Origin of the sequence: Nostoc piscinale CENA21, from assembly GCF_001298445.1 — a bacterium.
Classification (GTDB): Bacteria; Cyanobacteriota; Cyanobacteriia; order Cyanobacteriales; family Nostocaceae; genus Nostoc_B; species Nostoc_B piscinale_A.
Genome location: NZ_CP012036.1, coordinates 2,881,351 through 2,939,021, shown reverse-complemented (window position 1 = coordinate 2,939,021; position 57,671 = coordinate 2,881,351). Strand labels below are relative to the sequence as shown.

Annotated in this window: 56 protein-coding genes, 1 tRNA gene and 5 pseudogenes (1 of these 62 running past the window's edge); 22 read left to right on the top strand and 40 right to left on the bottom strand. The window is 40.7% G+C overall.

Features of this window, described 5'->3' with window-relative positions; all coding sequences use genetic code 11:
• The 5 genes from ACX27_RS12725 to ACX27_RS12710 all read left to right on the top strand — a co-directional run.
• Positions 1–99, top strand: partial view of an amidase gene (locus ACX27_RS12725; RefSeq protein WP_062292839.1) — the end only. It extends 1,293 nt beyond the left edge of the window; 99 of the gene's 1,392 nt are visible here — the last part of the coding sequence; the start codon falls outside the window, past its left edge; the stop codon is at positions 97–99.
• 95 nt (positions 100–194) lie between these two features.
• Positions 195–332, top strand: coding sequence for a hypothetical protein (locus ACX27_RS32375; RefSeq protein WP_158507375.1), 138 nt, complete (start codon positions 195–197; stop codon positions 330–332).
• A gap of 313 nt (positions 333–645) precedes the next feature.
• Positions 646–930 carry an HU family DNA-binding protein gene (locus ACX27_RS12720; protein ID WP_015111786.1) on the top strand — a complete coding sequence of 95 codons (285 nt, stop codon included), beginning with the start codon at positions 646–648 and terminating at the stop codon, positions 928–930.
• A gap of 26 nt (positions 931–956) precedes the next feature.
• Positions 957–2,063 carry a threonine-phosphate decarboxylase CobD gene (gene cobD / locus ACX27_RS12715; protein WP_062292836.1) on the top strand — a complete coding sequence of 369 codons (1,107 nt, stop codon included), beginning with the start codon at positions 957–959 and terminating at the stop codon, positions 2,061–2,063.
• 267 nt (positions 2,064–2,330) lie between these two features.
• Complete coding sequence (locus ACX27_RS12710) at positions 2,331–3,824, top strand: dihydrolipoyl dehydrogenase family protein (RefSeq protein WP_062292833.1); 1,494 nt, start codon at positions 2,331–2,333, stop codon at positions 3,822–3,824.
• A gap of 168 nt (positions 3,825–3,992) precedes the next feature.
• Here the strand turns inward: ACX27_RS12710 and ACX27_RS12705 are convergent, their stop codons facing one another.
• Together ACX27_RS12705 and ACX27_RS12695 are read right to left on the bottom strand one after the other, a co-directional pair.
• On the bottom strand, positions 3,993–6,833 hold the full coding sequence (locus ACX27_RS12705) for a COR domain-containing protein (protein WP_062292830.1): 2,841 nt from the start codon (positions 6,831–6,833) through the stop codon (positions 3,993–3,995).
• 455 nt (positions 6,834–7,288) lie between these two features.
• A complete protein-coding gene (locus ACX27_RS12695) occupies positions 7,289–8,575 on the bottom strand; it encodes a dicarboxylate/amino acid:cation symporter (RefSeq protein ID WP_062292822.1) in 1,287 nt (428 codons plus the stop codon).
• A gap of 336 nt (positions 8,576–8,911) precedes the next feature.
• Between ACX27_RS12695 and ACX27_RS12690 the strand changes: the two genes are divergently transcribed.
• Positions 8,912–11,542, top strand: coding sequence for a trans-splicing intein-formed DNA polymerase III subunit alpha N-terminal partner DnaE-N (locus ACX27_RS12690; protein ID WP_062292819.1), 2,631 nt, complete (start codon positions 8,912–8,914; stop codon positions 11,540–11,542).
• A 97-nt stretch (positions 11,543–11,639) separates the two neighbouring features.
• On the opposite strand, the gene rpsU (ACX27_RS12685) is transcribed toward ACX27_RS12690, so the two are convergent.
• From rpsU (ACX27_RS12685) to ACX27_RS33745, 4 genes and pseudogenes are all read right to left on the bottom strand, one after another.
• Entirely contained in the window at positions 11,640–11,837 is a 198-nt protein-coding gene (gene rpsU, locus ACX27_RS12685; RefSeq protein WP_062292816.1) for a 30S ribosomal protein S21, read from the bottom strand.
• Positions 11,838–11,959: 122 nt separating this feature from the next.
• Positions 11,960–12,283, bottom strand: coding sequence for an RNA recognition motif domain-containing protein (locus tag ACX27_RS12680; RefSeq protein WP_062292813.1), 324 nt, complete (start codon positions 12,281–12,283; stop codon positions 11,960–11,962).
• 311 nt (positions 12,284–12,594) lie between these two features.
• On the bottom strand, positions 12,595–13,458 hold the full coding sequence (locus ACX27_RS33750; RefSeq protein ID WP_062292810.1) for a 3'(2'),5'-bisphosphate nucleotidase CysQ family protein: 864 nt from the start codon (positions 13,456–13,458) through the stop codon (positions 12,595–12,597).
• A pseudogene (locus tag ACX27_RS33745) lies at positions 13,455–14,331 on the bottom strand (sugar kinase). The gene ACX27_RS33750 and the pseudogene ACX27_RS33745 overlap by 4 nt, the downstream one beginning before the upstream one ends.
• A gap of 123 nt (positions 14,332–14,454) precedes the next feature.
• Between ACX27_RS33745 and rsmI the strand changes: the two are divergent.
• The 3 genes from rsmI (at position 14,455) to rpsU (ACX27_RS12655) (ending at position 16,358) form a co-directional block, all read left to right on the top strand.
• Positions 14,455–15,315: a 16S rRNA (cytidine(1402)-2'-O)-methyltransferase gene (gene rsmI, locus ACX27_RS12665; RefSeq protein ID WP_062292805.1), complete on the top strand. Its 861-nt coding sequence runs from the start codon at positions 14,455–14,457 to the stop codon at positions 15,313–15,315.
• A 290-nt stretch (positions 15,316–15,605) separates the two neighbouring features.
• Positions 15,606–15,950: a hypothetical protein gene (locus ACX27_RS12660; protein WP_062292803.1), complete on the top strand. Its 345-nt coding sequence runs from the start codon at positions 15,606–15,608 to the stop codon at positions 15,948–15,950.
• Between the two features lie 228 nt (positions 15,951–16,178).
• Complete coding sequence (rpsU, locus tag ACX27_RS12655) at positions 16,179–16,358, top strand: 30S ribosomal protein S21 (RefSeq protein WP_008226419.1); 180 nt, start codon at positions 16,179–16,181, stop codon at positions 16,356–16,358.
• Positions 16,359–16,592: 234 nt separating this feature from the next.
• Here the strand turns inward: rpsU (ACX27_RS12655) and pth are convergent, their stop codons facing one another.
• The 3 genes from pth to psbH form a co-directional block, all read right to left on the bottom strand.
• Positions 16,593–17,231: an aminoacyl-tRNA hydrolase gene (pth, locus tag ACX27_RS12650; protein ID WP_062292800.1), complete on the bottom strand. Its 639-nt coding sequence runs from the start codon at positions 17,229–17,231 to the stop codon at positions 16,593–16,595.
• Between the two features lie 116 nt (positions 17,232–17,347).
• On the bottom strand, positions 17,348–17,620 hold the full coding sequence (locus ACX27_RS12645; RefSeq protein WP_062292796.1) for a TatA/E family twin arginine-targeting protein translocase: 273 nt from the start codon (positions 17,618–17,620) through the stop codon (positions 17,348–17,350).
• A gap of 190 nt (positions 17,621–17,810) precedes the next feature.
• Entirely contained in the window at positions 17,811–18,014 is a 204-nt protein-coding gene (psbH, locus tag ACX27_RS12640; protein ID WP_062292793.1) for a photosystem II reaction center phosphoprotein PsbH, read from the bottom strand.
• Between the two features lie 85 nt (positions 18,015–18,099).
• Here psbH and psbN point away from each other — a divergent pair, with 85 nt between their 5' ends.
• On the top strand, positions 18,100–18,231 hold the full coding sequence (psbN, locus tag ACX27_RS30890; RefSeq protein WP_083468730.1) for a photosystem II reaction center protein PsbN: 132 nt from the start codon (positions 18,100–18,102) through the stop codon (positions 18,229–18,231).
• Positions 18,232–18,446: 215 nt separating this feature from the next.
• On the opposite strand, the pseudogene ACX27_RS35305 reads toward psbN, so the two are convergent.
• Positions 18,447–20,398: pseudogene (locus tag ACX27_RS35305) on the bottom strand (glycoside hydrolase family 38 C-terminal domain-containing protein); the annotation flags it as partial.
• Between the two features lie 28 nt (positions 20,399–20,426).
• Positions 20,427–21,623 (bottom strand): glycoside hydrolase family 38 N-terminal domain-containing protein, encoded by a 1,197-nt coding sequence (locus ACX27_RS35300; protein ID WP_335337817.1) that lies wholly within the window; start codon positions 21,621–21,623, stop codon positions 20,427–20,429.
• Positions 21,624–21,729: 106 nt separating this feature from the next.
• On the opposite strand from ACX27_RS35300, the gene ACX27_RS12630 reads away from it, so the two are divergent.
• From ACX27_RS12630 to ACX27_RS12620, 3 genes are read left to right on the top strand one after another with little or no spacing between them, the layout of a single operon-like run.
• The gene (locus tag ACX27_RS12630) at positions 21,730–22,827 is read left to right on the top strand and encodes a hypothetical protein (RefSeq protein WP_062292790.1); all 1,098 of its coding nucleotides are present in this window, start codon (positions 21,730–21,732) and stop codon (positions 22,825–22,827) included.
• Complete coding sequence (locus ACX27_RS33740) at positions 22,769–23,248, top strand: hypothetical protein (protein ID WP_062292787.1); 480 nt, start codon at positions 22,769–22,771, stop codon at positions 23,246–23,248. The genes ACX27_RS12630 and ACX27_RS33740 overlap by 59 nt, the downstream gene beginning before the upstream one ends.
• A 46-nt stretch (positions 23,249–23,294) precedes the next feature.
• Positions 23,295–23,591 (top strand): hypothetical protein, encoded by a 297-nt coding sequence (locus ACX27_RS12620; protein WP_062292784.1) that lies wholly within the window; start codon positions 23,295–23,297, stop codon positions 23,589–23,591.
• A gap of 210 nt (positions 23,592–23,801) precedes the next feature.
• On the opposite strand, the gene ACX27_RS33735 is transcribed toward ACX27_RS12620, so the two are convergent.
• The 8 genes from ACX27_RS33735 to ACX27_RS12590 all read right to left on the bottom strand — a co-directional run bounded on the left by ACX27_RS33735 (position 23,802) and on the right by ACX27_RS12590 (position 29,606).
• Positions 23,802–23,939 carry a hypothetical protein gene (locus ACX27_RS33735; RefSeq protein ID WP_235526611.1) on the bottom strand — a complete coding sequence of 46 codons (138 nt, stop codon included), beginning with the start codon at positions 23,937–23,939 and terminating at the stop codon, positions 23,802–23,804.
• An 8-nt stretch (positions 23,940–23,947) separates the two neighbouring features.
• Positions 23,948–24,349 carry a hypothetical protein gene (locus ACX27_RS12615; protein ID WP_235526610.1) on the bottom strand — a complete coding sequence of 134 codons (402 nt, stop codon included), beginning with the start codon at positions 24,347–24,349 and terminating at the stop codon, positions 23,948–23,950.
• Positions 24,350–24,365: 16 nt separating this feature from the next.
• A complete protein-coding gene (locus tag ACX27_RS12610) occupies positions 24,366–25,646 on the bottom strand; it encodes an LbetaH domain-containing protein (protein ID WP_062292781.1) in 1,281 nt (426 codons plus the stop codon).
• 276 nt (positions 25,647–25,922) lie between these two features.
• A complete protein-coding gene (locus ACX27_RS12605) occupies positions 25,923–26,150 on the bottom strand; it encodes a hypothetical protein (RefSeq protein ID WP_062292777.1) in 228 nt (75 codons plus the stop codon).
• Positions 26,151–26,481: 331 nt separating this feature from the next.
• Positions 26,482–27,417, bottom strand: coding sequence for a lysophospholipid acyltransferase family protein (locus ACX27_RS12600; RefSeq protein WP_200929940.1), 936 nt, complete (start codon positions 27,415–27,417; stop codon positions 26,482–26,484).
• A 102-nt stretch (positions 27,418–27,519) separates the two neighbouring features.
• Positions 27,520–27,645 (bottom strand): hypothetical protein, encoded by a 126-nt coding sequence (locus ACX27_RS34900; protein ID WP_256364396.1) that lies wholly within the window; start codon positions 27,643–27,645, stop codon positions 27,520–27,522.
• Positions 27,646–27,712: 67 nt separating this feature from the next.
• A complete protein-coding gene (locus tag ACX27_RS12595; RefSeq protein ID WP_062292773.1) occupies positions 27,713–28,537 on the bottom strand; it encodes a hypothetical protein in 825 nt (274 codons plus the stop codon).
• 430 nt (positions 28,538–28,967) lie between these two features.
• A complete protein-coding gene (locus tag ACX27_RS12590; protein ID WP_062292769.1) occupies positions 28,968–29,606 on the bottom strand; it encodes a Uma2 family endonuclease in 639 nt (212 codons plus the stop codon).
• A gap of 306 nt (positions 29,607–29,912) precedes the next feature.
• Between ACX27_RS12590 and psbA the strand changes: the two genes are divergently transcribed.
• Positions 29,913–30,995: a photosystem II q(b) protein gene (gene psbA / locus ACX27_RS12585; RefSeq protein ID WP_062292766.1), complete on the top strand. Its 1,083-nt coding sequence runs from the start codon at positions 29,913–29,915 to the stop codon at positions 30,993–30,995.
• A 128-nt stretch (positions 30,996–31,123) separates the two neighbouring features.
• On the opposite strand, the gene ACX27_RS12580 is transcribed toward psbA, so the two are convergent.
• The 8 genes from ACX27_RS12580 to ACX27_RS12550 form a co-directional block, all read right to left on the bottom strand.
• Entirely contained in the window at positions 31,124–32,257 is a 1,134-nt protein-coding gene (locus ACX27_RS12580) for an AAA family ATPase (RefSeq protein WP_062292763.1), read from the bottom strand.
• Between the two features lie 66 nt (positions 32,258–32,323).
• Positions 32,324–33,109 carry an RNA ligase family protein gene (locus tag ACX27_RS12575; protein WP_062292760.1) on the bottom strand — a complete coding sequence of 262 codons (786 nt, stop codon included), beginning with the start codon at positions 33,107–33,109 and terminating at the stop codon, positions 32,324–32,326.
• A 279-nt stretch (positions 33,110–33,388) separates the two neighbouring features.
• The gene (locus ACX27_RS12570) at positions 33,389–34,654 is read right to left on the bottom strand and encodes a hypothetical protein (RefSeq protein WP_062292757.1); all 1,266 of its coding nucleotides are present in this window, start codon (positions 34,652–34,654) and stop codon (positions 33,389–33,391) included.
• Between the two features lie 3 nt (positions 34,655–34,657).
• Complete coding sequence (locus tag ACX27_RS12565; protein ID WP_062292754.1) at positions 34,658–35,386, bottom strand: hypothetical protein; 729 nt, start codon at positions 35,384–35,386, stop codon at positions 34,658–34,660.
• 75 nt (positions 35,387–35,461) lie between these two features.
• Positions 35,462–36,316, bottom strand: coding sequence for a trypsin-like peptidase domain-containing protein (locus ACX27_RS12560; RefSeq protein WP_062292751.1), 855 nt, complete (start codon positions 36,314–36,316; stop codon positions 35,462–35,464).
• On the bottom strand, positions 36,234–36,830 hold the full coding sequence (locus tag ACX27_RS12555) for a tetratricopeptide repeat protein (protein ID WP_062292748.1): 597 nt from the start codon (positions 36,828–36,830) through the stop codon (positions 36,234–36,236). The genes ACX27_RS12560 and ACX27_RS12555 overlap by 83 nt, the downstream gene beginning before the upstream one ends.
• Entirely contained in the window at positions 36,827–37,039 is a 213-nt protein-coding gene (locus ACX27_RS35710) for a tetratricopeptide repeat protein (RefSeq protein WP_418006836.1), read from the bottom strand. Before ACX27_RS35710 ends, ACX27_RS12555 begins: the two co-directional genes overlap by 4 nt.
• Positions 37,036–37,467: a tetratricopeptide repeat protein gene (locus tag ACX27_RS12550; RefSeq protein WP_062292745.1), complete on the bottom strand. Its 432-nt coding sequence runs from the start codon at positions 37,465–37,467 to the stop codon at positions 37,036–37,038. The genes ACX27_RS35710 and ACX27_RS12550 overlap by 4 nt, the downstream gene beginning before the upstream one ends.
• 622 nt (positions 37,468–38,089) lie before the next feature.
• Here ACX27_RS12550 and ACX27_RS12540 point away from each other — a divergent pair.
• Positions 38,090–38,524 carry a hypothetical protein gene (locus tag ACX27_RS12540; protein ID WP_062292738.1) on the top strand — a complete coding sequence of 145 codons (435 nt, stop codon included), beginning with the start codon at positions 38,090–38,092 and terminating at the stop codon, positions 38,522–38,524.
• A 427-nt stretch (positions 38,525–38,951) separates the two neighbouring features.
• On the opposite strand, the gene murD is transcribed toward ACX27_RS12540, so the two are convergent.
• Both murD and glyS read right to left on the bottom strand, forming a co-directional pair.
• A complete protein-coding gene (gene murD, locus ACX27_RS12535) occupies positions 38,952–40,322 on the bottom strand; it encodes a UDP-N-acetylmuramoyl-L-alanine--D-glutamate ligase (protein WP_062292735.1) in 1,371 nt (456 codons plus the stop codon).
• A gap of 83 nt (positions 40,323–40,405) precedes the next feature.
• Entirely contained in the window at positions 40,406–42,556 is a 2,151-nt protein-coding gene (gene glyS / locus ACX27_RS12530; RefSeq protein WP_062292732.1) for a glycine--tRNA ligase subunit beta, read from the bottom strand.
• Positions 42,557–42,655: 99 nt separating this feature from the next.
• Here glyS and ACX27_RS12525 point away from each other — a divergent pair, with 99 nt between their 5' ends.
• Both ACX27_RS12525 and ACX27_RS12520 read left to right on the top strand, forming a co-directional pair.
• Positions 42,656–42,907, top strand: coding sequence for a DUF6364 family protein (locus tag ACX27_RS12525; RefSeq protein WP_062292729.1), 252 nt, complete (start codon positions 42,656–42,658; stop codon positions 42,905–42,907).
• Entirely contained in the window at positions 42,897–43,286 is a 390-nt protein-coding gene (locus ACX27_RS12520; RefSeq protein ID WP_062292726.1) for a type II toxin-antitoxin system VapC family toxin, read from the top strand. The genes ACX27_RS12525 and ACX27_RS12520 overlap by 11 nt, the downstream gene beginning before the upstream one ends.
• A gap of 96 nt (positions 43,287–43,382) precedes the next feature.
• On the opposite strand, the pseudogene ACX27_RS12515 reads toward ACX27_RS12520, so the two are convergent.
• From ACX27_RS12515 to argF, 5 genes and pseudogenes are all read right to left on the bottom strand, one after another.
• Positions 43,383–45,457 (bottom strand): annotated as a pseudogene (locus tag ACX27_RS12515) (AAA family ATPase).
• Positions 45,454–45,627 (bottom strand): hypothetical protein, encoded by a 174-nt coding sequence (locus ACX27_RS32855; RefSeq protein ID WP_190589295.1) that lies wholly within the window; start codon positions 45,625–45,627, stop codon positions 45,454–45,456. The pseudogene ACX27_RS12515 and the gene ACX27_RS32855 overlap by 4 nt, the downstream one beginning before the upstream one ends.
• 317 nt (positions 45,628–45,944) lie before the next feature.
• Positions 45,945–47,421, bottom strand: a pseudogene (locus ACX27_RS12510) (DNA phosphorothioation system restriction enzyme).
• Between the two features lie 98 nt (positions 47,422–47,519).
• Positions 47,520–48,125: a transcriptional repressor LexA gene (gene lexA / locus ACX27_RS12505; protein WP_062292723.1), complete on the bottom strand. Its 606-nt coding sequence runs from the start codon at positions 48,123–48,125 to the stop codon at positions 47,520–47,522.
• 144 nt (positions 48,126–48,269) lie between these two features.
• Positions 48,270–49,190 carry an ornithine carbamoyltransferase gene (gene argF / locus ACX27_RS12500; protein WP_062292719.1) on the bottom strand — a complete coding sequence of 307 codons (921 nt, stop codon included), beginning with the start codon at positions 49,188–49,190 and terminating at the stop codon, positions 48,270–48,272.
• Positions 49,191–49,586: 396 nt separating this feature from the next.
• On the opposite strand from argF, the gene ACX27_RS12495 reads away from it, so the two are divergent.
• A tRNA-Thr gene (locus ACX27_RS12495) sits at positions 49,587–49,658 on the top strand.
• 197 nt (positions 49,659–49,855) lie between these two features.
• Here the strand turns inward: ACX27_RS12495 and ACX27_RS12490 are convergent.
• Positions 49,856–50,422: a Uma2 family endonuclease gene (locus ACX27_RS12490; protein WP_062292716.1), complete on the bottom strand. Its 567-nt coding sequence runs from the start codon at positions 50,420–50,422 to the stop codon at positions 49,856–49,858.
• 84 nt (positions 50,423–50,506) lie between these two features.
• Positions 50,507–52,093 (bottom strand): B12-binding domain-containing radical SAM protein, encoded by a 1,587-nt coding sequence (locus ACX27_RS12485; protein ID WP_062292711.1) that lies wholly within the window; start codon positions 52,091–52,093, stop codon positions 50,507–50,509.
• 185 nt (positions 52,094–52,278) lie between these two features.
• Between ACX27_RS12485 and ACX27_RS12480 the strand changes: the two genes are divergently transcribed.
• Positions 52,279–52,887: a Uma2 family endonuclease gene (locus ACX27_RS12480; protein WP_062292708.1), complete on the top strand. Its 609-nt coding sequence runs from the start codon at positions 52,279–52,281 to the stop codon at positions 52,885–52,887.
• Between the two features lie 123 nt (positions 52,888–53,010).
• Here the strand turns inward: ACX27_RS12480 and ACX27_RS12475 are convergent, their stop codons facing one another.
• From ACX27_RS12475 to hemE, 4 genes and pseudogenes are all read right to left on the bottom strand, one after another.
• Positions 53,011–53,967, bottom strand: a complete 957-nt coding sequence (locus ACX27_RS12475; protein ID WP_062292705.1) for an NAD-dependent epimerase/dehydratase family protein — start codon at positions 53,965–53,967, stop codon at positions 53,011–53,013.
• A gap of 56 nt (positions 53,968–54,023) precedes the next feature.
• Positions 54,024–54,149, bottom strand: a pseudogene (locus ACX27_RS33730) (type II toxin-antitoxin system HicA family toxin); the annotation flags it as partial.
• Positions 54,150–54,251: 102 nt separating this feature from the next.
• A complete protein-coding gene (locus ACX27_RS12470; RefSeq protein WP_062292702.1) occupies positions 54,252–54,461 on the bottom strand; it encodes a type II toxin-antitoxin system HicB family antitoxin in 210 nt (69 codons plus the stop codon).
• A gap of 83 nt (positions 54,462–54,544) precedes the next feature.
• Positions 54,545–55,606, bottom strand: a complete 1,062-nt coding sequence (hemE, locus tag ACX27_RS12465; protein ID WP_062292698.1) for a uroporphyrinogen decarboxylase — start codon at positions 55,604–55,606, stop codon at positions 54,545–54,547.
• A gap of 116 nt (positions 55,607–55,722) precedes the next feature.
• Between hemE and ACX27_RS12460 the strand changes: the two genes are divergently transcribed.
• The 3 genes from ACX27_RS12460 to ACX27_RS12450 form a co-directional block, all read left to right on the top strand.
• Positions 55,723–56,466: a hypothetical protein gene (locus tag ACX27_RS12460; protein WP_062292695.1), complete on the top strand. Its 744-nt coding sequence runs from the start codon at positions 55,723–55,725 to the stop codon at positions 56,464–56,466.
• A 95-nt stretch (positions 56,467–56,561) separates the two neighbouring features.
• A complete protein-coding gene (locus tag ACX27_RS12455) occupies positions 56,562–57,212 on the top strand; it encodes an aspartoacylase (protein ID WP_235526609.1) in 651 nt (216 codons plus the stop codon).
• A gap of 57 nt (positions 57,213–57,269) precedes the next feature.
• The coding region (locus ACX27_RS12450) for a helix-turn-helix domain-containing protein (protein WP_062292692.1) at positions 57,270–57,671 on the top strand (402 nt) is incomplete at its 3' end.

Here is a 57,671-nt window from a genome sequence, read left to right as displayed (position 1 = left end):
CAACTGGTGGGTAAACCTGCGGCGGAAGCTACTTTAATTAGTCTCGCTGCCCAAATTGAAGCCGCAAAACCTTGGATTCAGCATCGTCCAGCCTTGTAAAACGTTAAGTTATTTTACGATTACACAGCACGGAGTCTTAAAATCACTACCCAAGGGCGTAAATAATTGATGCCAAAGCCAAAAATTGGCTGATTATGAATGAGCGAAATCAGCTTACTATCCTGAATCCAGAGAAATTAAGCGCGATCGCTACTCAGGAAAACATACCTGGGAAAATGGGCGAAATTAGGCAGCAAAGAAACATCTACACAGATTTTTCTCTAGCCCAATAATTTAATTGTTGCGCTCACAACAGGGGTTTTTACTAAGTATTTATTCCTACTTTTAGGGTTGTTTTGAGTGCAACACACCCCTAAAAAACACAAAAAATCCTGAAATCCATATAAATTAACGGTTTCATCTATCCACTTCAGGCTACTACACCTTAGAATGATTCATTGAAAAGTCGAGCCGAAGGGATGTGTAGCGATTTTGAGTAAAAATACTCCCGAAACACGACTTTTGTAGTTCCGCAAACAGAGGTTTTAGTAAAGATGCTACACAGTGCATCTGAAAGAAATCTCAATTAAACCTGAAGGAGTTTATATGAACAAGGGCGAATTGGTTGATGCAGTCGCAGAAAAAGCCAGTGTTACCAAAAAACAAGCAGATGCAGTCTTAACTGCTGCTTTGGAAACCATTATTGAAGCGGTTTCTTCTGGCGATAAAGTGACACTGGTAGGTTTTGGTTCCTTTGAATCACGGGAACGCAAAGCCCGTGAAGGTCGTAACCCCAAAACAAACGAAAAAATGGAAATTCCTGCCACTAAAGTACCTGCTTTCTCTGCTGGTAAACTCTTTAGAGAAAGAGTTGCACCCCCAAAATCTTAGGTTTAGTTTGGGGAATTTTGATTTTGATGCAGCAACCAGCACACGGGGGAAATTTAGCCTGGGCAGCAGCACTGGCTGGCTGTCCCCGTGATGCTATTCTTGATTTTTCTGCGAGCATCAGTCCATTAGGGCCGCCGGATAGTGCGATCGCTGCGATTCAATCTCAAATTGGTAGTCTGAGGCACTATCCCGAACCAGAATATAGTGAACTGAGACTTGCTCTCAGTCACTTCCATCAATTACCGCCAGAGTGGATTTTGCCGGGTAACGGTTCCGCAGAATTATTAACTTTGGTAGGTAGAGAATTAGCAGAACTATCTGCAACAATCTTGTTAACTCCAGCCTTTGGTGATTACTACCGCACCTTGACGGCTTACAACGCTAAAGTTCTGGAGTTCCCGATCAATTTGGGACAGGGAGACAAGGAGACAAGGAGACAAAGTGAAGTTTTTCTTCCCCACACCCCTCAACCCCTGCCCCCTCGCTCACTCACCAAACAACAGGGGTTATTGTTAAACAATCCCCACAACCCTACAGGTAAAATGTTTTCGCGGTCGGAAATTTTACCACTGTTAGAAGAGTTTGCCTTAGTGGTAGTGGATGAAGCGTTTATGGATTTTGTGCCACCAGAAGCAGAACAAAGCCTGATTTCCGTGGTGCAGGAACATAAAAATTTAGTTGTGTTGCGATCGCTGACCAAATTTTACAGTCTGCCGGGGCTAAGACTGGGATATGCGATCGCCCACCCGGATCGTTTGTCACGGTGGCAGACGTGGCGCGATCCCTGGCCTGTTAACAATCTCGCTGCGGCCGCCGCCATTGCGGTCATCGGCGACCAAAATTTTCAACAGCAAACTTGGCAATGGCTACCACCTACCCGAAACCAACTGTTTCAAGGTTTAGCCGCCATTGCAGGACTGCAACCTCACACCAGTGCTGCCAACTTTTTATTAGTGACATCACAAAAATCGAGTTTGCAGTTACAGCAACAATTACTCCAAGATCATCAGATTTTAATTCGAGATTGCCTGAGCTTTAAAGAATTAGGCGATCGCTTCTTCCGTGTCGCTGTGCGTTCTGTGTCCGATAACCAACGTTTATTAACAGCCCTGCAAGCATTACTGAACAATTAGTAAGTAATTCGTCACCTAACAATTGTAGAGACGAAATGATTAGCGTCTCTACAATTAACTTAGGACTTACGCAGTGATACGAAAAACCAAAGGTTTTGGGAAGGGTGAAAAGGTTTAGGGGTGTAGGGTGTATTTATTCAAAACCCTTACACCGTTCGGCTGACGCTCACGGCGAAGCCTATACCCTTACACCCCCACACCCTGTCTTAACAGACAATCTTTGTACGTAAGTCCTGCAAATGACAAATGACCATTGACTAACAACTAATGACCATTGATTATGATGTCGTGATTATTGGCGGTAGCCTCGCCGGACGCTATGCGGCTTTAGCTGCAACCAAATGGCACGCTAAAGTTGCCCTAGTAGAACCACATATAAATTACGGATTTATTTATCATCACTCCCTCAGCGAAATTGCCAACCGCTTAGAGTCTCTCAATCAAGCCGATGGTTTTGGTATTCGTACCAATCATGCGGACATCGCCGAAAAATGCCATATATCCCTCGCTTGGCAAGAGGCAATGCTATATGCTGACACAGTAGCAGCCAATATCCAAGAACTCAATTCTCCAGCCACATTAGCTGCACAAGGCGTTGATGTGATTTTTGGCAAAGGTGAATTTCAACCTTCGCCACATTTGGCATTTGCTGTTTATCAAAATGATGAAAAATCAACCCAATCTGCACCTCAGCAAATTCTCCGCTTGTTAAGGGGACGCACTTATTTATTAGCCAGTGGTTCCCGTCCCAAAATTCCTAATATTGAAGGTTTACAAAATACTGGTTACATTACCTTAAATAATATTTGGCAATCTCTCAAAAAAAGAACATTACCTCAAAATTGGGTAATTCTTGGTGGCGTACCTCAAAGTATTGAAATCGCCCAAACTTTAGCCCGGTTGGGTTGTACTGTCACATTAGTCATTAAACATCCTCATATTCTGCCAAATACTGACCCAGAAATTGCTCAACTGCTGCAAGCACAATTAGAAGTTGATGGTGTACATATTTTGACGCAAACAGCCGTCACCCAAGTTAGACAAATTGATGATAAAAAATGGGTACAAGCCGGAGATAAAGCAATTGAAACTGATGAAATTTTAGTAGCCACAGCACAACAACCAAATTTTGCATCTTTCAATTTAGCAGCCGTCGGCGTGAAATGGTATCAGCATCGTTTAGTAGTCAACAATAAACTGCAAACTACCAACAAACGTATTTACGCTTGTGGTGATGTCATTGGTGGTTATGACTTGATCAACGTTGCTCATTATGAAGCGAGAATCGCCACCAACAATGCCCTATTTTTCCCTAGATTAGAGGTGAATTATCAACACATACCTTGGGGAATATTTACTCAGCCAATGTTAGCGCAAGTTGGTTTAACCCAAATTCAAGTTATCAGGCAATTTCGCCCCGATGAATTTTTAATTTTACGGCAATATTTTAAATCTTTAGCAGCAGCCCAAATTAACAGCGAAATCACAGGTATTTGTCAATTAATTGTCTTACGTAACGGCGAAATTTTAGGTGCAACTATCTTAGGTCAAAGCGCCGGAGAGTTAATTAATATAATTGCATTAGCTATCAACCAAAAAATTAAAGTCAAAGATTTAGCTAACTTAGCGCCCATCTATCCCAATTTTTCCGAAATTCTCACCCAAACTGCCCAAGAATATCAGCAAAGATTAAATAACCATCCAGATGTGCAAGATAGATTAGAAGGCTTCTTCCATTTCCGCCGCAATTGGAATTTGTAATCAGAGGCAGGAGGCGCTCCGGCTTTGCCGGAGAAGTCAAAAGTAAAAAACCAAAAGTCAAAAGTATTCTTCATTTTTGCCTTTTTACGTTAGTCCGCGCAGGCGGACTTCGTTTTTATAGCCGCGAATTCCATTCGTCGGGGCTAGGTGCTACTCCCCACTTCCTACCTAACGCTTATATTCGGCTGCGTGGTGTTCGCACAGCCAGAGGTAATGTCCTTCTGGTGTTAATACTTTCTTGAGTCCGCCCCAATGTTGTTGGGGGTCTTTTTCTTCTAAGAGTTGGCGTAAAGCACGCAACGCTGCACCGTCGGCACGTTCGGGATCTAAATCTTCACCTCTGGCAATTTTGTCTGCTAATTCTAAATCTGCGGCATCTTGAATTTCTGGTAATTTCTCGGCTAGTTCTTTAAATAATTCCAAATTATTCTTATAAATTGCTTCGTATTCTTTGGGATCTACCACACCCAGCCAAGGGCCAATTATGGGTGCGGCAAATCTTAAAACTTTGAATAATTTACCAATATAAGGTGCAGTTGCTCTCAGCCATTTGGCAGGTTCATCGATTTCATATAAACCGCCTGTTTGGAGAGGATGCCAACAGCCAGGGGCTTGGCAATAAAGTTGTAAATCTATTTTTTGTCCGGCTATGGCTTTTTGCCAAGATTTACCACCACGGGGACGCAGCACAAAAATATTTGGGCAATGAGAATCGATTTTGGCTTGTTCGCGGCGGAAGAAATTAGTAAATTCTCTTTGAGAAAGTTCGCGCAGATTTTTGATTTCATTGAGAATAGTTGCTTGTTTATCAACAACTTTTGTTTCTAATTCATCAATGCGTTCTAATACTGCATTTTGTGTATGGAAATTTAAACCATACAAAAGTTCGGCAACAGATACATCTTCTATGGCTTCTGGACATTCAATGGTTGCTTTCTTTTTTTCCCAACGTTTGGATAATTGGTGATAGTCAAATTCGTGGGTGCATGGTTCGCCATGATGACCAAGACAGGGGATAGTGCGTTGAATATTTAAGCCGGGAAACCTGGAGAGAGTTACTTCAATGCCATCGCGTAATAGGACGAAGAAATTCAAAGGGTTAGCACCGCGTACTGTTAGTTTAATATAGCGATCGCCCTTCACCGCTTCCACCAAAGCTAAATGTTCTTGTTCATAAGCCAACAATGCCCCGTTTCGCCAATGGGTGTTAGTTGTAAAGCGGTGTTGACGGGCAATAAACCAAGTCGGAATCCCCGCCGGAATAGTATTGAGTTTGAATTTCATGGAAATTTCATGGCAATTTGCTTTAGCTTTGATTTGTTGCCATTGCTGTTCATAATTCGGCGGGTCGAGGGGCAAACGTTCAACAATTAAACTAATATCTCGGTTTTCTAAAGTGCGGTAGGAAAGGTCAAACCGTTCCATCAGCCGGAGAAAATGGTCACGCATTGATGGGGCTAAGTCTTGCCAGAGTTTATCCATTTCCTGGCGGGTGAAAATGCCAAACTTATTAATTACTTCTTCGCTTTCCAGAACTTTGCTGATGTATTGAGTCACCCACTGCGGTTTGAGGATGACTGTATCATTGAGTTCTTCATTGTCTTGGAAATAGAGAATTTCGCCTAATTCATGCAGCCATCGCGCCAAAACTTCTTGACTAATGTCCGCAACTCCAGACTCAGCCATGATTTTCCCCAACTGCTGCGGCGTGATGTATTTTTCTGGACGGGAACGAATAGCGTTAGCAGCATTGAGCCAAGTGGTAGGCCAGATTTCACCCATTAAGGGCAGTTGAGCAGCAGTTTCGGCAATTGCTTGGCGGAGTTCTTCAATACCCAGGCTGATTTTAGAACTAATTTTGCAGTGTTCGACAATTTGGGGGTATTTGTCGCGTAACTCTTTGAGGGGAAGGTCTGCGTCGCGTTCATCGATGTGGGTGGCGACAAGTAAAATGGGTGATTCCGGCGCTAAGGCTTTGATGGTATCTAGCCAATAGTAGAGTTTACCTTGCTCAAATCCCAGTCGCGCATTCCAGGCGAGGAGGAAAAGGGAACGGTTGGTGAGGAAGAATTGATGAGTAGCGTGATAGATTTCCTGTCCACCAAAGTCCCAGGTGTTCAGCTGCATGGTGACATCTGGTTTGGCGGGGTGGGTTAAGGCGAGGGATTTTATTTCAATGCCGTGGGTGGTTGATTCTTGGGTGTCGAATTCTTCACCGCGTAATGCTCTTAATAAGGATGTTTTACCTACACCGCCTTCACCGACTACTAGAAGTTTAGAAACCCACTGGCGTTGACTATCTTCTAATTTTTCTTGCAGATACGCCAAAATTGCGTGGGTTCCTTGCCCGATAATTTCGGGGGGTGGCGAGGTTAAGGGGTTGTTATAGAGATATAACAATATTAAGTTGGAGAGTTGACAGATTTCTGGCGGTAGGCTGCTGAGTTGATTGTGATCAAGGTATAACCGCGTCAAATTGGAGAGTCGACAGATTTCTGGCGGTAGGCTGCTGAGTTGATTGTGATCAAGGTATAACCGCGTCAAGTTGGAGAGTTGGCTGATTTCTGGCGGCAGGCTGCTGAGTTGGTTTGCATGAAGGTATAGCCGCCTTAAGTTGGAGAGTTGGCGGATTTCTGGTGGCAGGCTGCTGAGTTGATTTTCATTAAGGTATAGTGCTGTCAAGTTGTAGAGTTGGCTGATTTCTGGTGGCAGGCTACTGAGTTGATTATTAGAGAGGTCTAGCTCACTTAAGTTGGAAAGTTGGCTAATTTCTGGTGGCAGGCTGCTGAGTTGATTTTCATTAAGGTATAGTGCTGTCAAGTTGGAGAGTTGACCGATTTCTGGTGGCAGGCTACTGAGTTGATTATTAGAGAGGTCTAGCTCACTTAAGTTGTAGAGTTGGCTGATTTCTGGTGGTAGGCTGCTGAGTTGCTTATTGGAAAGGTCTAGCTCTGTTACCTTTTCCTTGTCAGCTTGTTCAATAATTTGCAACAGTTCTTCGTTTGTCACCTGCAAACCTCACCAACCCTGTAGCGATATTTACCAGAATAGTTTAGCAGTGTGGGAAGTGAAGAATAGGGAGGCGTGTTTAAGTTAATCTAGAATCTCGATGAGTATTCAAGACTTGTTAACCGAGTTCAAAGACTCATTCACGAGTATTTAAGACTAATTAAAGAAATTCCGAGGCTCATTCACGAGTATTTAAGACTCATTAAAGGAGTTCCAATGCTCATTAATGAAGTTCAAACACTCCATTAAAGAAGTTCCGAGCCTCATTCATGAAGTTCCGAGTCTCATTAAAGGAGTTCCAAGGCTCATTAATGAAGTTCAAACACTCATTAAAGGAGTTCTGAGCCTCATTAATGAAGCTCGAATCTTCATTCACTATTTCCTCAAGCTAGATAATCAAAGAAATAAACCTAATACCAATTTTTGATCAAGCTGTATGGAACTCCTCAGAAAAATTACTCCTCTTCATAACGCGGCTTTTTCCCATCCAGTACCGCACTCACAGTCATATCTCCCATAACATTAATCGCTGTGCGACAACGGTCTAAAAACCAGTCAACAGTCACCAACAAGGCGATATACTCTGTCGGCAAGCGCACGGAAGTAAATACCAAAGTCATTGTCACTAACCCCGCATTCGGAATACCAGCCGCCCCCACCGATGCAAAAATCGATGTCAGCACTACAATTAACTGCTGTCCCAAATTTAAATGCTGTCCAATAACTTGGGAAATATATAACGCAGACATTGCTTCATAAAGGGCAGTCCCATCATTATTAAAATTTGCCCCGACTAACGCCCCCAAAGATGCGGAAGATTCCCTTAAACCAACTTTGGTTTGCAAAACCTCCCAGGTAATAGGCATTGTTACGGTAGAAGAAGAAGTCGAGAACGCTGTAATAAAAGCATCTGAACCGCCAGCCAAAAATCGCCACGGGTTTACCCAAGAATTAAACTTAACCCTGGTGAGATAGTAACAAGCTTGCAACACCAAGGCGACCAACACCGCCACAATAAAAGCTGCTAAAGAAATAAATGGGGCAAAACCTTTTTCTGCCACGGTTTTAGCCACAATACCAAACACCGCAAAGGGAACTAAAGCAATTACCCAGTTGAGGATACGAATTACCGCCTCAAACAAAATTCCAATGACATCTTCAATTGGTTGATATCCTGTTTTTCCTTGGGCGATTTGTTCTGATTTTAAGCCCCGCAGCACAATACCAAAACAGAGGGCAACCACAATTAACTGAATGACATTATTACTCACCAACGGCGCAAGCACGGCTTCTGGTACAGCGTCTTTAATTAACCCCCAAGGATCAAGGTTGGCGTTAGCAATGGTTGTCTGTGGTTTGGGTAAACTTCCCCAAGTTCCTGGACGCAGGACGTTAGCCACCAACAGCCCAACTAAAATCGCTACAGTGGTATTAGTAAAAAGTAATAACGCTAACCGTCGTCCGGCGGTACCGGGGATAGTCGCTGTCATAAAAGTATGCAGCACTGCTACCAAAATCAGTGGTGTAGCTAAAGCGCGGAGTGCTTTAAGTACCAGTTCTGCCGGAATTGCCAAATTAGTGATTAAAGCCGCATTGCTAGGGCTAGGGTTCCCCGCACCTAAAGCAATTCCCAAAATCACTGCCAGCACTAAGGCAATTACAATTTGTAACGTCAGAGGAATACGCCGCCACCAAGGACGGGAAGCATTATCGGGCGGATGTTGACTCTCTGTTTGACTCATTGTTACAGCTAAATAACGGAACAAAGGTAACTATTACAACAACAACTGCGGAAGTGGAATTTACTTAAACAGGATAATCTAATCAATCTAGGGAGTAGAGATTAGGGACAAGGGAGACAAGGGAGACAAGGGGGACAAGGGGAATGGAATCTTTAACTCAGGACTCGTCACTCAACACTCAGCACTTTTAATAATTGAGCATTAACTATTAAGTAGAACAATACAAATAAACCGAATTATGTAAAGAAAAATCAATTTCCTAGAAAACCTCTTCCCTCCTGCCTCCTGCGTTTTAACTCCTACCTTCTTTAACACTGACCGACTTAAATAAATATTATGTCTTTCGTACCTTTACATATTCATAGTGACTATAGTTTGCTGGATGGGGCGAGTCAGTTACCAGATTTGATTGACCGTGCCATAGAATTGGGGATAAAGGCGATCGCAGTTACAGATCATGGTGTCATGTATGGTGCTGTGGAATTGCTGAAAATTTGCCGTAGCAAAAATGTTAAGCCAATAATTGGCAACGAAATGTATATTATTAACGGCGATATTGAAAAACAAGAACGTCGCCCCCGTTATCATCAAGTTGTTTTGGCCAAAAATAATCAAGGATATAAACATTTAGTTAAATTAACCACACTTTCTCACCTCAAAGGTGTACAAGGTAAAGGTATTTTTTCTCGTCCCTGTATTAATAAAGAATTACTCAAACAATATCATGAAGGTTTGATTGTCACTAGCGCATGTTTAGGTGGCGAAATTCCTCAAGCAATTCTCAGTAATAGACCAGATGCAGCCCGTAAAGTTGCTCAATGGTATAAAGATGTATTTGGCGATGATTTTTATTTAGAAATTCAAGACCACGGCTCCCCAGAAGACCGCATTGTTAATGTGGAAATTGTCAAAATTGCGCGGGAATTAGGCATTAAATTTGTCGCTACGAACGACTCGCATTTTATTTCTTGTTTTGATGTCGAAGCCCACGACGCTTTACTTTGTATTCAAACAGGTAAGCTAATTATTGAAGATAACCGGATGCGTTATAGCGGCACAGAATATCTCAAATCTGCTGATGAAATGAGAATGCTATTCCGCGACCATTTACCCGAAGATGTGATTGAGGAAGCAATAGCAACCACAGAAGAAGTTGCTGAAAAAGTCGAGCCTTACAATATTATGGGAGAGCCTCGCATCCCCAATTATCCCATTCCTTCTGGTCACACTGCTGATACTTACGTTGAAGAAGTTGCTTGGCAAGGTTTATTAGATAGATTAAATCGAAAATCCCGCGCTGAAGTCGAGCCAGTCTATAAAGAAAGATTGGAATATGAACTCAAAATGCTCCAGCAAATGGGTTTTTCTACCTACTTTTTAGTTGTGTGGGACTACATCAAATTTGCTAGAGATAACAATATTCCTGTTGGCCCAGGTAGAGGATCGGCGGCGGGGTCTTTAGTAGCTTATACAATGGGTATTACTAACATTGACCCCGTACATCATGGCTTATTATTTGAGCGTTTCTTAAATCCAGAACGGAAATCAATGCCTGATATTGATACCGATTTCTGCATTGAACAACGGGATCAAGTTATTGATTATGTTACTCAAAAATACGGTACAGATAGAGTTGCTCAAATTATTACCTTTAACCGATTAACTTCTAAAGCTGTATTAAAAGATGTCGCCAGAGTGTTGAATATTCCTTATGGGGAAGCTGACAAAATGGCGAAGTTAATTCCTGTAGTGCGGGGTAAGCCTACTAAACTCAAGGTGATGATTTCTAATGAAACTCCCGAACCAGAGTTTAAAGAAAAATATGATAATGACCCAAAGGTGCGCCATTGGGTTGATATGGCGATGCGAATTGAAGGAACTAACAAAACCTTTGGTGTTCATGCGGCTGGGGTAGTAATTTCTGCCGATCCTCTTGATGAAATTGTGCCTCTACAAAGAAATAATGACGGGTCAGTAATTACCCAATATTTCATGGAAGATTTGGAATCAATGGGTTTGTTGAAAATGGACTTCTTGGGTTTAAGAAACCTAACAATGATTCAAAAAACCATTGATTTAATTGAGCAGCATAAAGGTTATAGGGTTGACCCTTACGAAATCACTAATCAAGAGAGAAAGGCGCAAAAGATTTTAGCTAAGGGTGAACATAAAACTCTCCCTAAAGATGTGCAGAAAACTTATGAACTTTTAGAATCTGGCGAATTAGAAGGAATATTCCAATTAGAATCATCGGGAATGAAGCAGATAGTCCGTGATTTGAAGCCTTCTAATATTGAAGATATTTCTTCTATCTTGGCATTATACAGACCAGGCCCTTTAGATGCGGGGTTGATTCCTAAGTTTATTAACCGCAAACATGGACGCGAAAATATTGACTATGAAAGCCAAATTTTAGAACCAATTTTAAATGAAACCTACGGCATTATGGTCTATCAAGAGCAAATCATGAAAATTGCTCAAGATATGGCTGGTTATTCTCTAGGACAAGCTGACTTGCTACGCCGCGCGATGGGGAAAAAGAAAGTTTCCGAAATGCAGAAGCAGCAGGAAAAATTTATTGATGGTTCGACGAAAAACGGTGTGAAAAAGCAAGTAGCAGAAAAGCTATTTGATGATATGTTGAAGTTTGCTGAATATTGCCTCAGCTATGACACCCAAGTATTAACAGTAGAATATGGCTTTGTCCCTATCGGCGAAATTGTCGAAAAACAACTGGAATGTAGCGTGTTTAGCGTTGACAGCCACGGTTATGTCTATACGCAAGCGATCGCCCAATGGCATAATCGAGGACAACAAGAATTATTCGAGTATTCTTTAGAAGATGGTTCTGTAATTCGCGCCACAAAAGACCATAAATTTATGACTACCGATGGTCAAATGTTACCCATTGATGAAATATTTGAGGGCGAACTAGATTTACTACAAGTTAAAGCTTTACCAGTTTGACATGCTCCCCACCCTTAAAGGGTGGGGATTTTAGGTTTAAATAGCAATAGCAAACCTAATGGCTGATGCCCCAACCATACTAATATTTTTAACTATGTTACTTGAAGCGACGAGCGCCGTTGCTGCGGTTTTGCTTATGTCTTGCAACTGCTTTCCGCTTTTGTTTTTCTAGCGGTGTCTCAAAGTGACGCTTCTTTCTCATGTCTTGGAAAATTCCAGCTTTAGAAACTTCCCGTTTAAATCTTCGCAAAGCTGAATCAATACCCTCATTCTCCCCCAAGACTACTTGCGTCATTCTCATTCCTCCTTATTTGGATGAATAGCAAAATCTAGAGAAAAAATAAAATACTCCAGCAGAATTGAGCCTTTGGCTTTATCTGCTGGAGACTCTAGATGCTAAATTTTTATTTCAAAAGTTTAGTAGCGACCACCACGACCGCCGCCACCGCCGCGGTTGTTACCCCAGCCACCACCGCCACCACGGGAGGGACTTCTTTCTTCACGAGGTTTAGCTTTGTTAACTCTCAAGTCACGACCCATCCATTCAGCACCATCTAGTGCTTCAATGGCTGCGGTTTCTTGTGACTCATTTTCCATTTCCACAAAGGCAAAACCGCGAGGACGGCCAGTTTCGCGGTCAGTTGGTAACTGAACGCGACTTACTTTTCCGTATTCGCTAAATGCTAATCTCAAGTCTTCCTCAGTGACTTGATAGGAAAGGTTTCCGATGTAAATTGACATATAATGTCTCCGAATTCAGGGAGTGTAGAGAGTTAAATTCGGAGAGACGCTTTTTAAAAATCAAAACGAGTTACTCAACCGAAAATAATCCTTATATGCCAAAGTATAGCACAAGCTCCCAATAATCAAAGTTATCAACTATTCAAAAAACTTTGTATTCTGTAACTCTTACAGAATAATTTTTGGGTATTTGTACCTAAGAAATGCCTGGAAATATGTTTATAGACATTAATTAGATTAACTATCAAATATAATTATAAATTATACTGTTAATTCAGACAAACTAACTTTAGCTATATACATATATAGTTCTACACTTTCTTAATTCTGTCGAACTCAGATAATATCCTTTGCGCTTCCTGACATAAAAGTTGATGAGAGTTACTGTTGCTGGCAAGTAAGCCTCCCCATTGATTAATATCGCCAGTGTGATATTGTAAAGGACTGCCATCAAAGTGAGTAAAGTTACCGCCTGCTTCAGTTAAAATTAGCTCTGGTGCGGCGATATCCCAATCTTTAGGTGCAGATTTACCAGAAAGAGAAATATAGATGTCTGCATTTTGTTCTAAAATGGTAGCAATTTTACAACCCACACTACCTACAGCTTTTTGATTTTGACAAGGCAAATTTTGTAATAAATACTCTAGTCTTTCATGGCGATGAGAACGACTGACAACTAAGGTTAAATCTTCCACAGGTTTTGTTGGTGAAAGTTTTACAGCTACAGTTGCGGTTGGAGTTTCTTTGAAAGTTCCGCCGTCTTTGATGGCGTAGTAGATAGTTTCGGCTTCTGGTACAGCGACAACAGATAAAATCGGTCGATGTTCTTGAATTAACGCAATGTGAATGGCATAATCTCCAGTTTTATTAATAAAATCTCTAGTGCCGTCTAAAGGGTCAATTAGCCATACTAACTGAGAGTTTTGTAGCTGGAGTTGTGATTTATAGGTTTCTTCACTAATGTAAGCAAAATCTTGCTCACCAAAAGCAGCTTGTAATCTCTGCACAATATATTGACTAACGGTAACATCTGCAATTGTCACAGGTTCACTTTGTTTGTACTGCACCTGTAAATCAGGGTCTTTAACTGTGCCATGATAATAGGAGTGGAGAATATCTGCCGCTTTCCAGCCTACATCACGAGCGATCGCTAATATATCTTCTAAATCTTTCATTGTCTCACCTCCATCCAGCGACGTGTACCAAAAAAATTTACAGGAATTAGCGGCGATAGATGCGGCTTTTGCTAAAGCATCGGGGAAATTTTCACTTAATATATAGTGGCAGAAAGCGCCGTGAAAAATATCACCAGCCCCCAGGGTATCAACTGCGGTAATTCGCGGTACGGTTATAGTAGCACTTTGATTCTGACTTAGATATGTAATTGGTTGATCACCGTGGGTAATGGCAATGTGGGGAATGCCAAAACTGTTGAGATAATCAACAACCTGTTGTTTTGTCTCACGGCCAGGAGGATAAAAATTTGCCGAACAAACGGCATAATCAACAAAGGGTAAGATTTCCTCAAAGCCGTGTTTCCAGCTACCGCCATCAATCACTACTGGGATATTATTAGCTTTCGCAGTTTGAGCGATCGCTTTTCCTACTTCTATCTGGTGTCCATCAATTAATACAATATTGATATCTGACAAGATATTATCTGGGATAGATGCGTTGCTGGCTTGAGTCTTCACAGCATTAATCGAAATGATTGCCCGTTCGCCTGTGGCTTGGGTGACAATAATTGAAGAGACTGGTGGTGGTGTGGGTTTGTTGGGGTCGAGGTCGGCGATCGCTACTCTATAATTTTCTAAGTCACTATAAATTAGCTGCGTCATTGGATGAGAACCAACCACACCCAAGATATTTGCATAATTTCCTAAATGAGCAAAAGTGACCGCTGCATTCGTAGCCGGGCCGCCTGCTGCTACAGTATAGTCAGCAGCCACCAACTTTTGATTATTTTGCGGAGCAGCATCAGCCAGATAAATCAAGTCTAAAGTGACTAAACCGACAAATAATCCGCGATGTGATTTTAGATTTGTCACTAGATATAGCAGTCCTATTTGATACAGAAATAAAATAGACAAGGAGGACACGGAAGACCAGGGAGATAGATATTTGTAAATTATTGAGGATTGCTAAAGTATTAATTCTGTATTTAATAACGAATGACAAATGACAAACTCCAACCAGGAACACTTTACGTTGTTGGCACACCCATTGGCAACTTAGAAGATATTACCTTTCGGGCGGTGCGAATTTTGCAGACGGTAGATTTAATTGCGGCGGAAGACACGCGCCACACAGGGAAATTACTCCAACATTTTCAAGTTAAAACACCCCAAATCAGTTATCACGAACATAATCGTAATAGTCGGATACCAGAGATTTTAGAGCATTTAAATGATGGTAAAGCGATCGCCTTAGTTAGTGATGCAGGTATGCCAGGAATTTCTGATCCTGGCTATGAATTAATTAAAGCTTGTATTGATGCAGGAATTAAAGTAGTACCAATTCCTGGTGCAAGTGCAGCCATTACCGCTTTAAGTGCTGCGGGTTTACCGACAGATAAATTTGCGTTTGAAGGTTTTTTACCACCAAAAACCCAACAACGACGAGAATATTTAGAAACCTTGCAAACAGAATCGCGCACCTTAATTTTCTACGAATCACCCCATCGTTTAACAGATACTTTGCAAGACTTAGCCGAAGTTTTTGGGGACGAACGCCAAATTGTGCTGGCGCGGGAATTAACTAAATTGTACGAAGAATTTTGGCGCGGTACAATCGCGGGTGCGATCGCCCATTACCAGCAACGAGAACCCCAAGGTGAATACACTTTACTTGTTGCGGGGACTCCAGCCACTCAGCTTTTATTAAATGAGACACAACTCAAAGCCGAACTACAACAGTTAATGAGTCAAGGAATATCCCGTTCTCAAGCCAGTCGTCAACTAGCCAAATTCACCCCACTTTCCCGCCGCGAAGTCTATCAACTAGCCTTGTCTATTGTTGCGAATGCTGAGTAGTTATCTGCTTTGATTTTTGAGATTATCTGTGTAGGGAGTGGGGAGACAAGGAAGACAGGAGAGAATATATCAATAATTAGCCTGCTTTCCCAGGCTTTGTTTGTATAGCCCCAGTCTGGAAGTTTAAGAGGTTTATTATAAAGTCAAATATAATGATATTCTACGTATATTTGCTATACCTCACATAAATTTTAGATAATTTTTTACATGAATCTATAGTTTTTCATTAATAGACCAAATATAATAAAGCCACACAAACTTTAGATTTAGCCAAGACGAATCCAATAATTATGGGTAGGCTTTTTATCAAACTGATAGGCTTAATTTTATTCTTTTTAGGTTTATATTTTTTCGGTCAAAACATCATATTTGTTAGTAGATACTATTCATTTTTCTATCGGGGTGTCCCTGCTACTGGTTCAGTTCTAGCAATCATGGCTGGCATCTTTTCACTAGTTTTCTTTCCTAGACAAACGGGTAATTTTGGTTGGATATTACTGGGGCTGGGAATAGTGCTAGTTTTTTTAAGTGGTGGAGTTATTTTAAGACCGACTAGTTTATGGAGTTTTTGTGTGGCGTTTACTGCATTAGCTACCGGATATAAATTATTAAGTCAAGGCAGAATTAACTTTTAAGCAGTATTAATGATGACATTTACGCAACACAGCGTCTATTTAGAATCTACATCAATCACTAACTTTTGTAACTAAGTCATATAATACTAATTTGTCATTATAAATAGTATTTCTGTTGCTGTACGCAGTGCGCTTACCAAAACTACTATGTTTGAACGTAAGCTGGCGGTGTTTGGCTAAGTCGGAGGCTACTATTACAATGGGAATTATCCATAACGAGGAAACAGAATGACCCAAGTGGTTCTAGGCGAAAACGAAGGAATAGATTCAGCATTACGTCGATTTAAGCGTCAAGTATCCAAGGCTGGTATACTTGCCGACGTAAAATATCATCGGCACTTTGAAACACCATTAGAAAAGCGCAAACGTAAAGCTGTAGCAGCAAGACGCAAGCGCCGTTTTAAATAAATATGGATGGTTTGGTACTGGCTTTGCTTCAAGAAATCAATCTCAGTTAGCAACAGCACTTTGCCAGAGTACTCAGATGAGATTTAGCAAGATTTACCCATGCCTGACTAGGGCTTGGGTATATTGCTTTGTATGAGGGTGTAAGAGTGTGAGGGTGTAAGGGGGGACAAGGTAGAGAGGGGAGACAGGGGAGACAAGGAAGGAAATAAATAACAAATGACAAATGACAAATGACTACTCATTATTCGCCACGTTACGACTGTTACAACGATTCATAGCTTTTTCAACTCCTTGTTTTAGGCTCATTTCTACGCACTCGATGACAAATTCAAGTACAGCAGACATCAATTTAGTTTCGGTGGTAGAAAATTTTCCTAGTACGTGAGAGACTGTTTCGGAGTTATCGGTGTTAGCTGCATCTTTTGGTTTGCCGATACCGATGCGTAAACGTGGAAAGTTTTGGGTGCTAAGATGAGCGATCGCACTTTTCATTCCATTATGCCCACCCGCAGAACCAGAAAGACGCAGGCGGGTTTTTCCCAGGGGTAAATCCATATCATCATAAATGATTAATACAGATTCTGGCGGCAATTTATACCAACTTGTAACAGCTTGGATTGATTGTCCTGAGCGATTCATGTAAGTCAATGGCTTCAGCAAGCGGATTTTGCTTCCAGCAAATGCCATTCCTTCGCCATACTCCCCTTGAAACTTGCGATTTTCCGCTAAAGAAATTTGCCAAGCACGAGCAAGCGCATCAACAGCAGCAAAGCCAATATTATGGCGTGTTTGTTCATATTTCGGCTCTGGATTCCCCAACCCCACAATTAGTTGGGGAATTACCAAAGCTGGTGGTGTTACAGCTTCTGTCATTTCACTTACAATCAATCGATTCGCAGAACTATGTTAAGAGATTAGAGGCTAGAGATTAGAGACTATTTTTCTTAAGGGACTAGAAGCTAGTTTTTTACTCAGCACTCAGCACTTGATTAGCTATTTTGAGAAGAATTAACTGTATCATGCTGTGGTTGAGCAGCTTCTATTTGTTTGGGTTCGATTTCAGCAGTAGTTTTCACAGCTTGTTCGATTTGTTCTGCTTCGCGTTTAAATTCGTTTTGAAATTCATTAGAAGCTTCTTGGAAACCGCGAATTGCTTTCCCGACACTGCGGCCAATCTCTGGGAGTTTCTTCGGGCCAAAGATTAACAGTGCCACTATCATAATTACAGCCATTTCTGGCAGACCAATACCAAATATATTCACGCGATCGCTCCTACCTATAAGTATACAGACAAACAAAATTAGGAGAGTGGGAAGTTAAAATCAAAACTTTCCCTATCAATTACTATGGTGACTTGTTTCAGACTCACCTTTCAAGTCTATAACTTACAAAAAAACCCGGACGAGCCGGGTGTAAGTTCGCTGAATACGCAAGCTTGATTGCGCTGTTAAATTAGCCGCCTAAGCTGCGCCAATCAACCAACACATCCTGAATTGCGATGGATTTATTGTAAAGTTGCAGAATTATCAGCAAAAACACGAAAAACAGCCCCATAAATACAGCCATTACAGGGGTAGTTCCCCAGCCGGGAGCCACTTTACCATACTCAGAATTTAAAGGTCTCAGGATATCTCCCAACCTAGTCCGTTGTGCCATAGTTCACCTAAGATTAGTTGCCAAAGCTTTTTTTAATCTTCTGTAATATTCTATAAGAATAGCACTCATAATCAATCTATATTTTATGGAACCCGCAATAGTTCTTAGCATTTCTGTAGGCGCGATACTTGTAGCCGTTACTGCGTATGGAATTTATACCTCGTTTGGCCCACCAAGCAAGGAGTTAGCAGATCCCTTCGATGATCACGAAGATTAGAAGGCAGGAGGCAGATGGCAGGGGGCAGGAGGCAGGAGATAGAAGGCATTGGTTCGGCTACGCTCACCAAGCGAGGGCAGAAGTCTGTCTAGCTATCTCCTTCTCCTATCTATGAGCAAGTAGTCAGATATGTTAGGACAATTTGAAAGCTTTAATGCCAGTAATAGTAAGACTTTTGCTCCTGCCTTCTGCCTTCTGCCTCCTGCTATAAAAAGTTACTCTGGCTGTTGTATCAGTTTGACGGTGGTAATTTTCCAAGGCTGTATGATAAGTAACTGCTGATTGCTATAAAATTCAGTGATATCTTGGTGTCGTTCTAATAAATCTACTGTTTCTCCCAAACTTAGCCCTAAATCACTCTGTAAATACAACTCAGCTATTTCTCCTTGAGATTCGTAGCATCGCAAAATCAACTCCTGGGGATTATCTTCTGCTGGCTTTAAGGCCATTAAGATTAAATTTTGAGAAGTTAGATTTAAGAAACTCTTTCGGTCGGGAGTGCTAAGTGCTGAGTTCTGAGTCACCGAAGTTTGCTCAACGGGGGGAACCCCCGCACGCAACTTCTCGCTGAGTGCTGAGTGCTGAGTGCAAAAAACTTGTAAGGGAATGTTGAGTTCGTAGCCGCGTTGTACTGTCTGGGCTGATTGCCAAGTACCTGCGTGGGGATACAAGGCGTAGGTAAATTGGTGAAAGCCTCGGTCAGCTTCTGGGTCTGGCCAGTTAGGGCTGCGTAATAAAGATAGGCGTAGTTGATTTGGTTGGGCATCGTAGCCATATTTACAATCATTGAGCAAACTAACACCGTAAATACCGAGTTCTGATTCTCCGGTTAAATCAGCCCAACGCAAGGCGGAACTTCCCATTTGGCTTTTTCTGCGGGGGTTTGGGGTTTGGTGGGGCGACGAATAGCACCGCAAGGTATTTCATAGGTAGCGAAGTCTGCTTCGACATTTAAGGGAAATGCAGCTTTGACGAAGACTTGATTTTCGTGCCAATTAACTGTGGTGACAATTTTTAAGATGGGTGAACCTGCTTGTAAAATGTAATCTTGACAAAATTCCGATTCGCCTAATTGACGCACGACGCGCAAACGATGTTGTATCGGCCCTTGTTCTAATATCTGAATTGATTTGAGGCTGGTGGCTGGTAAGGGATGTTCTGCATAATTGGGGTCAATATTCCAAGCATCCCAATATTGACCGCTATCTTTAAAGGCTTGTAATTGATTTCCTGCACCGCTTAAGACTTCGCGTTGATGAGTTTTATCAAAAACGCTATATAAGTCACCTGTATCTGGGTCAATAAATATCCGTAAGAATTGATTTTCGAGGACAAACTCAGGGATAAGAGATGATGAGTTACTGGGAATTTGGGATGTGGGAACTAGCCAAAATAGACGATAACCAACAGGTGGGATATCAGCTGCTAAAAATAGTAATGTTGCTGGTTGGGTGAATTGCGAAATGAGTTGGTTTCCAGCGACATCGTAGATTTGCCATTCTGGGTGAGTTGGGGGTAAGCTAACGGCAACTACTTCAGAACGCTGCCAGTTGAGCGCATTAAATACAAATATTGGTAAACTATTTGGTTCTGGTGGTTCGGGTAGGGTAAAGTGAGATGCGATCGCCTGCATCGACTCTGCTAATATTCTTGTCCCCACTTGTTCCACTTGCTGCCACTCTGGCAAAGCATCAGTATAAACTTGGGTAATGGAAGAACCAGGTAAAATATCGTGAAATTGGTTAAATAAAACTTGCTTCCAAGCATTTTCTATTTCTGCTTTGGGATATTTCGCGCCACAGGTAATACTTGCTAAAGTCGCAAACAGTTCTGCTTGATAAAGTAAATTTTCACCCCGTCGATTCCACCGCTTTTGATCAGCGTGAGTAGTATAACAGCCGCGATGAAATTCTAGATAAAGTTCGTCATCCCAGGTGGGGAAGTCTGCTTGGCTAATTTCTTGTAAATACTTTTCGGCGGTTGTAAATTCTAATTCTGGAAATACCGGCGAATGTTGCCAGCGTTGGGCAATTTCCAACATATCACGGGTAGGGCCGCCGCCGTGGTCGCCCACACCAGGAAGCCAGAGTGACTCTGTTAAATTGGTTTGGTCTTGCCATTCCAGGGTATAGGCTGCCATTTTAACGGGGTCAATACCTTCACCGATGGGTGCAGACATCAAACTAAATACTTGACTACCGTCTGGCGATCGCCACCAAAAAAGCTCCATAATCAAATTTAGTAGTATCATTCCATCGCAATTTTTGAGTGACAAAATATTCCACACCTGCATTCACAAAAAACTGCGGTAAAGTTGCACAAAAACCAAAGCTATCAGGAACCCAAACTATCGGCGAAATCTTACCGAATTGTTCTTGATAATATCGCTGACCATACAATAACTGACGAACTATCGATTCACCACTAATCAAATTTAATTCTGGTTCCACCCAAGTCGCGCCAATAATTTCCCACTTTCCAACCGCCACAGCTTCTTGAATAGCTGCAAATAAATCTGGTCGATGTTCTTCCACCCAAGCATAAAGGGCGGGCGTGGAATGACAGAAAATTAATTCAGGAAAATCTTTTTGTAATTTCAGAACCGACTCAAAAGTATTTTGGGTGGCGTTCCAAGTTTCGCTGACAGGCCATAGCCATGCTAAATCTAAATGGGCGTGACCGAGTAGATTAATTTTGAATTTTGAACCGCCGATGGACGCGGATGGACGCAGATGAAGCAGAATTTGACGAACTCTCTCTGCGTCCTCTGCGTCTTTGCGGTTCGTTCTTTCTATCTCCACCGCCAACTCATCCAACTTTTCCGGCGCAAACCTTTCCAAATACAACTGCGTCACCGCCAACTCATCAGCCACAAAACCGGGGTCAGGATGATTGTAATCTGTAGACTCGTAGATTAGGTGCGATCGCATCAAAGCCCCCTGATCATGTCCCGGACTAACCAAGCGCAAAGCTACAATAAACTCATCCCCAGCAGACACACTTTGACTCAGCAAGACTCTGGGGTAAAAATCAAACAAATCTCCGGCTTGGACTAATTCTCCATTGACATAAACCTCCGCCGCATCAGCCCACCAAATCAAAGCCAAGCGCAAAGATAACCCCGTTAAAGGATAACCCTGTAAATCTTGGGGAACCAATAGTTTCTGTACCAGCCATAAAACTTGTTTCCCGCCTTTCCAAGCGATATGTCCTTTAGCATTTAACTCTACAGGTTGCCAATCAGACAAATTAGATGTAACAACATCCGTAATACTCCGGTCACATTCTTGGTATAGCCAAGTAGACTGAAGATTGACTTGACAAAAAGAGCGCAATTGCTCAATAGTCTTGGAGATTAAATTTGTCTGAGATTGAGATACAGGAGGGGTCATATTTTCGCTAAGATGATGGCACTTACAACGATTTACTGTTTGTCGTTATCTATTTTTTGGTGGGAGTCTCACAACTAAACAAAACTTGAACTCATAAATTACTACCATGTCATCTGGTTCTTCTGGGCGTTATCAAAGCAGACTCTTTAACTTTGTCCACCAGCAATCTCGGCGGTTGACACAACGATGTGAACAAACCTTCAGACAAGTGCAAGTTGCTACTAAGTGGGGTGTAGAAGCATTACTGTACCCGTTGTATCTGGTGTTGCAGTCAGCCGAGTCAAAGGTGAAAACGCTGTATAGCAAAGAACCACAATCTAGGCTCAAGTTAGCACCAAATGATTGCGATCGCCACGAAACTCCCCCAACTGCGGATACGCCTATTCAGGTTGTCTTAGAAGCAGTCCAAAAGCTTCCATCTGAGGAAACATCTGTCAAAACATCACCAAGTTTTCACATCATAGGCGCTTGGTGGCAGAAACTGTTTCAACATAGTAAAACAAATAACCTTGCTCTCACCCAATCCTTAACGATTTCAGACAATTCCTCTAGCCATCTCACCCCATCTCAACAAAAAGATGTGCTTCAGCGTTATTTACCCAAAGTCCAAGGAATCGCCACAACACTAGAACAGCGTAAGTTAGTGTTAGTGTCTACAAATAATGAAATTCTCGATATTTTAACACCGCAACAACAAACCAAAATCTTAGACAAAATTATTAGTGAAGTTGCCCGTTACTGGCATTATCAACAATTAGCATTACCAGCACATCAGACAGATTTATTACCAGAAATTCATCGTATTTTAGCCAAGCTAACTGGTGAAACTCCCGCTAAATTACCTGCATTAACAGCAGTTATATCACCTGAAATCCTCAATACTAGCAAAATCATCGATATTCTGGATAAAGTCATAGCTAAATTAGAAAAAAATACTGTAGTACCAGTACAACAAAATAGCCAAGAACTCATCCAAGTTACTCGCACAAAATTCAATATATTTCTCTACGGTCAAGATGAGTTTGCTGCACCAGGAAATGTCACCGTTTCATCTGACACCTTGGAACCACAAACACTGAATGTTCAAGCTTTAATTGAAGCTGCCATCAATTATTTTTTTGGTGTTGGTAAAGATAAAAAACTTGATGCTGCCAATTCTAATAGGCAATCGTTACCTGCAAAAAAAATACCAATTTCGTTCTAGAAAACGTAAGCTATTAAATCAAAACACAGCCGCAGAGCCTTGGTTAAAATGGGGCGATTTATTTGGTAATTCTGAATTAGTTAATAACCAACAAAATACGCCGTCAATTAATTCTGGTTTGTCAGTTACACCAGTTGCACAATCAAAACCTGGACTCAAGAAAACTAATAAAAAATTATCAAAAAAACTAGCTAATCTCCCAGCGCATGAAAGTGATGTAGGAGACATTATCCCCAAGCCAAACCACAATCATCAAGTCGAAATTCAGCCAGATTGGATAGAAGTTAAAGCTAATTCCATAGAATATGAGCAGCACTTACTAGAGAAAATTTTAAAATTGCTCGATCGCACTATGCTGTGGTTAGAAGAAATATTGGTAAAAGGTGTTAATTTATTACAAAGGCTATGGCGACGTAAATAGTCACTCAGCAAGCAGGATAAAACGTAACCAATAACCATTAACTATCGTGAAAGTTCTTGTTTACTGTAAATACTTTAATTTCAAAAATCTCTTAGATAAACCAAAAATTGAAACCTTTGTAGTGAATTTGCCGCAAATTCCCAAAGTTGGTGAAACTATTGTAGTGGAGAGAATTTCAGCACAAAAACAATTTGTAATTATTTTTGAGTATATTGTGACAGCCGTACAGTTAAATGCTTCTAAAGAATCTACAGATACAGCAGATGCCCAGGTAAATGCTTGTTTAAATCATTGCTGGGAAGGAACATCAAATTTTAAAATTACTAACTTTTTAGAAAAATGATATTTATCACACAGAATTCATTTTTTTGACCAATGATAGTGAAGAGGTATGGGTGTTTAGGTGTTCAAAACCCTTATACACCATACCCCTACAGTGAATTCAAAATTCAAAAGATGTTAATTTTGACTTTTAACTTTTGACTTTTAACTTGATTTCACCCTTAAACCCATTCTCAAAAAATAAATTTGTGCATAAGTCTTGCGAGTAATCTCAAGGAGTCACGCTGATTTGAGTTCCATTCGATTTAGTGGCTGTAGTTGCGCCGACTGCCATGACTGGAGACCATTCGCTAACGCGATTATGATCTAAAACTGCTCGTACTCGATAACCAAGCTGAATTTTGTGCATTAATAAGATTAGTTCACGGTTGAGTAATCCCTGTGATTTTTGGTTTTCGTTAGATGCAGCTTGGATACGAAAACAGCGATCGCTTTGACGTTGCAATTTTGGCGATTTGCTTCTACAAGCACTTTTTGTAGTTCATATTCCTGTGCTTCGGGATAAGTTTCCCAGCACATTTGCCAGTAAGTTGACCAGCGAATTAACTCTTGTGGTAATTCCTCAACTTCATCCGACAATGTAGAAACAAGTCCGGTAATAGGAGGTTGTATCACCTGGGGCTGATTAGAGGATATGTCTGTTTGTGCAGCTATGGATGAACTGTCATCAAAACTTAGTATCAGTCCAAATATCAAAGTGAACAGCAGAATCAATCTTAGGCATTTTAACCGCATTGCTGGCAAGATGTTCAGATTCATAATTATGCAAAATTGATTACCACTCCACACGTGAAATCAGGCTGCCGTTATCGGCATAAATCACTCTAGAACGGATATAGGTTCTAGAAGGTAGTGTAGAATTGAAAACTGCGCTTCTTTGCCCAACGGCTGATTTATTGCCAATAACTGAACGGAATATAACAGAGTTTGGCCCTAGTCCGACAAAATCACCTATGCTGGTTTCTGGGCCATTAGCAGCACCATTAACAACCTGACGGCCACCATGAACCAAAGCGCGAGGCCCATAACCAACGAAATCACCAACAGTCAAGCTAGTGGTTTCTAAAGCGTGAAAGACAACATCGTTGGCCATACCAGCAATTTGTCCAACATTAAAAGGCTCACCCTCATCAGCACGCAGAGAAATTCTATTGCCTGTTTTGAAGTTGATACCTAATAAAGAATCTTCTAAAACAATATTGCCGATGATGCGGTTACGAAAATTCGGATCGCGAGTCGAAACTCCACCTAACTGTGGCAGACCTCCAGAGTTAAATGAGGTAGCTGGGGCGTAATTTATACCTGTTACGTTTGTCAAATCTGCTCTAGCTAAGTTGGTGTAACCTTCAGCAAATGCTTCATTAACTTCAATAATGCCTTCCATTAATGCAACGTCGGCTTGTGTCAGGCTTGCTACTTTCCCCAAAGCGCCGCTAGTAGCTTCTAGGTTAGTAGTAACGTTTTTCCCAGGCAAAACAACTTTACCAGCAGGTAAGGTGACACCAGGGCCGACCCGTGCTAGAAAGTTAACCACTGTGTTTCTTTCTACAGTTGCACCATCGATTTCACAGTTGAAGGCGAGAAATGTCTCTGGAACAGTGTTGCTAAATTGAGTATTGCTAACTGGGTCAGTAAAAGGCCCGGTTGAGCCTTGAGTACCGATTTTGGCTGCACCTTTGATAGTGGCCATGTGAGCCATAATTACGCGCGGCCCTATATCCACTCCCGTTCCCGAAGCTGTAATATTCACTTGGTCTTGAACGTTGGAATCTGCTGCAATACTAATAGGTGCATTAGTCGCGTTTAACTTAGCAAATGGAGCGATGTAAACTTTTTCGCCCAAGGTAATATTTGTAGGATTGGTAACTGTTGCAGTTGGGTCAATAAAACTAGCTGATGTTGAAGGTGCTGTACTAGGACATACAGGTAGGTTAGCTACTGTTGGATTACAAGTCCCGCCAGAAGCAAATGCGGGTTGTGGATGTATCTGGATACCTATGACAAAAGCTAGGACAATTGCATTTAAGGCGCGAAAAATTGCGCGAGGTTTGAACATAGAAAGCTCCTCACGGTTTGGGGATATTTGGCTACAAAAAATTTGCGTTGATGATTTATACCATTTCTCGTAAAAACTGATACGCATAAATGACCGGACAAAACGCAAATCTATGCGCCTTGACTCCATTTTTGTATCGTTTGGAAAAATGGCATTGAAGATATAGTGAGGCTGTGTCTGGCGATAAGACCAAGAGCGTCTAAGCAGTCTCAGAAATTACCAAAAATTAGACTGCAAAAGCCTCTATTTTTGACTTTTTAAGGGAAATACACAGGGTTAACCACCCCAAAAACCCGCCAAGCCGTAGACTATTTGCAGAATCAGCGATAATAAAGGGCCTAATAGTGGAACATCAATTATTGTGGTTGCTCCTGCAACAGCATCATCATATACTGTCTGCCAAGCGTCTGGGCCGCTAGCAGATTGTCCATAAACTTTTGTGCTAACGGCCAAAGTGAAGCCGAGCGCAGCTAAACAAGTTAGTAGTGTGCGACGTTTAAACATTATTTTTTGATACCTAATAGTTCGCCACGTTTGTTTGGCAAAGTAAACCGAAAAGTTATAGGAAAGGCTTAAACCTTTCGGTTTACTTCACCTAATAACCGCCATATTTAAGTTAATGAAGTACTATTTGCTACAAGCGGCTGATAACATTTCATTGTATTATTATTTGCTGCTTTATACTAGAGGTTTTTCTATTGTGAAAAATTATGTTGTAGATAAAAATTTTAGTAAACTTCCAAGTTTCTTAACAAAAATTATCTATATTAAGGAGGATGTTTCTTTGTTTTTGATTGCAAGTATCAACCTTTAAAAGCTGTAAAAGCTAGTGTGTTCACCAAAATATATGGTTGAGAAAGTAACGCAAAATTTTTATTCCCTTTGGTTCTTGATAATTCGATGGCAGTAGAGCTATCATTCGCTGTTGCAAAATTTCTAGAGCAGTTTCTACTTCTTGTCGAGTAGTTTTCGCATTTGGAGAAAAATGTAACGGTTCACCAAAGCGAATAATTAACTCTTTTCTTAAATAGAGATCATGCGTCCCAATTAAAGCCACTGGGATTATTGGTACACCAGCACGTAAAGCATATATCACTGTTCCTCGCTTCAGAGGAAGATGCAATTTACCCTCAGTGCTTCCTAGTCTTCCTTCAGGAAATAGAATCATACCGTCCCCGTGGGCTAAAATTCCCAGAACAATGCGGTCTATTTGGCGTAATGTCTGTATATCGCCACCAGTAGGCACATTTTGGGCAATGGCGGCGGCGAGTTCGGCTAAATCTTGTCTTCCGGCTTTGGCTGCTTCCATGACAGCCACTTCTTCTTTCCACAACCGCGCTAAAGGAATGACACCGCCAGCAAAATTTAAAATGAAGCGTTTCCAAAACTTGTTATAAAGGGTACGAGCATCCCCCAAAATATAGTAATAAGGTTGGCTGGGAAGTTCTGCCAATAATAACAAGGGGTCGATGTGATGGAGATGGTTAGCTGCGAGAATGGCTGGTGTCTGCGGTAAGTTTTCGAGATTTTCTACCCGGACGCGGAATAAAGTATGAATGAGCGATCGCAAAACAAACCTGCGTACACTACCATTAATCTGATGTTCTGTCTGTCCTTGGTTAATGGCTTCTAGGCGATTTAGTGCCTGTTCGATTGTATAACGCACCGCGCGATCGCTTGCTGCTGCTACTCCTTCTTTTACCCGCTTAATACTAGCAGCATCTAAAGATGGCAAACTATCTTGTTGATGGTTGGCGGAATTGTTAATCACACCCTCGCTGAGTTCATGTACTCATCATAGATATTCGTCTATTGTCTATTTTGCTGTAGTTAGACTCAGAGCGATCGCTTGTCTCTACTTTTGTTATTTTAACTACAGGAAATCGTAGACGCGTAAGCTGCTTCCCGCAGGGTACAACAGAGACACAGAGAAGCCAGTGCGTTGGGCGGCTTTGCCGACTTGTAGACGCGCTTTGCGCGGCTTCTCGCAGAGTAGCATCTGGCGCATCACGGAGAAATGAGAGTTTGAGATGTGTTCTGCACAAGTCCTATGAAATTTTCTCGATTTATTTATTATTTCTTCTATCTAAAATCTGAGTAGATTTCGCTTCGCCATATACCATTTCTCTAGCCCAATGTTCGCAGTTATAATTTAATAAGTTCCAAAGAGGATCTTGTGAATTAAGTATTTTTTCTCGTGATGCTTGAATACGCATTTCCGTTTGAAGGTCTGAAGCGTTTTGAGGATTTTCTTGTTCAGGACGTTCTTTAAATAACCATTCTGGTGAATAGTGGGCAAAATGAATATATCCAATTCCCACACTTACAATTTTACCTTCTGGTTTTACTGTTTTACCAGTAAAAAAGTGTGCAACTCTGTAACCATTAGCAGTAGCCCTGACAATACCATAATGCTCATAATCCCTATCATTTTCATCTTTACAAGGGTATATAACTAAATCATTAGGACGTATTATATTACCTTTGTTATCACAAATATCAGGCTCTCTATCTAGAAGTATTATTAGCTGTGACAATCTGGCTATTTGAGTATCTATGATTTCAAGCAAAGGGGCTGTCCATTTTGGATTGTAATTATTTATATTATTTTGAATTTCTTGGTATTTATTAATTACATGATTCTGATGGTTGTGTAATTGCTGAACTGCTTGGAAATGTACAGCAGTGTGAACATTGTTAAAGTTAAAATTCAATTCTATATCTAGAATATCAGCAATAGTTTGACAAGTTTTAATAATGTTCTGGTCTTTTGTATGGTTACATATTTGAGTAATTGCATTCTTGACTGTGTGATGTTCGTATAAACGATCCTGCAAGTCAGCAAACAAACGGAGAATTTTAGAAGGATTTGAACTTATTGGAATTGACATCAGACTTTGAGTTTGTCGCTTGTGTTTTATTTTCCGTTGTCTCATTGAGCTTTTTTTTCTATATGACGTTCAAATGCTTCCAACGCTATTTTTGATGATGAGAGTCCAGTTTGCGATGCAATAATTTCACTGGTATGCTTACTAGACATATAGATTTTTTCCTCTTAAAAATATCCTGAATTTATACGACTAATATTTTTGCCACTTTCTAAAAAGTAGTTTATTTGGCAACAGAAGCCAACCGTGTGATCACTTATATACTCTCCTATAATGTAAACACAAGATAAAAATTTGTATCCCGCTTAGAACTAAAGTTGTATACTTTCTGTAACAGTTGCGTAAGTCCTGGTTATAATATTATTTCTCTTGGAGCGATCGCCTTTACTAACCAATCCTAAAATGTTATTATATTTGCCCACATTATCTATGTTTACAAATTATTTTCAATCCATTTTCTAAAATTACGCATAGCTTGACTTCTGCCGCTAGTCAAACACTGCTGAACATACTCATTAACTAATTCAATAATCGGTATATTAAAAAAGTTAGGACTAGATTGAGATTGAATATATTTACCATCTTGGAGTACAAAAATTTCTAAACCTTGTTTTGTATATCGCCAAAGTTCAGGAACTCCTAAAATTTCATAGTTATTAAATCGAGTCCGGGATGTGATATCAACTTCAATTGCTAAATCTGGTGGTGGGTCTATATTTAAATCAATTCTATTTTTACCAATCACAGCAGCATGATTTTGAATGTAAAAGGATGTATCTGGTTCTACTGCTTGCCGCATTCGCTCATTTTTCAATGTTGAAGAGCCAAATGGTTCAAAATCAATTTGAAGTTTTTCTAATAAAATCTTGACTAAATCACCAATTAACTCTTTATCTTTTTCATGCTCAGGTAGAGGAACCATAATTTCTAACCAACCATTACTATAAGAGATACGCGCGGCACGTTTATCTCCCATTTCTTCTAAAATATTTTCTAGTTGCTGCCAACTAATATCTTTCAGCAACATTTGGTGTCCCGGTTTGACGATAATTTGTTGCAGTTTTAAAAGCATATCGCCTCTGACTTGGGTTTAGTTTTCATTATAAGGAATGACAGTGCGATCGCACTTCAAACACACTGTATTTCTTTGTTCGAGACTGAGTATTACTCAGTTTTTGAAAATTTCTTGTCATAGATACTGAAGAGGAATGGAATCAAGCCTTACTCCTGTACTCCTCATCAATATATAAGCTGCATTTATAAAAGTGTTAAGAAAGCCTTTCATCAGACTTCTTTACAAACCGTTACAAATTCTCTAAGATAAAACCATCATAAGTAATTATTCCTGCGTAAACAACGCAAAAGCAATCATAAAGACATGACAGCAACCTTACAACAGCGCAAAAGCGCCAACGTCTGGGAGCAGTTCTGCAACTGGATCACCAGCACCAACAACCGCCTATATATTGGTTGGTTCGGCGTACTAATGATCCCCACCTTGCTAGCTGCAACCACCTGCTTCGTAATCGCCTTCATCGCCGCACCTCCAGTAGACATCGATGGTATCCGTGAGCCTGTTGCAGGTTCCTTACTCTACGGAAACAACATCATCTCCGGTGCAGTTGTTCCTTCCTCCAACGCAATTGGATTACACTTCTACCCAATTTGGGAAGCAGCATCTCTTGATGAGTGGTTGTACAACGGTGGCCCATACCAATTGGTAATATTCCACTTCCTGATTGGCGTATTCTGCTACTTAGGACGTGAGTGGGAATTATCCTACCGCTTGGGAATGCGTCCTTGGATCTGCCTAGCATTCTCCGCTCCCGTAGCGGCTGCTACCGCAGTATTCTTGATTTACCCCATCGGACAAGGTTCCTTCTCTGATGGTATGCCTTTAGGTATCTCTGGTACCTTCAACTTCATGATCGTGTTCCAAGCAGAACACAACATCCTGATGCACCCCTTCCACATGCTTGGTGTGGCTGGTGTATTCGGTGGTAGCTTGTTCTCTGCAATGCACGGTTCCTTGGTAACTTCCTCCTTAGTTCGTGAAACAACCGAGAACGAATCCCAAAACTACGGTTACAAGTTCGGTCAAGAAGAAGAAACCTACAACATCGTTGCAGCACACGGTTACTTCGGTCGCTTAATCTTCCAATACGCGTCCTTCAACAACAGCCGTTCCTTGCACTTCTTCCTAGCTGCATGGCCTGTAATCGGAATCTGGTTCACAGCGTTGGGCGTAAGCACAATGGCGTTCAACCTCAACGGTTTCAACTTCAACCAATCAGTGATTGACTCTCAAGGTCGCGTCATCAACACTTGGGCTGACATCATCAACCGCGCTAACTTGGGTATGGAAGTCATGCACGAGCGCAATGCTCACAACTTCCCCTTAGATTTGGCTGCTGGTGAAGTTGCTCCTGTTGCAATCTCTGCTCCTGCTATCAATGGCTAATTTGCTCAGATAGAAGTAAGCAATAATTAATTAATCAAAGGCGCTCTCCTGATGGGGAGCGCCTTTTTAATATGATGCGATCGCACTTCAACTACATCATCATTAAAGGCGATCTCACTCCAACATACTCACCGCACTAGCCAATCTATCGTGTGTGCTTCGGTAATATCTGGAACTTCTAGACGCTGCTTTAATTTATGCAGCACCTTTTCGGGAAGTTTAGCATGATTAGGGCGATCGCAATTTCTCCCTAACAATTCATCCCAAGGTGCTTCTAAATAAACAATGCGAATGTTGGCTTGATAATTAGTAAATAAACGAGTTAACATCCCTCGTAATTGCCGACTAATGTTAGTTGCATTCCAAACAAAACATTGTCCATCGCGCATATATTCTTTGGCTATGGTTTTGGCTGCATTTATGACTGCACCTTGGTCGTCTTCTGGGCTGATATTCATTTGCTTTCGCAGTGCGTCTAACGAAATTACCCGCCAGTCACTCAGATTGGCTTTTATCCAAGTATCTTTCCCTGCACCCGGTAAACCAGACATCATCACTACCCCAAAGCGCGTATCATCATAAGCTGCATAGTCTGGGTTGCCATTTTCTTTTTGAAAATACACAAACCGACTGTAGACTGAGGGAAATGCACGCGGTTGGTCAAAACATTGGTTTTCTTGGCAAAATTCGCGGAAAAACTCAATGCGCTCTAACAATTGGGCTTGGTCGTTGCAGTAACGTCCGCGCACATCTGCTTCGGCGAGTAAACCCAGCATATCGCAACGAATGATTTGACTGGCTTTAATTACCGCCCGTTCGGGGTTTAGTTTATCCCAAAACCACAAAGGTAAACTGCCATATTTCACCAAAGCCACAACCGCTTCTCGTTCTGCAAATGGTACGTTTAAATCCCAGAGAATTTCCTGTGCCATTTTCGCCCCTTGCAGGACATGACCTTTAGAAGAAACCGCGCCATCTGTTGCTATTTGAGTGGCGGCTGGTTTGGCGACATCATGTAATAAAGCTGCGGCGAATAATACGGAACGTTCTTTAGGTGGTAATGTTCGCCATTGGGGTAAAGCTACTAATGCCTCACATACAAGTTTGGTGTGAATGAGAACATTCCCCTCAGCATGATAACGTGGGTCTTGGGGACAATCAGCAAGCGATCGCAACCAATCAAATTTTGCTTCTAACGCTGACCAGTTAATTGTCCAGTCGTCTTCATTAGGACAATTAGGAAACGTCCAATCTTGAATCATAATTAAATACCTGTAAAAATTAGTAGGCTTTAGATCCCCGACTTCTTGAAGAAGTCGGGGATCTTGTTAGCTAAACAAATCTGCATCAGGATGCAGTTGATTTGGAATTATTGGGCGGTTTAGCCAATGTCCATCGGACTGCTGAATGGTGGTTAAAAAGCTGGAACGCACATATTTATAACGGGCTGTCACCGTTGCTTGTGGCTCGACTTTAATGTATAAACCTTCCATCAAAGCACTTTGGTCAGTTTGTTTGAGGGAACGTTCGACATCTAAGCCTTGTTCTAGACAAATTTGTTGGAAACGCTGCAAATGTGCGGGGGTTTGATAATGGGACTTTTGCAGCAGTGCGATGAGTTGTTGATAAGATTTCAGTTCACCAGCAAACAACACAGGTACAGAAACCAAAGGTAAATCTGCAAGTAACTGCTGGCGGTTTTTGGTGCTGAGAAAAACTTGCTGTTCTAAATCCAGCACATCGTATTCTAGGAAGTAATGGGGTAAAGCATCATAAAAAACGGTGTGCTTGGCATAAAGCCATTCACCAAATAAAATGAACCGACTCCCCAACACTTGCCAAAATGCGGTGGCGTGAGTATGCGCCCACTGTTTAAATAAGTTAAAATGCTTTTCTCTCGCACCACCTGTTAAATAATGTCCACGGCTTTGCAATTTGAGTTGTCTGTCGTAGGTAAAGCTAATAGCGGCGTTTGCGCCATCAACTTTTTCTTCCACGACTACATACTGATTTTTAATTGCACTAAAGGGAACGCTGTCTAAATCTTCATCCCCAGGCTGCAACCGCGAACCCTCGATGTGATGGGTACGCGGATATTTATAAATTTTTTCCATGACTTTTTACCTTGGTGACTGCAATCAAATAACTGCGTGGCGAATTTTCTCGAATAAGTAGATGATTTCTACCATTCGCCAGTGAAATGAATTTGATTGAGACTGAAGGACTACATAAGCTTTTACCGTAGTTTTCCAAGGAATGTATTTTAATAATTACATACTTCACAAGCAGCCGCAGCGTTTTCGGAAATAAAGCGTGGTTGATAGTTTAGCCCTTCTCCGTGTCGCCGAGGGGTTGGAGTGAAGTCAAAAAACACTTGTTGAATTGACGGTGATTTAAGGTTGATTGTTGTTTGAACCAGAGTTAGAAGCGTTACTAAATAACCAAGCTAAAAGGTTAGCAACTGTGGCTGCACCAGCAGAGAACAAAGCAATAATGGCATCACGCGGTAAAACGCCATCTAACCAACTACCTTGGATTTTAGATACGGGAAAATCTTGGTCTAGTCCGATTTGAATTTTTGTAGTTCTGCCAGAAAAGCGGGCTTCTATGCCTTTGTTGGGGATAATTTGCAGATGGCGAATAAGTTGAATGTTTAGCGGTTTATTTGGGTTTTCGCCCATGAGGAATTGATTTTGTTTAATTTCTTGTTCTTGTCCTGCCATGCGGATTTTGCCTTCTACAATGGCGGAAATATATAAATCTTCTCGGCTATCATTGGCGTTTCTATCTACATATAAAAATTTGACATCTTTGGTATCTAGCTTTCCTCTAAACCATTGGGGAATGTTATCTTTAGGAGATTTGTTTAATGTGATATGAATACTAGTATTGTTTTGGATTTGTAACAGGAATTCTTTGTTATTGGGATTGACGATAAATTCTAGTGGTGCTTGCTCATCAAATTCATTTGGTAGTTTTATTCCTGGTAACTTATAACCTTCCAAGATAACTTTTAGGGGTTCTTCGCCTAAATATAACTCTAGTGTATTTGGATTGCTGTTGGGATTAGGTTGTAAATCAAAGGCTAATTGCTGACGCTGAAAATCATAATTCAGCTCATTGATTTTTGTCCCTGGTTCTAGGCGCAGTTTAGTCAGTTCAATTGTGCTGGTTGCTTTGGGATTTACTGGTGTGATTATCCATCGACTGTCGCTGTCTTTAAGTTGGATTTTTACAGAATCTAAGTTATTAATTGCTGGTAAATTTTGACTTTGAAAGCTGCCTGTAAAAGTTAGAGTTTGGATACCTTCATTTTCTAATTCTTTAATGTTACGAATATTTTGAATAAAAACTTTTGGTTGTTGTCCATTATAGGTAAAGTTTATTTCTTGAGCAATGAGATTACCTTCAAATATGTGATTTCCTGGGAGAATTGCGGCTGAAGTGATGATACTGCAAACTAAAAAAACTAAAAGGACAATAAAAAATCTTTTGTGCTTATCTAGATATTTTTTTATAAATTGAAAATATTGGTTAATTTTAGTAACACATAGCTGAATAAATCGTACTAATTTCGACAGGTTTAAATTCTGAATTTTACTAATGATGGAAAGGAGCAATTTTAAAGGTTTGCGTTTGGCTTTCTGCCTATGTGCCATGATTTATTTTAACCAATTGGGGTTATGTTCAAAATCTATTTGTCTTTCGAGGCGTTCGCTTGGTTGATTTCTTTGTTCAATAAAAGCCTTATAGTCTACTTGATAGCGTCCGGCTGGGGCGTTGCGTCCATCCCAGGTAAAGATAGTTTCTCCATTTTTGGGGTTTAATTTGGGAGCAGTATAGATTGGTTTCTGATTTGAGGAAAGAATTTTAAAGCTGGTGAATTTGACCCGGCTTTCAGAATAAAAGGTAAATTCATACTTACCAGAAGATTGCCCTAGAATCACAGGAACATAAACGTTTTGCGAACCAAGTAGATAGGATGCCAAAGCGCGGAGGCTGTTTGCAGGGATTTTTGCTTGTGTGAGGACGTAAGTATTCCAGCTAAAGCGGAAACGTGAATTATTGTTAGACAATAACAAATCATCTAATTGGTAGCGATAATCATCACCGAAAGATTGAACTATTACCTGGGGATTTGTACCGCCACGAATTTGAGGAACTTGTAATGTCAGGGTTTTGCCGTAACTGGCAATGTTGCGAGTGACAATGGAAATTAAAGTTAAGCTATTACCACTTATTAATTCTTCTTTGATACCTTCGCAACGGTTGGGTGATTTGCGACGAATATAGTCGGTAGAACGAGGATTCCCTTCTGGACAATAAGCAACAGCCGGAAGATGGCTAATAGTAAAGATTAATAGGCTGGTAAAAATAATTTTATAATTCATTGCTTGTTTAAAGTAATGTTCCAGGTGGACAGTTGCTTTTTTACCTCAGATATGGGAAAAGCAAAATTTCGCGTTTCATTTTTTTTTTCTAATGGAATAAGCTATACCTAAAACTCGATTTTGTGAGTCAAGTACAGGACTACCAGAGTAACCGGGTTGGAGTATGGCTTCAGATATTTCTAATTGCTGATTGTTATAGTTACTGATTTTTCCTAATTCTGTAGACCAAGATTTATCTTCATCTCGTTTAGCAGCATGACCAATAATTTTAATGGGAACTCTATGATTGATGGCAGTTGCAGAGATAGGTAAAGGTTGGATATCTTCTGGCAGCTTATCGGTAATTTCCAAAATAGCTAAATCTAGTTTTTCACCTATGGAAGTTGCTTTGAATAATTTGGCGTTGCGCCGCATTCGCACGCGGTTTTCTGGTGGTGAACTGAAAAATTCTACTTGAATATTTTTGCCTTGTTCATTGCGATCAAAAATAACATGGCTATTGGTGAGAATTAATGTGCGCTTGCCTTCTCGTTGAATGACTATGCCTGTACCAATCTCTCTTCCCTGGCGATCCCTGTTAAAAAACTCGGCAGTGATGAGAACCACAGAACGTTTAATAGATACAGTTGGGTCATTCTTAGGCAACCATTGGCGATCATCTTCTACACTGGCTAGTTTATTCTGTTGTTCTGTCCATAATCGCCGTGCTTCTCTATTGTTGTTGCTGGCATAGATATAATCAGGGTCAATTGCTTCGGCTTTGTCGAAATGTTCTATGGCTTCTTTGAGTTTCCCTTGCTCTTGGAATGTTAAACCTAAATTATTATTAGCACGAGTATGGGCAGTGCTAGGAGTTGCAGTAGTGTCTTCTGGTAATGTTAGAGCTTTTTGGTAGGCGGCGACGGCGGCATCTAATTTTTTTTTGGTCACTCAGGGCATTGCCGAGATTGTTGTAAGCATTAGCATCGTTAGGGTTGAGTTGAATCGCTTTTTGGTAGGCGGCAACTGCTTCCTCTAATTTCTTCTGCTCTCTCAGGGCAATGCCAAGATTGATGTAAGCAGTGGCATCGTTAGAGTTGAGTTGAATCGCTTTTTGGTAGGCGGCAACTGCTTCCTCTAATTTCTTTTGCTCACTCAGGGCAATGCCGAGATTGTAGTAAGCATTGGCATTGTTAGGGTTGAGTTGAATCGCTTTTTGGTAGGCGGCAACTGCTTCCTCTAATTTATTTTGGTCACTCAGGGCAACGCCGAGATTGTAGTAAGCATTGGCATAGTTAGGGTTGAGTTGAATCGCTTTTTGGTAGGCGGCGACGGCTGCATCTAATTTCTGCTGGTTATACAGTGCATTGCCGAGACCGAAGTAAGCATTGGCATTGTTAGAGTTGAGTTGAATGGATTTTTCGTAAGCAGTGATCGCTTCCTCTAATTTCTTTTGCTCTCTCAAGCATTGCCGAGATTGTAGTAAGCATCAGCATCGTTAGGGTTGAGTTGAATGGCTTTTTCGTAGGCGGCGACGGCGGCTTCTAATTTGTTTTGTCCTTGCAGGGTAAGGGTAGTACCTAAACGTAGGTAAGCATTGGCAAAGTTAGGGTTGAGTTGAATGGCTTTTTCGTAGGCGGCGATGGCGGCATCTAATTTGTTTTGGTTTCTCAGGGCAACGCGAGATTGTAGTAAGCATTGGCATATTTAGGATTGAGTTGAATCGCTTTTTTGTAGGCGGCGACGGCGGCATCTAATTTCTTTTGTCTGTTAAAGACATAACCAAGAAGATTGTGTGTTTTTTCCTCTCTTACGTTGAGTTGAACAGATTTTTGACAAGCTGCTATTGCTGCATCTAGTTTATTCTGATCATCTAGGACATCACATAGCTTGTAGTAAGCGGCGGCGTTACTTGGTTCAATTTGAATAATCTGGCGATATGCTGCCTCTGATTCTGCGTATTTACCTGCTTGTTGGGCGGCGTTGCCTTGTTCAAATAACTGTTCAATACTGATTTGAGCAACTACAAACTGGGGTGTGCTGGTTAAAGATAAGATTAAAAATAAATTAGTAATTAGGCGATCGCGCATAAGAAAGCCCATGCTTTCTTATATTTTACTAGTACTTACGTTAAATTCGCCATGCAGCAGGTAAGCATTTGATACTGGTAAATCAGTCTTACAGAGAAAAAAGATGTGCGATCGCACTGATCCCCCTAAATCCCCCTTAAAAAGGGGGACTTTAAGAATTTTTACCCCCTTTTTAAGGGGGTCGCCGTAGGCGGGGGGATCGGAATTTTGAATTGACCAAAGTTGATCGCAATTATAGATTTTGTGTACGCATTTGTTATTTTTGCGTACACATTTGTTATTTCGGTGTATGCAATTGTTATTGTTGCGATCGCATTTGTTATTTTTGTGTATGCAATTATAGATTTTGTGTACGCATTTGTTATTTCAGAGTACGCATTTGTTATTTTTGTGTATGCAATTATAGATTTTGCGATCGCATTTGTTATTTCAGCATACGCAATTGTTATTTTTGCGATGACGTTTGCTGTTTATACTTATGCCAAAATTATAAATCGGCATCAAAAATGGGTAAAAACACAGGTTTTATAAACATTTCATAAAACTTTTAAATAAATAAATCCACAAACCTACTCATCTCAGGTAAAAGGTTACTCAATTATTTTGAAAAAAGATTATTCTAAAAGGATGCCTCATGGCTTTAAAAACTCGTCGTTCTGCTGCTGTTGAAAAAGCCCAACTTCGTCTTGCTTTGCTGAAATCTATTGGTGAAAATTTAGATTTAGGACATGGATTAACAATAGAAGCTTACAACAATCTCATCAATAATACCCGTGCCATCCTAGAATCTCATAATACGCTGGTGTCCAATCTTGAAGAATCGCGCAAAACATTAACTCAAATGGACAAAGCCCTCTCGGAAATGTCTGAAAGAATGCTAAGTGGTGTTGCAACTGTCTACGGCAGAAATAGTATGGAGTATTCTAAAGCTGGTGGTTCTAACCGAAAACGCAGTAGACAATCTACTCCTAAAGTTACTCCAGTTGCGGCGGTTATTGCCAATCAACCTACTCAAGCTGTGATGGAAAATGCGTCAACTAACGGTAATGGTGCAACTTCTTTACGATGAATAAGAGGGGCGAGGGAAGGGAAGGGAGACAAGGGGGACAAGGGGGACATATACCCCTCTTCTGTCACTTTCCGGAATAAGCAACCAGAGAAAATCTTAAATAGATATGTAAACCCTAGATTCCGCAGGTAAGTGAGGAGATTAATGGTATTTTTTATTCATGACAATTTACTCAACCATCTTTCTATTCATCTTCATCGCTGGAGTTCTTTTCCTTCTACTCCTGTTGAAGATTTCTACTGTTTTAACTCTTCCTAAGTGTAAACAACCTACACCTGTCAGGATCGGGGGCTTGGGGGAGAATCCCCTAAATCTTGCTCATTGTCTGATAGGTAGAGCAGAAATCGAGAGATAAAAAATCTGTTTTATCCGCGACAAGCCACTAATTAATATTTACTTTGAGCATTGCCAAAAACTATATAATCTATCAACTCCCCGCCCAAGCTAAACACAACTGACGGAAGTCATCACCACGCACTTCAAAGTTGGGGTACTGGTCGAAACTTGCACAAGCGGGAGAAAGCAATACTACAGGTGCTTGGTGCTGTTTGGCTAATTCTGCTGACCTGGGAACAGCTTTCTCCATTGTGCCTACGATTTCGTAATTGGTGTAACCCACTTCTTGTAAACGTTGAGCAAAGGCTGATGCAGCAGTACCAATTAATAACACGACTACGGCTTTGGCTTGGATTTTGGCTAACCAACCTGTATCATCGCCGGGTTTGGCTTCACCACCTGCAATCAAAATTGTCGGACTCTTCACTGAAGCTAACCCGACTTCGGCTGCGTCGTAGTTGGTGGCTTTGCTGTCGTTGATAAAGTCAATTCCTTCCCAAGTGCAGATATGTTCTAAGCGGTGGGGAACGCCAGGGAATTGTTCAATGGCTTTGGTAATTGCATCGGGTTGAATATCTGCTAATCTGGCTGTGGCTACGGACATGAGGAGATTTTGTAGGTTGTGTTCTCCTACCATACGTAATGCAGAGGCTGGGATAATTCTGGTTGGTGTGGAGGTGGCGTTGAGTTTTTCCACAACCCAGCCATCTTCGATATAAAAACCTTTGTCGCCAATTAAAAAATCTTGGCCTTTGACACTTGTCCAATAAGCATCAGGCCAGTGGCTAAGACCGACTTTATTTAAATAAGCATCATCGCCGTTAAATACTTGCAATTGTGAGTGCTGTAACAGCTTGGCTTTGATGTCGTAGTAATTTTCTAAAGTTTTGTGACGGGCGAGGTGGTCGGGTGTAAATGTTGTCCAAACACCGATGCGGGGTGCTAAAGATGAGGATGATTCGATTTGATAGCTGCTAATTTCGCCGATGACCCAATCGGGAAGTTGAGGGGATAGGGCAACTTCACAAGCTGCATAACCGATGTTACCGCAGGCAGGTGCATCAAAACCGGCGGCTTGGAAAATGGCGGAGATTAAAGCTGTGGTGGTGGTTTTGCCATTTGTACCCGTGATGGCTACCCAAGGCTGGGATTTTAAATATCGCCAAGCCAATTCCATTTCGCCAATTGTTTCAATCCCTAGTTCTCGTGCTTTGACTAACACGGGAATATCCCAAGGTACACCGGGACTAACAACAATTAATTGGGGTAAATCAGTATCGGTTAAATCTAGGGAATATCCTAGTTTAACTGTGATTTGTTCGGCAGCAAGTTCTTGTTGTTGTTGCAGGAAGGTATCAGAGGTGTTGCGATCGCCTAGATCCACCTCCCAGCCTTCCCGTTTCAACAATCTCGCCGCAGCAACACCGGACTTACCTAATCCAATTACATGAGCTTTGGACATAGACTGTAGCAGAGACCCCTGGTTAAGCACTCATTATACTAACGCTTATTGGCAACATTTACACCACTTTTTGTTGATCTACGCTACAGATTTTTCACAATAGATCCAAAGTCAGCTAACACTCGCGCGTGATTTCGCAGTAATCCCAGCAAATTTAAGCGATTGCGCTTAATATCGGGATTTGTATCCATCACTAACACACTATCCGCACCATCAAAGAAATTGCTGACGGTAGGTGCGATTTTTTCTAACGCTGCAATTAACAACTGATAGTTCCGTGATTTTTGGGCGGTTTGGGTTTGGGGTACTAATTCCACAATGGCATCATAAAATGCTTTTTCGGATGACTTTTGGAATAGTTCGGGATTGATTAAACCTGCGGGTTCTAGCTGTTTGGTATCTAAATCACCTTGGGCGGCGAGGCGAGTAGAACGGTTGACCGTTTCGTAGATTTTATCGAGAGTACCATCGTTGCGGATTTGTTGCAGATATAAGGCGCGATCGCGGACATCTAATAAATCTTGCAATGCTCTTTCTGTATATTCTGGGTCATTTTCGCCCAATACAGCATTTACCAAATCGTAATCAATTTGTTTTTCTTCTTGCAATAATGTCCGAATTCTTTGCAGGAAAAATTCTTGCAAGGTTGTGACTAATTGTCCTGATTCTTTGTTATATTCCTGTGCAAAATTAGCGGCTGTTTGCTGCAATAAATTATCTAAATTAATTCCTAAATTCGCAGCCCAAGTAATATTTACAATGGCATTTGCAGCGCGACGTAAAGCAAAGGGGTCAGAAGAGCCAGAAGGAATCATCCCTAAGCCAAAAATGCTGACTAAGGTATCTAATCTATCAGCTATTCCGACGACTTGACCTGTTAATGTTTCTGGTAAAATATCATCGGCTCCCCGTGGTAAATAATGTTCAAAAATTGCCGTTGCGACTGCGGCATTTTCGCCACTGGATAAAGCATATTTTTGTCCCATAATGCCTTGCAATTCTGGGAATTCATAAACCATTTGGCTGACTAAATCAGCTTTACATAATAATGCAGCACGTTGAATATTTTGGCGGTCGGTTGCGGCTAAATTTAGTTGTGCAGTAATTTGCTCGGCAATATTGACAATGCGATTTACCTTAGCACGTAGCGAACCTAAATCTTCTTGGAAAGTTACCGTTTCTAATTGTGGTAAAAAGCTTTCTAAAGGTTTAGCAATATCAGCGTTATAGAAAAACTGTCCATCAGCTAATCGGGCGCGGATGACTCTTTCATTACCTTTGGCGATGATATCTGATTTTGTTGGATCGCCATTAGAAACAGTGATGAAATTGGGTAATAATTCTTTGTGATTGTCTCCTTTGAAAACCGGAAAATATCTTTGGTGACTAACCATGACAGTTGTAATAACTTCTGTGGGTAAATTCAAAAATTCCGAGTCGAATTTACCAACAACAGGAGAAGGCCATTCAACCAAATTAGTTACTTCTGTTAATAAGTCAGGATAGATTTCTGTGTAACCATTGACCGAATTAACGGCGGCGTGGACTTCTTTTTCAATTGTCGTTGCACGTTCTTTGTCATCAACGACTACATAACCAGAACGCAGAGTTTCAACGTAATCAGTTGCTTGGTTAATAGTGATAGTTTCGGGATGTAAAACACGATGACCATGAGAAATGCGATCGCTGATAATTCTATCCGAACCATTCACCAATTCTATCGGCAAAATTGCATCATCCAACAACGCCACCAGCCAACGCACCGGACGCGAAAATCTCACATCGCCATCGCCCCAGCGCATCAACCGCTTACCTTCTAAATTGAAAATCCATTGCGGAACCAGTTCGGTCAAAATTTCCGCTACCGGACGACCAGGAGTTTTTTTGTTAACAAACACAAAATCGCCTTTATCAGTCGGGCGAATTTGTAGCGCGTCGAGTTCCACACCTTGCTTTTTCGCAAAGCCTATAGCTGCTGGTGTAGGTTGACCATCTTTAAAAGCTGCTTGGGCGGGAGGGCCTTTGATTTCTTCTTCCCGGTCTGGTTGTTGCTGTGGTAGACCCTTGATAAGCACCGCCAAGCGTCGGGGAGTACCGTAAACTTCCACAGCGTCACTGTTGAGACTATTGGCTGTCAAAGTTTGGGGAATGCGCGATCGCCATTGTACGATAGCATCACTGAGAAAATTCGCAGGTAGTTCTTCTGTACCAACTTCCAATAAAAAATCCGGCATAGGACAAGGTTCACATCAGTCAATTCCACCAGTTTACCTCGCCATCATACTGAAGAGGTGTACAGGCTAAAATCAGAAAGTCTCAGACCAAATACAGTCATGACCAGCAAAATTACATTAGATATTGATGAAGCTTTGCTCCAAAAAGCAGAACGTTGGGCGCAGCAACAAAAACTATCCCTTGCTGATGTGATTACTAATTTTCTACGTCAGTTACCAGACAATGATGTGACACCGCAACAAGAACATCCTTTAGCCAAATTTGCTGGGATTTTGAGCGATACAGAAGCTAGAGAATTACAACAGGTAATTGCAGCTGAGTTTGAGCAGATAGACACAAATGAATGGTAATGTAGCCTTAGATACTTCCGTTGTTGTGCGCTTTTTAAATGGTGATCAAGCAGTTGTAGCTCAAGTACTGGCATTGACAACTGTGATTTTACCAACTGTTGTTGTAGGTGAATTATTATTTGGAGCAGAAAACTCCAGTCGTTCTTTGCAAAATCTGCCCCGTTATTTAGAGTTTATTGAAACCTGTGAAGTAGTAAAATTAGGTCGAGAAACTGCTTTAGTATATGCTCAAACTCGGTTGGCATTGAAGCAGAAAGGAAGACCAATTCCTATGAATGATATTTGGATTGCAGCACAATGTTTAGAACATACTTGGCGGTTAGTAACAGATGATTCTGACTTTAGCTATGTGGACGGACTGATATTGGAAAACTGGTAATATCTACCTTAAAAATATTTACGACAGTTTACTTAGTTTCATCTCTCAAATTCTCACTCTCTGCGCCTCTGCGTCTCTGCGTGAAACAAATTCATACTACCAATTACGCTCAACCATCATCACCTCAGTATATTCAAACTCATTCGGACTTTGCTTCACTAGCGGATATCTTTCCTCACCCAACTCAATATAATCTTGCTCACAATCAGGCTTGGAAGAATAATAAGTCAGTACATATTCCCTACCAATTCTATTGACCATTTCTTGCTCTACTTCTCCACGCCATTGAGTTTTCGTCACTAAAATAATTAACTGATTTGCTAACTCAGGTAATGTTTGAGCAATGCGGCGACGATAACTTTCGTCTAAACTCCCAAAAGGAGAATCCATCACAATGGGAAAAGTGCTGCTATTCGGTACAGTTAACACTTTGCGCTTTTCACTCCATTCGCGGACTTTATCAATAATACTGGCAATAAAAGACAAACTGAGAATTTGGTTTTCTCCAGTAGATGCAGCAACAAGTGATTCGACTCCGGTTGTATTTTCTACTAAAGTGAGTTCATATTTCTCGCTAATTTTTGGGAGATACGGCGCAAAAGATATTGAGGTGAATATTTCCTGCAATCGCTTTTCTAATTGCCAACGAAATTGTTTTTCTTGACGATTTCTGACTTCGGTTAATCTTTCAATCGCGTCTTGAGTGGCGTTGATGCGTCTTTGGGCGAGTAATTGCTTTTCTTCATTGAGTTTTTGCTTGGCTATTTGTTTGGTTAAAGCATCAATCTCTGTTTTTAAATGAGAAATTCGCTGTTGATTTGCACCTTGTTCTCGGTTTAATTCATCAATTTTACTTTCAATTTCATCTAAGCGTTTTTGTAAACTACTAATTTCTTCATTCGCATCTTTACGCAACCGTTCTTGAATCGTGTCTAATTCCAGTTCAATTTGTGAGATATTCTGGCGTAACTGATTAATTCTCGTTTGTTCTCTATCGACTTCCTCCCAAAATGCTATGGCTTGCTTGTCAATTTCATCAACTTGGGCGCTCATCCGAATTGCTGTTTCTTCTACAACCGACGAACCAGCCTTTTCTAACCAATGGTTTACATGAGTATGGTGATGACTACCTGCATTTAATTCTGTTCCACAAATACAGCGATTACTTTTGAGTAATTCATTGATAAATTCTCTTGAAATTCCTGATGTTAATTCGCCGCGTGCTTTCAAATCATGCAGAATTGTCCGAAATTGCTGTGTCGTGTCTGACAGCAGAATTGTATAACCGCGTGCCGAAATGATTTTTTTGAGTGCGTCTCTGGTTTGCCGCAATGATTCTTGATGAGCAGCTTTTTGGTTTTCTAATTCTTGTCGTCTGTCTTGCAGTTCTTTAGCGGCGCTAAGTTCGAGTAAACGATTTCCCGTTTCTTTTTTAAAGTTTTGTTGATATTCTAACTCTTGCTTAATTTCTGTTTGTCTAGTGTTTATCTGGGCAATTTCTTGTTCTAGCTTGTCTTGTTCTTTAAGCAGTTGTTTAATTTCTGAGTCACCGATAGTTTTTAATTCATTTTCTAAACTTTTTTTTGGCTTCACTAAGATGTTTAATAGAACGGTTAATTACCTCTACACCCAAGAAAATTTTGATAGCTTCAGCTATTTCTGCTTTTTTATCAGAACGGACTATTTCTTCAATGCGTTCCCCATCGAAGAAAAAAATATTGATGTAAACTGGCGGGTAAAATCTGCCCAATGATTTCTTCTGGTTTCTGAAGCGGGAAATACCATCTACCATCATCCCCAGCGACTTGCATTAATAATTCTGTTTTGAGAGATTCCAAGTCAGTTTTATCTTTATATATGCGACACTGGCGTTTAGCGTTGTAGCGTTTACCTTCATGCTCCCAGTTAATTTCTACCCAACATTCTATCGATTGCCCAGTTTTAGCTTCTGCGATCGCTCTCTTATTCACCAACTGTTCTGTCGAGGCAAAGGCAGCACTAAACTTCTCATATAGTACCCAGGTAAAGGCATTCAGTAAACTGGTTTTTCCCGCTCCATTATTACCATGAATAATTGTGGTGTTGAGAATATCACCCCCAGCCAAAACTATCTCTGGTGTTTTGCCATAAAAAGAGCGAAAGTTACACAGTTTAATGGAAGTGAGCTTCATTGTACGGCTTCCTTGACAATTGCCAAAATATCATCGTTGATGGGGCTATTACTTTTCTTATCTAGTCTGCTTTTTTCAAGATTCCAGACTCGCTCAATAATTTGCCGCACTTCCGGCGAGGCGCTAGTAATTGGCTCTTGCACATCATCGATATTCTGCTCTGGCAACATCTCGGTTTTGTATGAGTTATGCTTTATTTTACCCGGAGATGATTGATAATTTTACATCCTCAATCTGACTCTTACTCACATCTTTAATTTAGGGTAATTATGGAGAGAAAAATTTTAAAATTTTTTGACAAAATTGGAATTAATTTTGGTGAATTTATTGATATACTGATTTTATGTTAAATATTGATCATAATGGAGTGTTTGTTGCTTTAAAAAATTTCGCTACTATCCCATTATTATTAATATTAATTATTCCATGAGTCACCGGGATATTTTCAGGTAGCAAACAAAATTTTACAAAATTAACCACAGGCAGATTAAACATCTAATAATCCATAGCGTTTTTGTAAATCTAACAATTTCATTCTTGCTTCTCCAGCGTTATCTGCTAAATCGGCAAATTCAACAAAGCGCCGTAGTTCTTTTCTTAATAAATTGCGCTCAACTTCTATGGTTTCCCTGTCTAAATCTGGTGGCAGCACAATCATATCGTAAATAGTCGCCCGTTCCTTACTTGGATGAGGGCGTAAAACTCTGCCCCGACGTTGAATAAATTGGCGAGGATTTCCCGAACTCGATAAAATCACCGCAGTTTTAATTGCGGGAATATCAACGCCCTCATCTAAACAGCGAATGGCGACTAAACCTTGTAACTCGCCATTTTCAAATTGACGGCGTAAAACTTCTCTTTCTGTTAACGGCGTTTGGGCTGTGTAGGTACTAACTTTATAGCCTAAATCTCCTCCCAGAATTTTCACAACGGCTTTGAGTTGTTGTAGAGATGAACGTCCCGTTTCCAATGAACCATCACTGCAATAAAAAAGTGTATGAGTAGTGTCGCGGCGTGTTGCCATTAATTGCCGTAAGGCAGTTAATTTATTGGCGGCTGCACCAATTAATCTCGCCCGTTGCATTAATAAAGGTTTTAAATCTTCGTTATCTTCAAAATTGGGTGAATTTTCAGTTTTGCGTTCTCGATAAAGTAAAGAACGTCCGATTTTTTTAGTTAACTTTAAATAAGCAATGCTTTCGGTTTCCGTTAACTCTACCAAAATTGGATAATACAAATAATGTACCAAAGCTCCTTCGTGCGATCGCATCCCGCAATGTAAACTCTGGTTGCAGCACTGGGCCGAAATAATCAAATAAAGATTGCGTACCGCTATCATCAAAATATCTTTCTGGTGTGGCAGACAAAGCCAACCGCAACCCAACCCGCCGTGGTAAACTTTCTTCTAACTTGGGTGCGCCTAAATTATGGGCTTCATCACCAATAATTAAAGTTTTTGGCGGTAAGTACTTGAGTTGCGATTGAAAGCCTTCACCAATTAATGTCGAGTTGGTAGTAATGATGGTGATAAAGCCTTGAGAACCAGAACGCAAATTGTAAAGTTGGGTAGAAAGTTGACTTTGCCAACTGCGGACATTCTCAAAGGCTAATATCGGTTGTAAATTAAACTTTTCGCATTCTCGCGCCCATTGGGTAACAAGATGACGATAGGGACACACCACCAACAGCACTTGTAAGTTAATTTGCTGGTACAATTCACAAGCGATCGCCAATGCAGTGATAGTTTTACCACTACCAGTCGCCATTTTTAAAGTCCCTCTGCCATTATTCGCAAACCAGTTAGTAACAGCTTGGCGCTGATACTGGCGCAATTGCAGAGATAACGGTATCCTGGGACATCCTGGTAGTGCTTGATGATGGTACTTACCCTTACCTTCCCTAGCAAACGGTATTCTTAGCCGGAAAGTGGGTAGCTGCTGCACTGAATTTTGCGTCAGGTACATAAAAAATCAAAAACAAAGCTGGTGATGAACCCTAATACAAAGTCAAAAGTAAAAAGTCAAAATTTTTTCTTTTGCCTTTTGACTTTTTACTTTTACCTTCAGTTATATCCACGCCAAACGCCAACAAGAGTACCTTGCACCTGTACCTGCATTGCCGAAACTTCAATCGGGCTATACTTTTGGTTAGCAGGTTGGAGAGTAACGCGATCGCCATTGCGGTAAAAACGTTTTAATGTATTACCGTAACCATCAACTCTCGCTGCGACAATTGTGCCATTTTTTAATTGATTTGGTTCTGGGACTGGTCGCAAAAATACCACATCGCCATCAGCAATTAAATCTTCGATCATACTGTCGCCTGTTACCCGCAAAGCATAGGTTTGTGGCGGTAAAGAAAAGTTGCCGAAATCTAAATAATCTACAGCCTCAGTGAAAGGCTCAATTAAACCACCAGCCGCAATATTACCTAAAATCGGTACACCTTGCTTGGCTGGATGTAAAATCCGAATTGTGCGAGCTTTACCTTCAGTCCATTCAATGTAGCCTTTATTTCTTAAATGTTCTAAGCGACTTTGAATTGGTGCTGGCGACTTCAAATTCATCGCTTGCATCATTTGGCGAATTGAAGGAGAATGTTGGTGAAGTCGGATATATTCTGCCAACCATTCATATAATTCTTGCTGCGCTTCTGTTAGTCGTTCCATAATAATTATTGCCAGTAAATACAAATGTCCCTAGAACATTAGTACTACAAAAAATTGCAGATAACAAGATGAAATAAAAAAATAAAAGGCAAAAGAAAGAAAAAGTTTACTTCTTTTGCCTTTTATCTTTTTAATTTTTCCTGTTCACTCAGCCCCCAAAATACTAGCCAACAAGGCTTTTTGTGCATGGAGACGATTTTCAGCCTGATCCCAAACTCGTGAGTGTGAACCTTCAATTACTTCTTCGGTAATTTCTTCACCGCGATGGGCTGGTAAACAATGTAAAACAATAGCATCTTGATCAGCCAAACTCAGCAATTGTTCCGAAATTTGATAAGGTTGAAAAATTGGCATTCGGTCATCAGCTTCTTGTTCTTGACCCATACTTGCCCAAACATCAGTGTAAAGTACAGAGGCATCCTTAGCAGCTAATTCTGGGTCATGAGTTAGCAGAACTTCAGTTTTACCAGCTGCGATCGCTCGTGCTTGTTCTACAATTTTGGCATCAGGTTCAAATCCTTTGGGAGTAGCAACCCTGACATTCATCCCCGCCAAAGCACAACCCAGCATCAAAGAATTTGCCACATTATTGCCATCACCAACATAAGTCAAAGTTAAACCAGCCAACTTCCCAAAACATTCTTGAATTGTCAATAAATCAGCCAATATCTGACAAGGATGTTCCGCATCAGTCAAAGCATTAATTACCGGAATTTTGGCATAGTTAGCGAAAATTTCTAAATCTTCCTGGGCAAAAGTCCGAATTGCCAAAACATCTAAATATCTATCTAACACCCGTGCTGTATCTTGGATCGGTTCGCCGCGACTCACTTGGGTAACATTAGGATGAAGATCAATTACCTGTCCACCCAATTGATACATAGCTACCGTAAAACTCACACGCGTGCGAGTCGAAGCCTTAGAAAACAACAAACCCAACACCTTATTACACCGCAACTTTAGCTGTTGAGATTTCAGTTGCCCAGCCAATTGCAGAATTTCTTGAAGTTCCGTTGGACTGAAGTCCGCCAGACTTAATATATCTCGTCCGATTAACACTGCCATGTTGTTGATCTGTAAAGAACAATTATCTTTGAAGGCAGGAGTTAGGGGGCAGTAGGCATGAGGAAAGGTTTAAGATCGCCACTGAACTTTCCGTTCAGTAACTATTGTTGAGGAAGATTCAGAATCCCCCTCTGCAAAAAACCTTCTGCCTCCTGCCTTCTGCCTCTTGCCTCCTTCATCTATTGCTGTTTCTTTACCTAGCCGTGTCAAAAAAAATACAGTTAATCACTGTATTCAATCTTTTTGCGTCCAGCCCAGGATTTTGAGTTAGCTTTTGCTATGAATATTAATTTATCAACTTTATCGACCCATCAAATCAAGGATTTTTTTGCAGCTTCCTCTAGACAAACATTAAGTCTGTGCTATAATTAGAAATCGGTGATGCTTAATTACAACGCCAGCATAGCACAGTGGTAGTGCATCCGACTTGTAATCGGAAGGTCGCAGGTTCAAATCCAGCTGCTGGCTTTAATTGAAAAATCAATACTTTCAAGAGCCGGAGCCATTTTCTGACGCTCTTTCAAATCATCTCTAGCCGCTAACCGGGATGGTCGTTGAAACTGAGCCGAGTTTCACTTTAACTCGGATGATGTTATTTCAACCCACCCCTAGTGTCGAATAACTAATAATTAGTCACTGTACAGTATGAGATTATCAGGCGATTGCTAACTAAAACAAACTTTAACAGCACAACTAAATCCTAGCAAAAGCGGACTAGTTAAATTATCTTCTTTATATAAAGTAGCCGCTAATTTTAAAACACCATTTTCTCGACGGTAAATCTCTACTGTTTCTTTTTCGCGGTCAAAAATCCAGTATTCTTGTACACCTTGAACTGAGTATAGTTTTAGTTTTAATTGCTTATCTCGTTTCTTCTGGATTTCCCCAGGAGAAAGCACTTCAATTACTAATTCTGGCGCACCTGTTAAATGTCCAGCCTCATCTAATATTTCTGATAAACGCTCATTACTCACCCAAACTACATCAGGAATTACATTATCACCATCAGTAAAAATAATTCCTACACCAGTAGCCGCATTGCCTAACCCTGTTTCTCTAGACCACAGTTTTAGCTGCGTACAAACATTATCACCAACATTTTGGTGTTTCCACTGACGCGCTCTAGTCACAAATAATTCTCCATCGATTATCTCATAACGCTTGCCATCGTCAGGAAATAATTCTAAGTCGGCAGTTGTCCAACGGACTTTTTCGGATGCAGTGGAAGTCATACAATTTTGGATTTGGGATTTCAGATTTTGGAGTTAGGGAGAGGATATTTTTTTATTCCCTACTCCCTATTCCCTATCTTTAATTTAACTAGCGATCGCCTCTGCTTTTTCTGCCACGGGGACATAAGGTTTTTCTGCGCCTTGTGCCAAATAAGCAGCTAACTGGCTTTCAATTTGGTCGCGGACAATTTGGCGATACTCGATAAAATGTTCGTTGTGGGCGCAAACCGAAAGATAATGTGCAAATACATCAGGGTTACGCTTGATAATACTGAACAAATGATGCCAGAATTTCCACCGAGTTTCCCTAACAATTCCTTGTCGCCAAACTACAATTAACAATGCTTTGAGTTCTACCCATGATGGCATTTTAAAAGGTGCTTTCCACTTAGGCGAACCTAACATTAAAAAACAGCGATAGGTACGGTCTAAATATTTCACGGGGTCGTATAAAGCACAAAAAGCTTCAACGTATTCTCTGGCAAGTTCTTCTAAAGGACGGGTGGGGATAAAGTTCATCAACGTGGTTTGGTTGATGTTACTTTCTGTATTTTCTCGCAATCTACCTTCTTTTTTCAGCCGATGCCACAGTGCTGTATTTGGTAGTGCTTGTAACATAGCGAAGGTAGTTGAGGGAATCCCGGCTTGTTCGGCAAATCGGACGATGCGATCGCCTGCGCCTGCTTTTTCACCATCAAACCCGATAATAAACCCAGCCATTGGCCGCAACCCAGCTTTGATGATGGTTTGCACTGCGTCTGTCAAAGAACTACGGGTATTTTGAAATTTCTTGGTGAGTTGTAAACTATCTTCGTCTGGGGTTTCAATTCCCAAAAATACCGCCGAGAAACCAGACTCAACCATCAATTCCAATAATTCTTCGTCTTGGGCTAAATCGACAGAAGCTTCCGTATCAAATTTAAAGGGATATTGGTGTTCCTCCATCCAGACTTTTAACTCTTTCAGCAACAATTTCACATTCCGCTTGTTACCGATAAAGTTGTCATCCACCATGAACACACCCCGCCGCCAACCCAATTTATAGAGATAATCTAACTCTGCTAATAATTGTTCTGGGGTTTTAGTCCGTGGTTTACGTCCGTATAGAACAATAATGTCGCAAAATTCGCACTGGAAAGGACAACCGCGCGAAAATTGCACCGACATCATGTCATAGGCATTTAATTCTAATAAATCAAAACGGGGTACAGGTGTGGTTGTGACATCAGGTTTTTCTGAAGTGCGGAAAGTTCCAGATTTTTCACCTCTTTGAATTGCTTCCACAAACATTGGTAAAGTGATTTCTCCTTCATCCAAAATCAGAAAATCTGCACCAACATTTTGGACATCATAAGGTGTAGAAGTTGGATAAGGGCCACCAACTGCAACTAACTTGCCGCGACGTTTTGCTTCTTGAATTTGTTCCAATAAATCTTGTTTCTGGACAATCATCGCCGAGAAAATGACTATATCTGCCCATTCCCATTCTGCTTCTGTTGCAGGGCGAATATTGCGATCAACCAGTTTAAATTCCCATTCTTGGGGCAGAATTGCTGCTACAGTAACTAAACCCAAAGGTGGTAGTAAAACTTTGCGATCGACTAAATCCAGAATCTTTTCATAAGACCAAAAGGTTTTAGGAAATATCGGATAAACTAATAAAACTCGCATGTAGTAGCAGACCTCACACTTTGATTGTTATCCCACTCTAGCGGAAATAATTACTTATTGACTTTATATTGGCTTTAGCTTACCGTTAAAGGTTTTGTCTGTGCAATTATTAACTAGACAATATTGTGTCTGATTTTAAAAATATGATGCCTCTCGATGCTTGATGATGTAAGTAAGAGGTCAAGATGGTACAGATACCTGCTAACCCAGAAAACTTATTGATTGAGTTACCTAAAACCGTTACTTTATACGTCACCCCAGAACAGTTCGCCGCATTAGCCGCCGCTAACCGAGACTTGAGACTAGAAAGAACTGCAAAAGGAGAATTAATCGTGAATCCGCCAACAGGTTGGGAAACAGGGAAACGCAATTGGAATATTGCGGGAGAATTGTATTTATGGTGGCGTAATGCAGGTGAACCAGGTCAAGCTTTTGACTCCTCAACTGGTTTTGTCCTACAAAATGGTGCGATTCGTTCTCCTGATGCTTCTTGGGTAAGCCAAGAAGGTTGGCAAGCCCTTACTCCAGAACAAAAAGGAACTTTTGCTAATATCTGCCCGGATTTTGTAGTTGAATTGCGCTCTAGTTCGGATACTCTCAAAACTCTGCAAGAGAAAATGCGGGAGTACATCGATAATGGCGCGAAACTCGGTTGGTTAATCGATCCGCAGCAGCGACGGGTAGAAATTTATCGCCCAAATTCAGCGGTGGAAGTGTTGGAAAATCCGGCTGAGTTGTTGGGTGAAGGAGTTTTACCGGGTTTTTTGTTGAATTTGCGTCGGGTGTGGGATTGAACATAATTGCGTTGCGTAAACGCGGGGTGATTTACCTCACGCGGAGGCACAAAGGCACAAAGAAGAAGAGTTTTAAAAGTTTAATTTAATAAATTTTCTCTCCCAATTATGCAAAGCCGCAATTCATTTTTTCCTCGGCACACCGCTAATTTTCAACACATCACTCATGGTTGCACAATAATTTGGTAAGCCAAAACTTGCTGGATTAACAGCATTTTTATATGTAAAATGACGATAATTCATGCAGAATCTATCCCAAGCTGCCATTTGAATACGGAACACGGCAATAATCAAATTAGCTAATGATATAGATAGAGGGATACGAAAATAAATTTTTTTCCCTAGATAATCACAAACTTCTTCAATTGCTTGATTAACGTATAACCCTGTTTGACCTAAAACTAATTTGCGTTGTTCCTGGGTTTGGGGTGGATTTTCAATTAAATATTCTACAACTGTTGCAATATCTTGTCCGTGGATAAAGTGAAAACTACCGTCTGCTTGTAAAAAGCGAATTAAATTAATATATTTTGTAACTTCTTGAATGCCAGATGTCAGGTGTGAATAGGGTTTGTTGGCATCACCGCCTAAAACTAAGGTAGGAAAAACTGTGGTAATTTTAGGTGCGATCACTAGTTTTTCTTTTTCATGCAAGCATTGATATTTAGAACCGATATAATCTGTGCCAATTTCGCCTGCTTCTTTCAGAGGTTGGTTTTTGTTATCTAACACACTAGCAGTTGAAAAATAAATTACCTGTTGGCAACGTTCTGGATCTAATAAAATTAGCAACTCTAATGTTTTGTTGACATTAATGTCGTAAGTATTCTCTCCACCCCAGGCTGTTGCTGTTAACACTGCGACATCAATTGTAGATAACAAATCTGCAAAGTGTTTAATATCTTGCATATCGCCTTGCAAGACGGTAACACCTGGACGGAATTGTGTATTAACTTGCAGTTTATTGGGGTTTCTAACTAGTAAAAATAGCTCGTGATTAGTATTTTGAATTAATGTTTCTGAGATGTAATGACCAATGCAGCCACTTGCACCTGTGACTAAAATTCTTTTCTGACTCATAATAAGTTTTTTGAATTTAAGATTTAAAAATAAGATTAATTGTTCCGCGCTAGAGCTTATCTTGCCTCTAACATTTCTTCAATTGTCAAATTAATATCAATAGCAATTTGTCTTAGTAACCTTGGTGATATGTCTTTACCTTTGTGAAATGGAACTGTTGTACCTCGTCCATCCGAATGACGGAATTGTTTGTGTTAACTCTTCTGACGCACCTCAAAAAAGCCAAAATTTTCCAGAATCCTAACAACTTCTTGAGGTTTGAGAACGGGAATTTTGCTCATGATTTATCGAATTACAATTTGCTGTGTACCGACAAACTCGGCATCAAAAGCTAAATTTTCATCTTCTAGCAGCATCTCAATTACTTCACGCAAATTTTCGTTTAACTCATCTAATGTTTCACCTTGAGAATGCGCTCCAGGAAAACCAGGAACGTACCCAACATATAGATTTGTGTCAGGATCACGTTCTATGATGGCTGTAAAAGTTCTCATAAAAAATAAATTTTTCTGTCTCAGCAATGCAATTATTATGTCTTTGTGGTTCAAAAATTGTTACCACAAAGACACAAAAGTAGTTAACTCACCAGTGCTGCTGTGCTGAGTTGCTTGGCTGTTTCAAAGAAGAAAGCGACGTTTTCTTCGGGGGTATCTGGGAGTACACCATGACCAAGGTTGAGGATATGACCCCAATTGCCAGCTTTGCGAACGGTATCATAAATGCGATCGCGGATGAACTCTTTGGAACCATAGAGTACACCAGGATCAAGATTACCTTGCACTTTTACGTGCTTGCCTAATCTGGCGCGAGCATCTGCCATGTCTACTGCCCAATCAACTGTAACAATATCCGCACCAGATTGAGCCATTCTTTCCAACACACCTGCACTACCGCTAACCAAAAGAATTAATGGGGTGTCGGGGTGGGTTTGTTTGACTTGCTGGAATACCCGTCTTTGATAAGGCAGAGCAAAGGTATCGTAATCTTGGGGGCTTAATTGTCCTGCCCAAGAATCGAACATTTGCACTACTTGAGCGCCGCAGTCAATTTGGTAACGGGCATAAATTGCGATCGCATCTGCCAATTTTGTCAGCAGTTGGTGTAGAATTGCCGGGTCTGAGAAGGCCAAGTTTTTGATGATGGAATAGGTTTTAGAACCTTTTCCTTCCACTGCGTAAGCAGCTAACGTCCACGGCGCACCGACGAAGCCTAATACTGTTGATTTATTGCCCACTTCTTGGCGTAATGCCTGCAAGATGGGTTTAATAAACGGTAGAGCCGCCTCTGGATCTAAATCATGCAGGCTATCAATTTGTGCTTGAGTGCGAATGGGCGAATGAATGATTGGCCCTTTACCTTCCGCAATGTCCATATCAATGCCCAAACCAGGCAATGGAGTTACAATGTCGGAAAATAAAATCACTCCGTCCGGCTGGAAGGCTTTCCAAGGTTGCAGGGATACTTCAATCGCTACTTCGGGAATTTCGGAGCGATCGCGAAATGAAGGATACTTTTCCCTTAAGTCTCGGTACGCCTTCATATATCGTCCCGCTTGTCGCATCATCCATACGGGGGGACGATCTACTATTTCACCACGAGCAGCCCGCAGGAGATGAGGGGCCGTTGAGGAAACACCCATTTAACACTTCATCCTAAGTCACTTTGTTATGTCAATGTTTAGCTTATCATTCTGAGATTACGCTTTTTCAGAAGGCTTGCTTGAAAAGCCCAAGTCTTAGCTTTACTTAACTTAATATGCAAACCGATTCTAATAATCCAAATCCTTCTAATGTTGCAGCTACTAATAGCAATTCTCCATCAGGCAAATTATTTATACCCCCCAGCCAACGACGTAAGTTTTGTGTATTGTTTACTTTTATGACAATTTTAGGTTGGGTGGTGGGTGGCGTTTTTAGTCTGGCTGTAGAAAGACTGCTCACACAAATTCTAGCTGCATCTGGCTCTTTAGAAATGCAAACATGGGGTTATGGCATAAAATTACTCAGTAATATTGTGTTTGCTGTGGTTTTTGCTACCGACCAAGCATTAGTTATGCGTCGTTATCTTTCTGGTTGGCGATGGATAATTGCAACTACTATTGGTTGGTTAACTGCTGATTGTGTAGCGACAGCCTGGATTAATTATATTGCCTCAATTGCTAATTCTCTTAATGAAACTTTATCTCCTGAGTTAGCAATTATCTTTGGATTTTTATCAACAATTGCTTATATTTTTTCAGGCATTTGGATGGGACTATTGCAATGGTTAGTTATACGCCGTTACACAATCAAATCTTGGTGGTGGAATTTTGTGCCATCAGTTGCTTTTTTGTTAGTTAGTTTGTTGGTTTGGTTGCTATCATTGATGCAAAACTTTATGCCGGAAGCGATATTATATGGCAGTCAACAAGGATTCACAGCAATTATTTTAGGAGTTGTACCAGCTATTGGTTTGTGTAGTTTAAAAAGACGGTTACAACGTCAAACTCAGGCTGGTTAATATCAAAGTATACTTGTAGATTGGGTGTAACGCAGTGAAACCCAAGATCATGTTTGTACAACAAAAGGGTATCACTCCAAACAATCTTTAAAACTATGGGCAATATCAATTCAGTAGTTATTGCTACTGGCACACATGGCAATGAATTTACAGGAATATATCTGGGTAAAAAGTTTGAGCAGTTTCCCAACCTGATTCAGCGTTCTAGTTTTGATACTCGTGTATTCTTGAGTAATCCGAAAGCCTTTGCAGCAGCTAGACGTTATATCGATAAAGATTTAAATCGTTGTTTTGCCAAAGCAGACTTACAAAATTCGCAACTTGCCAGTTATGAAGATATTCTGGCAAAAAATATTTATTATTTGCTAAAAGAAGAGAGTAAAAATAAGCAGCAGGTTCTTATTGATTTACATAGCTCAACTGCGAATATGCAGCTAACTATTATTTTAAAAAGTCAACATCCATTTTTACTGCAATTAGCTACTAAATTAAGTGTAATTAATCCTGAGGTAAAAATTTGTTATTCTCAACCAACAAGAGACTCTAATTATCTTTGCTCTATATCTGAATTGGGTTTTGCCATTGAAGTAGGGCCTGTAGCCCAAGGTGTTTTAAATGCTGAGTTATTCCAAAAAACTGAAGCCTTAATTTATCAAGTTTTAGACTATATAGAAAGTTACAATCAAGGTTTAGCTCAACAAGAAAATAATAGACTTACATTTTATCAATATAGGAATCATATTTGATTTTTGAAAAAAAACAAGAGATAATACGGAGACAGGTAATAAGTATAAGGAAGAACAATGCTGAATCAGCACTTGCAGCAGGCGATCGCTGAACTAGAGGAATTTATAGTTCAAAATATAAATGCCCGTGAAGCGAGAAAAGGATTAGCAGTAAAGCTGGTTTATCAAGGTTACTTATATGAGGAAATCAAGAAAATTCTTGGTGTTTCACTTGGTTCAATAACAGGTTGGAAACAAGTATATGAGGAGAATGGTGTTGATGGTCTAAGACTAAATTATAAAGGAAGAAAAAGCTATTTGAGTAATGAGCAGCGAGAGGAAGTATTGAGTTGGCTTCAAACAAAGGATTATTGGGAAATAGGAGAATTAGAGTATAAACTAGCTTTTGAATACGATGTAGTTTACGAAACGAAAAAAAGTTACTACGATTTGTTTAAAGCAGCAGGAATAAGTTGGAAA

Excerpts from the sequence above, each read along its gene's own strand:
- rpsU (WP_062292816.1), bottom strand. The coding sequence starts at position 11,837 with ATGACGCAAGTAGTCTTGGGGGAGAATGAGGGTATTGATTCAGCTTTG.
- ACX27_RS33740 (WP_062292787.1), top strand. The coding sequence starts at position 22,769 with ATGCTGCCAATTCTAATAGGCAATCGTTACCTGCAAAAAAAATACCAA.
- ACX27_RS12595 (WP_062292773.1), bottom strand. The coding sequence starts at position 28,537 with ATGTCAATTCCAATAAGTTCAAATCCTTCTAAAATTCTCCGTTTGTTT.
- ACX27_RS12470 (WP_062292702.1), bottom strand. The coding sequence starts at position 54,461 with ATGAGAACTTTTACAGCCATCATAGAACGTGATCCTGACACAAATCTA.
- ACX27_RS35300 (WP_335337817.1), bottom strand. The coding sequence starts at position 21,623 with ATGACCCCTCCTGTATCTCAATCTCAGACAAATTTAATCTCCAAGACT.
- ACX27_RS32855 (WP_190589295.1), bottom strand. The coding sequence starts at position 45,627 with ATGTTGCCAGAGCAGAATATCGATGATGTGCAAGAGCCAATTACTAGC.
- ACX27_RS12710 (WP_062292833.1), top strand. The coding sequence starts at position 2,331 with ATGACCATTGATTATGATGTCGTGATTATTGGCGGTAGCCTCGCCGGA.
- ACX27_RS12455 (WP_235526609.1), top strand. The coding sequence starts at position 56,562 with ATGGGCAATATCAATTCAGTAGTTATTGCTACTGGCACACATGGCAAT.
- hemE (WP_062292698.1), bottom strand. The coding sequence starts at position 55,606 with ATGGGTGTTTCCTCAACGGCCCCTCATCTCCTGCGGGCTGCTCGTGGT.
- ACX27_RS12475 (WP_062292705.1), bottom strand. The coding sequence starts at position 53,967 with ATGAGTCAGAAAAGAATTTTAGTCACAGGTGCAAGTGGCTGCATTGGT.
- ACX27_RS12570 (WP_062292757.1), bottom strand. The coding sequence starts at position 34,654 with ATGGCACATAGGCAGAAAGCCAAACGCAAACCTTTAAAATTGCTCCTT.
- ACX27_RS12460 (WP_062292695.1), top strand. The coding sequence starts at position 55,723 with ATGCAAACCGATTCTAATAATCCAAATCCTTCTAATGTTGCAGCTACT.
- ACX27_RS12615 (WP_235526610.1), bottom strand. The coding sequence starts at position 24,349 with ATGAATCTGAACATCTTGCCAGCAATGCGGTTAAAATGCCTAAGATTG.
- ACX27_RS12660 (WP_062292803.1), top strand. The coding sequence starts at position 15,606 with ATGGGTAGGCTTTTTATCAAACTGATAGGCTTAATTTTATTCTTTTTA.
- glyS (WP_062292732.1), bottom strand. The coding sequence starts at position 42,556 with ATGCCGGATTTTTTATTGGAAGTTGGTACAGAAGAACTACCTGCGAAT.
- psbN (WP_083468730.1), top strand. The coding sequence starts at position 18,100 with ATGGAACCCGCAATAGTTCTTAGCATTTCTGTAGGCGCGATACTTGTA.
- ACX27_RS12580 (WP_062292763.1), bottom strand. The coding sequence starts at position 32,257 with ATGATTCAAGATTGGACGTTTCCTAATTGTCCTAATGAAGACGACTGG.
- psbH (WP_062292793.1), bottom strand. The coding sequence starts at position 18,014 with ATGGCACAACGGACTAGGTTGGGAGATATCCTGAGACCTTTAAATTCT.
- ACX27_RS12575 (WP_062292760.1), bottom strand. The coding sequence starts at position 33,109 with ATGGAAAAAATTTATAAATATCCGCGTACCCATCACATCGAGGGTTCG.
- ACX27_RS12590 (WP_062292769.1), bottom strand. The coding sequence starts at position 29,606 with ATGCTTTTAAAACTGCAACAAATTATCGTCAAACCGGGACACCAAATG.
- ACX27_RS12695 (WP_062292822.1), bottom strand. The coding sequence starts at position 8,575 with ATGAGTCAAACAGAGAGTCAACATCCGCCCGATAATGCTTCCCGTCCT.
- ACX27_RS12680 (WP_062292813.1), bottom strand. The coding sequence starts at position 12,283 with ATGTCAATTTACATCGGAAACCTTTCCTATCAAGTCACTGAGGAAGAC.
- ACX27_RS12565 (WP_062292754.1), bottom strand. The coding sequence starts at position 35,386 with ATGAATTATAAAATTATTTTTACCAGCCTATTAATCTTTACTATTAGC.
- ACX27_RS32375 (WP_158507375.1), top strand. The coding sequence starts at position 195 with ATGAATGAGCGAAATCAGCTTACTATCCTGAATCCAGAGAAATTAAGC.
- rpsU (WP_008226419.1), top strand. The coding sequence starts at position 16,179 with ATGACCCAAGTGGTTCTAGGCGAAAACGAAGGAATAGATTCAGCATTA.
- ACX27_RS33735 (WP_235526611.1), bottom strand. The coding sequence starts at position 23,939 with ATGCACAAAATTCAGCTTGGTTATCGAGTACGAGCAGTTTTAGATCAT.
- ACX27_RS12525 (WP_062292729.1), top strand. The coding sequence starts at position 42,656 with ATGACCAGCAAAATTACATTAGATATTGATGAAGCTTTGCTCCAAAAA.
- ACX27_RS12550 (WP_062292745.1), bottom strand. The coding sequence starts at position 37,467 with ATGGGCTTTCTTATGCGCGATCGCCTAATTACTAATTTATTTTTAATC.
- pth (WP_062292800.1), bottom strand. The coding sequence starts at position 17,231 with ATGACAGAAGCTGTAACACCACCAGCTTTGGTAATTCCCCAACTAATT.
- ACX27_RS12690 (WP_062292819.1), top strand. The coding sequence starts at position 8,912 with ATGTCTTTCGTACCTTTACATATTCATAGTGACTATAGTTTGCTGGAT.
- ACX27_RS12610 (WP_062292781.1), bottom strand. The coding sequence starts at position 25,646 with ATGTTCAAACCTCGCGCAATTTTTCGCGCCTTAAATGCAATTGTCCTA.
- ACX27_RS12630 (WP_062292790.1), top strand. The coding sequence starts at position 21,730 with ATGTCATCTGGTTCTTCTGGGCGTTATCAAAGCAGACTCTTTAACTTT.
- rsmI (WP_062292805.1), top strand. The coding sequence starts at position 14,455 with ATGACAAATGACAAACTCCAACCAGGAACACTTTACGTTGTTGGCACA.
- ACX27_RS33750 (WP_062292810.1), bottom strand. The coding sequence starts at position 13,458 with ATGAAAGATTTAGAAGATATATTAGCGATCGCTCGTGATGTAGGCTGG.
- psbA (WP_062292766.1), top strand. The coding sequence starts at position 29,913 with ATGACAGCAACCTTACAACAGCGCAAAAGCGCCAACGTCTGGGAGCAG.
- ACX27_RS34900 (WP_256364396.1), bottom strand. The coding sequence starts at position 27,645 with ATGCTACTCTGCGAGAAGCCGCGCAAAGCGCGTCTACAAGTCGGCAAA.
- ACX27_RS12605 (WP_062292777.1), bottom strand. The coding sequence starts at position 26,150 with ATGTTTAAACGTCGCACACTACTAACTTGTTTAGCTGCGCTCGGCTTC.
- ACX27_RS12540 (WP_062292738.1), top strand. The coding sequence starts at position 38,090 with ATGGCTTTAAAAACTCGTCGTTCTGCTGCTGTTGAAAAAGCCCAACTT.
- lexA (WP_062292723.1), bottom strand. The coding sequence starts at position 48,125 with ATGGAACGACTAACAGAAGCGCAGCAAGAATTATATGAATGGTTGGCA.
- ACX27_RS12720 (WP_015111786.1), top strand. The coding sequence starts at position 646 with ATGAACAAGGGCGAATTGGTTGATGCAGTCGCAGAAAAAGCCAGTGTT.
- ACX27_RS12480 (WP_062292708.1), top strand. The coding sequence starts at position 52,279 with ATGGTACAGATACCTGCTAACCCAGAAAACTTATTGATTGAGTTACCT.
- argF (WP_062292719.1), bottom strand. The coding sequence starts at position 49,190 with ATGGCAGTGTTAATCGGACGAGATATATTAAGTCTGGCGGACTTCAGT.
- ACX27_RS12490 (WP_062292716.1), bottom strand. The coding sequence starts at position 50,422 with ATGACTTCCACTGCATCCGAAAAAGTCCGTTGGACAACTGCCGACTTA.
- murD (WP_062292735.1), bottom strand. The coding sequence starts at position 40,322 with ATGTCCAAAGCTCATGTAATTGGATTAGGTAAGTCCGGTGTTGCTGCG.
- ACX27_RS12485 (WP_062292711.1), bottom strand. The coding sequence starts at position 52,093 with ATGCGAGTTTTATTAGTTTATCCGATATTTCCTAAAACCTTTTGGTCT.
- ACX27_RS12520 (WP_062292726.1), top strand. The coding sequence starts at position 42,897 with ATGAATGGTAATGTAGCCTTAGATACTTCCGTTGTTGTGCGCTTTTTA.
- cobD (WP_062292836.1), top strand. The coding sequence starts at position 957 with ATGCAGCAACCAGCACACGGGGGAAATTTAGCCTGGGCAGCAGCACTG.